The sequence below is a fragment of the Rhodococcus shunpengi genome (genome assembly GCF_048381395.1).
Classification (GTDB): domain Bacteria; phylum Actinomycetota; class Actinomycetes; order Mycobacteriales; family Mycobacteriaceae; genus Rhodococcus.
This window is the reverse complement of sequence record NZ_JBLWIU010000012.1, coordinates 115,344-170,116: the sequence shown is the minus strand read 5'-3', so window position 1 is coordinate 170,116 and position 54,773 is coordinate 115,344. Positions and strand designations below refer to the sequence as shown.

The following is a 54,773-nucleotide window of genomic DNA, read 5'->3' as shown; positions in this document are numbered from 1 at the left end:
GGCCGCGCGAACCGCGGGGCCGCCACACCTCGGCGGCGAGAACCGCCGGATCCGAGGAACTCTCGCCGACGAACCCGTGGATGACGGGATCCCAGATGCCGGGACCCACGACGATGCGGCTGCCCGCGACACCGGTGACCGGGTCGAGGACGTTCACACCGATCTCGAGCCCGCCCGGAGTCCGGAGGACCGCGAGCAGGTCGTTCTCGCTCGCGGGCTGGATCTCCGAGACGTGCACGGGTTCCGGGATGGTGTCGCCGATCTCCTGGTCGTCGTGACCGAGGGAGATGCCCTCACCGGGAGTGGTGTAGGGGACGGTCGGGTAGCTGACCTCGCCCGCCGCGGCGGAGGAGGAGTCGTCGTCGCTCGAGCACGCCGCGAGGGACAGTGCGAGAGCGAGCGGGACGGTCGCGGCGACCGCCCGTTGGGTGCGCTTCATGATCCGGCGCCCACCTTCGGTCGTGCGGCGGGACGGGTCTGGCAGTCCTCACCGATGATCGGTGCCATCGTGCAGGTGTACGACTGGGATTCGTCGGACACACACCAGATGATCTCCTGGTCGAAGCTGCCCGAGACCGGGTTGTACATGATGGCCTGCATGTCGGGCTCACCGCAGAACGCGTTCGAGCACGACGGTGCACCACAGCAGTCGTAGTAGGCGATCAGGTAGGTCTTACCGGTGTCGGGATGCGTGCAGCACCCGACCCAGAACTCCGCTCCGGGACGGCTTCCCGGCGCACAGGTGGTGACACCGCCGCCGTTGCAGGCCGCGCACGAGGTGCCGTCCATGTTGCACCAGCGCCAGTACTCGCACTCGGCGGGATCCTTGCCGTCGTAGACCGGAACGAACGGTTCGGGTTCGGCGGGAGCGGGGGCCGGCGGCTCCTGCGCGAGGGCCGTGCGGGTGACGGGCAGCGAACTGATCAGTGCCACACCGGAAACACCCATGGTCCACCGGCCGATCTTGCTGATCACCGAGCGGCGGGAGACCCGCTCGGACATCCTGCGGCCGGTGCGGCCGATGAAGGATCCGCCGCGACCGGCCATCCATTCGGCCTGTTCCTTGACGGTGGCTTCGTCCACCGGATATCGGTTCTCGTGCATCTCCGGTTCACCGGATGAGGGTCTGAGGTCCAACGACGTACTCCGATCTCGAGAAGGGGATGAGATTCCGCCCGTACCGACGGCGCGGTCGGCGCTCGCAGATCACAGACCGGCTGCGGCGCGAGTCTTGGCTGCCTCGTGCAGGTGCTGCAGCGAGGGCGTACCGGATTCGAGTGCGTTGAGGAGGGATTCGACCTGCGCCATGTGGTTGCACAGGCCCTTGGCCTGGATCTTGCCGTGCTCGTCGAGGATCACGCCGTACGGAGTGGTGCCCACCTGGTAGGCGATGCCCACATCGCGGGCGTCGACGTAGCTGAGCTCGGCACCGATACCCGAACCGGCGAGGAAACTCTGGTGCTCCTCGGGCGTGCCGTCGGAGATGATGACGACCTCGAGGTCCTTCTCCGCCTTCGCCATCGCCTTGACGCCGGGCAGCAGGCTCTTGCACGTCGAGCACGACGGCGCGGTGAACAGCAGCAGCTGAGCCTTGTCGCGGTGGCCACCGACGCCGACCTCGCGGCCGAGGTGGTCCTTCAGGCCGCGGAAGCTCGGAGCGACCTGGGCGATCTTCGGGCCGGTGTCCATCATCCGGGCGCCGAGGGGACCGAGACGCACCTGCACGCGCCCGATCTCGCGGGCGAGGGCGAGCAGCATGAGGAACAGCGCCGCGACGGCGACGGCCAGCACGATGACCGCGATCAGCAGGAAGGTGTTCACAGATTTCTCCGTTCGGATTTGTCAGTACCGCGAGAGGGTCGAGGCGGCGCGGAGTTCGATCGAGGCCTTCGTCAGGTGGTCGTCGACCGGGCGTCGGCCCGGATGCACGATCGACCGCAACTGCGCCGCGGTGACGACCACGACCAGCACCAGCGCGGCGAGCGCGACGGCGAGGAGGTGTTCGGCGAGCGACGGTGCGCCGGCGGGAACGAGGGCCAGGGCTGCGGAGACGAGCACGAACGCGCCGGCCCGCACCGCGTGGAACCACCCGATCCGCGGGACGTCGTGGGAACCGAATGCGAAACAGCCGCAGTCGAGGTCACGACGACCTCGGAGGAGGTTGATCGTCAGGCCACCGAAGAAGCACAGGAACAGCAGTGCGGCGCCTGCGGCTGCCCATCGTCCGGCGATGCCGGTGATGAGCGCGGCACCGAGGACGATCTCGGCCCACGGCAGCGCGAACGACACCGCGTCCTCGAGCGGCGCGGGCAGCAGCTTGTATCCGCGCACCGTGCGCAGCAGACCCTGGCGGTCCCGGGTCTTGGGGATGCCGGCGAGCAACAGCGTGCCTCCGACGATCGATGCGATCAGCACCCACAGCATGTGTGCGACCACTCCTTCCGTTTCGCTTCGGGACCTCGTCGAGGTCCCGGCGGATCCCTCGCAGGTGGGGATGGACACATCGTGCTGTGGTCCCGAGTCGGGCATGCGACGCCGGAGAAACGAACGGGGAGACCCCGAACGAGAACGCGAGCCCTCGGATTCCGGGACGTCGGGGCTCGGCGACGTGGGCTTTTGTGTTCGCCCGAGTCCGCGCGGAAGGCGGTGGCGTGATGCCCCTCGCATCGCCGCTGCGAGCGGATTCCCACTTGGACGGCACGTCGTGTTCGCGCAGGTAATGCAGCTGTAACAGAACGGGGTTAGCGTCCGGATGAAATCAGTGAAAGGACCACGGTCGTGACGTCAGCACTCCGGGCGGCGATCGACCGCGCGCAGGACGCGGAACCCACCGGGGCTCACGTGCGCTCACCCCTGCACGCGCTCGGGCGTAGACAGCTGTCCCAGCTCGATCTGATCGGACAGTCGCTGTCAACGATCGCCCCCGCCACCGGCATGGTGTTCATCGCCCTGTGGATGACCGTGAGCGATCCGGGACTCGGCGGTGTGCTCACCATCGCCGCGACGACCGGCGTCGTCGTGCTGGTCGCATGGTGCATCACGCAGTTCACGCGACGCCTGGCCGCGGCGGGTTCGCTCTACAGTTTCGTCTTCCAGGGACTCGGCACGCGCGCGGCGCTCGTGACGGGTACGGCGCTCATCGTCGGATATCTCGGCATCTCGATCTCCGTGCTGGCCCAGGGAGCACGCACGGTAGTGGATATCGGTGAGCTTGCCGGACTGCATCTTCCGGGGACGGGACCGTGGCTGGTGACGGCGGCGGTGCTCGGTGGGGTCGTCGCCCTGATCGCGATCCGCGGCGTGCGGTTCGCGACCCGCGCGATCCTGCTCGTCGAAACGTGTTCGCTGGTATTGATCGTCGCGACGATGCTGATCGCGCCGGCGGGTGGCTCGACGACGAGCGACCTGCCGGTCTCACCGCTGAGCCTGCTGCCCTTCCTGGCGCTGATGACCGTCCTGTCCATGGCCGGTTTCGAGAGCGCGGCGTTCTTCGGTCCCGAGGCCCGTCGGCCGCTCGTCACCGTGAGCCGGACGGTGCTGATCACGCCGCTCGTCGTCGGGGCGCTGTTCGTCTTCGCGGCCGTCGCGTCGCTGACCGGACGCGGATCGCTCATCATCGGAGCGTATTTCGACGGTGTCGATTCCGGCGCGTCGTGGGCGGTCGTGCTCGCGGTGAAGACGGGCATGGCGTGTTCGTGGTTCGCGTCGACGCTCGGCTGCGCACAAGCGGGCTCGCGGCTCCTGTTCTCGATGGGTGTCGAACGGGTGCTGCCGTCCGCCCTGGCCCGCGTGCACGGCATCCTGCGCACGCCCTACCTGGCGGTGGGCGCGTTCGTCGCGGTGAGCGTCGCGGGTGCCGCCCTGTACATCCTGGCGGCGGACGCGGATTCGTCCGTCTTCGACAGTGTCGTCGAGGTCGCGCTGGTCGCGGCGTACACGCTGGTCGCGGTGGCGTCGCTGCGGTTCCTGCACCGCATCGGTGAGGACACCGTGTGGACGCGGGTCGCGGCGGTGTTCGTCGCGTTGCTCGGTGGCGGCCTGCTGGTGGCCACGGCCGTCGACGGGATCACGCACGCGCTGCTCGTCGTGCCGACGGCGCTCGTCGCGCTCCTGGTGTCGGGACCTGTCTGGCGCGCGGTGCTGCGCCGGCTCCGCCCGCAGAGTCTCGCGACGATCGGGGCGTTCGACACCGTCGAGACCACGGATCTGCTGCCGGGGGCGGGGACACTGGTCCTCGACGAGCACGGGCGGCCGCGGATCGTCACGGGGGGCACACAGGAGGAGCGAATGTGACCGCCCACGTGCCGATCCGGTCCTCCGAAACACCGTTCGGAGGACGACAACCCCACGCCGTGCAGAAGGCGCTGGGGATGCTCGAGGCCGTCGCGCAGCTCGGTCCCGGCACCACCGCCAAGGAGATCGCGGCGTTCGCCGGTGTGCCTCCGGCCACGGCCTACCGGATGCTGAACCTGCTCGTCGCGGACGGCTATCTCGTGCGCGTCCCCGACCTGTCGGGTTTCGCGCTCGGTCGTCGTACCGCCGAACTTGCCCAGGCCGCAGCGGAATCCACTCCGTCCGAGTCGCTCCACGACGTGATGGAGGATCTGCGGGGATGCACGCGTTTCGGGTTGCACGTCGCGTCCTTCGCCGGGAGCCGGCTCCGGTTCGTCGACCAGGATCCGGACCACGAGATCGTCGCCATCACGACCCTGTCGAAGTCGTTGCACGCCAATGCGATCGGCAAACTGATGCTGGCCCACGTGCCCGGAGCGGCTCCGGACGCAGAGTTGCGCCGGCTCACCGAGTTCACGATGTGCGACCGCGAGTTGCTGGCGCGGGAGCTGCGCGACATCGTCTCGTTCGGTTACGCGCGGGAGTGCCAGGAAACGCGGCTGGGCAGGGCGGCGCTGGCCGTCCCGATCCGCGACTCGTCGTCGTTCGTCGTCGGCGGCCTGTACCTGCACGGTTCGGCCGCGAAGGTGCAACCCGATCCCGATCTGGTGAGATTCCTCGTCGACGGGTCCACAAGGCTCACAGGCCTGCTCTGAGCCGGATCAGGGCGTCCACCACGGGCGCGCCGAACATCGGTGGATCGTTGTGTTCGAGACCGTCGAGCTCGACCCGCTCGTGCAACTGCCGGGCGGCATCGGCGACCGCCGTGCTCTGGGCGGGCGGGACGATGCTGTCGGCGGTGCCGTAGACGACCGTGATCGGCACGTCGAGGCGGCCGACGAGTTCGGCGACGGGGAACTCGTCCTTCAGCGCTGCGGCGGGGACGAACGGATAGTGGTGCCTGGCCACGGCGGCGAGATCGGTGAACGGCGAGCGCAGCAGCATCCCGGCGGGAGGTTCGTCGACGGCGAGCGCGGTGACCACGGCGCAGCCGAGGCTCTCTCCGAAGTACAGCAGCCGGGTGGGGTCGACGTCGTCGCGCGAACGGAGATGCCCGAGGGCCGCGCGGGCGTCGGCGGCGAGACCCTCCTCGGTGGGGGAGCCGGGATTGCCTCCGTACCCGCGGTAGTCGAGGAGCAGCGTCGAGAAACCTGCCGCGGCGAGGTCGGCGGCGGTGTCGACACGGCCGAGGCGGTTGCCGCCGTTACCGGGAGCGAGGAGAACCGTGAAGCCGGCTCCGGGGCCGTCGGGGGCGCGACCGGGCACGAACCAGGCGTCGAGCTCGAGACCGTCGTCGGTGGTGAGCACGACGTCCTCGGCGCCGGGCAGGACGGTCGCGGCGGCCGGTGGAGTGGAGCTGTCGGGCAGGTAGATCAGGCGTCGTTGCAACGCCCAGCCGGCGACGCCGACGAGCGCGACGACGAGCACCACGGCGAGAACGATCCGCATGGGACCGGTCTAACGCACGTGCGCGTTCCCGGTGGCCGGAACCACCGGAAACGCGCACGGAAGGGACGTGATTACCGCGGCGCCATGCGCAGCGCACCGTCCATGCGGATGGTCTCGCCGTTGAGGTAGTCGTGCTCGACGATCATCTGCGCGAGCTGCGCGTACTCGGCGGGCTGGGCGAGCCGCGACGGGAACGGCACACCGGCCTCGAGGCCCTTGCGGTACTCCTCGGTGACACCGGCGAGCATCGGGGTGTCGACGATGCCAGGGGCGATGGTGTTGACGCGGATGCCGAACTGCGCGAGGTCGCGTGCGGCAGGGACGGTCATGCCGTGCACGCCACCCTTCGACGCGGAGTACGCGATCTGGCCGATCTGACCCTCGAACGCCGCCACCGAGGCGGTGTTGATGACGACGCCGCGCTGACCCGACTCGTCGACCGTCTCGGTCTTGGAGATCGCGTCGGCGGCCAGGCGCATGACGTTGAAGGTGCCGAGCAGATTGACGGTGATGACCGTGCGGAACAGCTCGAGGTCGTGCGGGCCGTTCTTCGACAGGATGCGGCCGGCCCAGCCGACACCGGCGCAGTTGACGACGATGCGCAGCGGAACACCGGACTCGACGATGCGGTCGACGGCAGCCTGCACTTCGTCGCCGCTGGTCACGTCGGTGGCGAGGAGCGTGACGCCCGCTGGTGCGGCATCGCCGACGCGGTCGATGGACTGCTGCAGGTCGAGGCCGAAGACGGTGGCTCCGGCGTCGGCGAGGCGGCGTGCGGTTGCGGCGCCGAGACCGGATGCGGCACCGGTCACCAGTGCGGCGGATCCCTGAATCTCCACTGTTCGTATCTCCTGTCCCGAGCCGAGGGCTGCGTGAACCCGACGGGTTCGGGCTCGTTGGCACCGAGTCCGACTCCGTCGGGTTCTCTCACAGAGCCCTACGGCGTGTGAGTGTCGTTCGTCACGAACCCTAACCGGTGACGGCCGCGGGTTCCGCAGGGGTCGCGGTCCGGCGGCGCAGTGCGACGACTCCCATCGCCGCGGCCACGAGACATGCGACGGCACCGAGCAGCAGTCCGGCCCGGCCACCCCACTGCTCGCACACCCATCCGGCGATGGGACCGCCGATGGCCGTGGAACCGAGGAACGCGACCGACCACAGGGCCATGACCCGTCCGCGCATCGTCGGCGCGGAGGCGAGCTGCAGCGAACTGTTGGTGGTGGATGTGAACGTCACGCTCAGTGCACCCACGATCACCATGAGCACGATGAGCGTGGTCAGGTTCGGGGCCGCGGCGGCGACCGCCATGGCGATGCCGAACGCGAGGGACGTGAGGATCAGCGGCCGGGTTCCGGTGCGGCCCCAGGTGGCGACGGCGAGCCCACCCACGACCGATCCCGCGCCCATCGCGGCGGTGAGGAAGCCGTAGGCCCCGGCACCGGCTGCGAAGGTGTGGTCGGCCAGGACCGGCAGGACCACCTGGAACTCGAAGGCCAGACATCCGACGAGCGCCATCATCAGCAGCGGGACGGCCAGATCGGACGTGCGGCGGACGTAGGCGAAGCCCTCGCGCAGCTGTCCCTTGGCGCGGGCGGCGGCGGGGGAGCGCTGGAGCCGGGAGACGTCGAGCCGCAGCAGCGAGGTGACGACGGCGACGAAGCTCGCGGCGTTGAGCAGGAAGCACACGCCGAGTCCGCCCGCGGCGATGACCAGGCCGGCGACGGCCGGGCCGATCATGCGCGAGCACGAGGCGAGGACCGACTGCAGGCTCACGGCGTTGCGCAGGTCCTCCGGACCGACGAGTTCGAGCATGAACGACTGTCGCGCGGGGTTCTCGAAGCACTGGTTGAGGCCGAGCGCGACCGCCAGGACGTAGACGTGCCACAGGGCCACGGTGTCGGTGACGACGAGCAGCCCCAGGATCAGGGCCTGCACACCCATGAGGGTCTGCAACCCGATCATGAGCCGGCGCTTGTCGGAACGGTCGGCGACCACCCCGCCGTAGGGGCCGAGCAGCAGCATCGGCACGGTCTGCAGCGCGAGCACGATGCCGATGGCGGTCGCGGAGCCGGTGAGCTGCAGGACGAGCCACGACTGCGCGACCGTCTGCATCCACGTGCCGATGAGCGAGACGGCCTGGCCGCTGATGTAGAGGCGGAAGTTGGGGCCGCGCAGGGCCGCGAAGGTCTGTCCTCTGAGGTCGGCGAGCATGGTCACGGGCGACCCCCCTCGGCGGAGGGGCGCGGTGAATCGGCGACGCGCTGCGAGAGTGCCTCGAGGGCGGGCAGTGCGTCGTGCAGAGCTTCGAGGTGCCGGTCGTTCAGTTCGGCGAGGTGACGGGCGAACAGGGCGGTGCGGCGGCCGCGCAGTTCTGCCGACAGTGCGGCACCGGCGGAAGTGATGTGGACGCGGACGACGCGCTTGTCGTCGGCGTCGGGGGACCGGGTGAGCAACCCGGCGTCTTCGAGTTTGCCCACCATGCGCGAACACATGGTGGGGTTGAGCCCTTCGATCTCCGCGAGTTCGCGGACTCCGATCGTCTCGTGGCGGGCGACGGTCGTGAGGAGAGTCGACTGCGAACGCGTCAGCCCTTCCTCCGAGGCGAACATGCCCATGCGGCGGGAGATCCGTCCGATCGCGATACGCAGACGGTGGACGTCTTCCGCGTCGAACGGAGGAGTTTCGGATCGAGGGGTGCTGTCCGTGAGTTCAGACATGGAACCACCTCCGAATTTATTTGCCTATCGGCAAGCATACTCCTGTCCGAGGCGGAAAGACACTGTTCGGAAGGGTGATCAGGAACGCATGAAGGCCGGGGAATCGTCCTCGGCGACACGGCGGGAGCGGCGGCGTACGACCACCATCGCGGCGACGGACAGCAGCAGGGCCACCGCGCCGGCGATCGGTCCCACGGCACCGGTCTCCGGGAACAGCCCGTCGCCGAGCATCCACGCGCCGAAGCCGAAGAACAACGCGGCGGCGCCGTAACGGATGGCGTTGTCGGGAAGGTGCCGGCCGAGCACGGCACCGATGACGATGGCCAGCGCGTCGGCGGCGACCATGCCGACGGTGGACCCGATCCACACCCCGGCCCAGTTGTTGTCGGTCGCGAGCGTGATGGTCGCGAGCATCGTCTTGTCGCCGAGCTCGGCGAGGAGGAACGCGGAGGTCACGGCGAGGAAGGCGGAGCGCGCCACGCGTCCGGCCTTGGACTGCTCGTCGTCGTCGAGGGAGTCGCCGCGCAGCGTCCACGCGCCGAAGATCAGGAAGGCGATGCCGCCGACGATGGAGATGGCGGTCGCGGGGATCGCGACACCCAGATAGTGCCCGACGGCGACCGACACGAGGTGAACCGCGGTGGTCGCGAACAGGATCCCCGAGAGGACGACCCACCAGCGATACCGCAGGGCGAAGGTCATCGCCATGAGCTGGGATTTGTCGCCGAGTTCGGCGACGAAGATGACTGCGAAGGACAGGACGAGCGCGGACCACATACGCGTTTCCTCCTTTCGTATGGAGGAAACGGGGCTTCCTCCGGACGCCGGACGCACGGTGCGACCAGCGGCCGAAGGTCTCGCCCACCGGAGGATGATCCGGTCCGCGGGGCCGGGCAGTGCCGTTGTCGGGCGCCGCCAGTATGTCGACCCTGCGATTGGGGGCTACTCCCCTTCGCCGACGACAACGTTAGCCCGGCGAACCGAATTCTGTAAAGGCAATGCTAACTTTCGGAGAACCGAACTTCCGTTTTCAGGGCGCCCTCACGAAGCGAGCAGCATGGCCAGAATCGCGGTGTCGGGGTCGTTGCCCGGATCCACTCCCACCTTGCTGACCAGCGCCGTCACCGTCCCATCCGGTTCGGCCTCGACCCACGCGGCGCGATGCTCGAGCCCGAGATGGGGGATGCCGGGGAGCAGCACACAGCCCGAGGCGGCGCCGGCATTCTCCGGTAGTGACGGCGTCGTCTCCGATGGTGGATGCAGCATGATCAGCGCCGGCGGCTGATGTTCGGCGAACCGCCCGGGCTGCACGGCACGCTCGCCGAGCACCGGACCCTCGGCGACCACGAGGCCGACGGTTCCGGGCTCGGGGTCGTCGGGCAGTTCTTCCTTGACCCCGAACACCGTCGAGGTGGGCAGCAGTCCCGGCAGTGACGCGATCCGCACCGTCATCGCCAGCACCTGGGCCCATTCACGGGTGGTCGCGGGCCATCTGCCCGAGACGACGAAGCCTCGAAGCGAACCGGCGGACTGGAATGCGGACAGCTCGATGCGGCTGTGTTCCTCGGCGTTCATCCCACTCCTCCCTCTCGGTCGGTAAGGGGAGAATGCCCGTTTTCTCCGTTGGCACACAAGAGGTGTCGAGTGCCAGCACTTCCGCTACACCTTTTGCCATCGGCTACAGCAATTCGCTGCGGCGGATGGCGATCCCTGTAGCGGATAGGAAAGACCAGGCCCGGAGACGACGAAGGGCGCCGGTCTCCCGGCGCCCTCGCTGTCGGTCTCGCGACCTGTGACCGATCCGTACTAGACGATCAGGCCCGAGGTGGCGGTGCGAGCGCGCTCGAAGCGAGCCTGCACGTCGGCCCAGTTGACGATGTTCCAGAAGGCCTTGACGTAATCGGCCTTGACGTTCTGGTACTGCAGGTAGAAGGCGTGCTCCCACATGTCGAGCATGAGCAGCGGGGTCAGGCCGATCGGGATGTTGCCCTGCTGGTCGTACAGCTGGACGATGATCAGACGCTGTCCGATCGAATCCCAGGCGAGGATCGACCAGCCGGAGCCCTGGATGGAGTTCGCGTTCGCGGAGAAGTGATCGCGGAACTTGTCGAACGAGCCGAAGGCGTCGTCGATCGCAGCAGCGAGCTCACCCTCGGGCTTGTCGCCACCCTCGGGGGAGAGGTTGTTCCAGAAGACGGAGTGGTTGGTGTGACCACCCAGGTGGAAGGCGAGGTCCTTCTCGAGCTTGGTCGCCTGGGCCGCCATGGTGCCGTTCTCGCGGGCCTCTGCCAGCTTCTCGAGAGCGGTGTTCGCACCGGCGACGTAGGTGGCGTGGTGCTTCGAGTGGTGCAGCTCCATGATCTTCGCCGAGATGTGCGGCTCGAGCGCTGCGTAGTCGTAGGGCAAGTCCGGAAGTGTGTATTCAGCCACGAAGGGTCCCTTCTTCACCGGGCCGTCCGGCCCGTGCAGTTATTCCGTACCTTTTCGGGTTTCCACCCAAGTCCATAACTACACCGTCCGCAACATTCGCCGTAATGCGGACACGATCGGACCCCGACTGTGTCGGAGAGCACCCGAAACCGTCCCTGCCTCCGGAAACGTCCCTCACCAGCGGGAACAGCCGGATAACGGGACCATCGGCAACAGCTGCGTGAACGGGACCTTAACATTGGCGCGTGTTTCGGCCCTTCCTGAACGAACCGACACGCGGGGCCGATGCACCGCGTGTGGATCTGCCGGGCGTCGATGTCGTCCGGTTCGTCGCGGTCGCGGCCGTGCTCTACTCCCACATCGCCTTCTACCTGATCGACGACCTCGGGACGGGCTGGTGGGGCATCGACCTCACCTACGAGGTGCTCGTCAAGGGCGCCGGTCTCAACCAGCACCTGTCGTCCGTCGGGGTGACGGCATTCATGATGCTCACGGGCATGCTCGTCACCCGGTCCGCGATCCGCCAGGACCGACGGAAGTTCCTCATCGCCCGGGCCGCGCGGCTCCTGCCGGCCTTCTGGGTGGCGATCCTCGCCGCGGTCGTGCTCGTGTGGCTCGGCATCAACGGCACCTTCAGCGGCCACACCACGGTGTCGGTCTCCGAGGCGTTCCTGTCCTTCTTCCTCGGTGCGTTCTTCCTGAAACCGCAGGTGATCGTGCTCGGCGTGGTGTGGACGCTCGCCGCGCAGATCTCGTTCTATCTGTGGTGCGTGGCGGGACGGTCGCTGCTACGGACGGCGCCGGTGGCGGTGCCGATGCTCGGTGCCGTGCTGTGCATGCTGGTGCTCCTCTACAACCTGTACGTGCCCGAGCCGTACACGGTGCCGTTCCTGTCGAAGATCGCGTCGACGCTGCCGACCCTGTTCCTCGGGCAGATCGTGTACTTCGGCTGGGCCGGACTGATCTCGCTGCGCGCCCTGCTGGCGGCGATGTTCGCGCAGATCGCGGTGATCGTGATGGCCACGGACATCAACGTCTACTGGTCGGGCAGCCGCTATCTGTGGACGGTGACGGTGGTCTTCGCGGCGGTCGTGCTGGTCGCGCGGTACGACGGGCGCTTCGCGCGCTCGACCGTCGTCTCCTGGGTCGCGACCCGCAGCTACTGCATCTACCTGACCCACACCCTCGTGATGTACCGGATCTACGAGAACACCGTGGGCCTCGTCGGCACGACCGCGGCGATCGTGCTGCTACTGATCGGCTGCGGTCTCGTCGCCGAGGTGCTGTACCGCAGCGTCGAGGTACCGGCTGCGCACTGGATCAAGAGCCGCTGGCTCGCGCCGAAGCAGGTCGCTTCCGACGAACGGACTGCCGCCCCGACCCGCGCGTAGCATCGGGTCATGTCCTGGTTCGACGAGATCCTCGCCCGTGCAGGTTCGAAGTCGCAGATGGTGACGCGCGAGGACGCGCTCCCCGGTCGCGCCGAACCGCTGCCCGTCCCCGAGACCCACTACGTCAACGGCAACCGCATCGTTCCCCCCTTCCCCGAGGGCCTGCAGGCCGCAGTCGTCGGCATGGGTTGCTTCTGGGGCGCCGAGAAGGAGTTCTGGCAGCTCGACGGCGTCTACTCGACCGCGGTCGGCTATTCCGGCGGCTACACGCCCAACCCCACCTACGAGGAGGTGTGTTCCGGCCGGACCGGGCACACCGAGGTGGTGCTCGTCGTCTTCGACCCGAAGGTGATCGGCTACGAACACATCCTGCAGCAGTTCTGGGAGAACCACGACCCCACCCAGGGCATGCGGCAGGGCAACGACCACGGCACCCAGTACCGCTCGGCGATCTACACCCACGACGAGACGCAGATCGAGGTCGCCGAGGCCACGGCCGAAGCGTTCGGCAAGCGACTGGCCGACGCCGGATACGGGCAGATCACCACGGAGATCGCCCCGCTCACGCAGTTCTACTACGCGGAGGACTACCACCAGCAGTACCTCGCGAAGAACCCCAACGGCTACTGCCCCGTCCACGCCACAGGCGTGAGTTGCCCGGTGGGCCTCGGCGCCTGAGAGAGCGTCGGGCCTCAGGGGCCGACGGTGTCGCGCACCACATCTCCGCTCGCAGCGCGAGTGTGAGATGCGTTGGCGTTCCTTGAACTTCCCCGAAAGCGGACGCATCCTGGAAAAAGGGATCATTCCAGAGGGGGAAAGGGACGGCTTGCCGACATGACGACCAGAGCGGGGTATCTGCGGCGCACACGGCGAAGTCTGCGCAGGCGGGACCCGCTCGTGCGTCGCACCGACAAGCTCGAGGCGCGCTGCTTCACCCTCATGATCGCCGTGATGGCGCTCCTGATCCCCGTCGCGGTGTGGGTGTCCGCCACCATGTGGAGCTCCCAGCTCGAACTCTCCGAGAAGCAGAATGCCGAACGCGTCAGCGTCACAGCCGTCCTCGACGCCGACGCCCTGAGCGACTCCGCCGGATGGGGCGAGACCGTGAAGATCTCCTCGGCCCCCGCAACCTGGGGTTGGGGCGACGAGACGCGTCACGCTCTCGTCCAGGTCGACAGTCTCGCGACCGCGGGCAGCGAGGTGCCGGTCTGGGTCGACGCGAGCACCGGCGAATACACGCAGGCCCCGCTGACCAGTTCCGCCGCGAAGTTCACCGCCGTGCTGTCCGGGGTGTCGCTGTGGACGTTCTCGTCCGCCGCCGCGACCGGCCTGTTCGCCCTCGCGCACTGGCGTCTCGAGGTGCGGCGCAGCCGCGAGTGGAGCCGGGACATCGAAGCGTTCCTCGGCTCCACCAGCAGCCACTGACCCACTGGAGGCGCGTCAGAGATCCGCGACGGCGGGCATGACCTCGTCCGCCACCAGTTCGAGGTGCTCGAGATCGGCGAGATCGAGGACCTGCAGGTAGATGCGCTGTGTCCCCGCCTCGGCGAAGGTGCGGATCTTCTCGATCAACTCCTGCGGGGTACCCGCGAGTCCGTTCTCCCGCAGTTCGTCGACCTCACGGCCGATCCGTGCCGCGCGACGCGCGATCTCGTCCTCGTCCCGGCCGCAGCACAGCACGAGTGCGTTCGAGTAGGTCAGTTCCTCGGGGTCGCGTCCGGCGTCCCGGCAGGCCGAGCGCACCCGCTCGAACAGGACCTTCGTCTCGTCCAGCGACTTGAACGGCACGTTGAACTCGTCGGCGTAGCGCGCCGCCAGTGCCGGCGTGCGCTTCTTGCCCGCGCCGCCCATGACGATCGGCGGGTGGGGACGCTGGTACGGCTTCGGCAGCGCCGGGGAGTTCTCGATCCGCACGTGCTCGCCCTCGTACGAGAACGTCTCGCCCTCAGGGGTGTCCCACAGGCCGGTGATGACCGCGAGGGACTCCTCGAAGCGGTCGAACCGCTCCTTCAGCGTGGGGAAGGGGATGCCGTAGGCGAGGTGCTCCTCCTCGAACCAACCGGCTCCGAAGCCGAAGTCGACGCGTCCGCCACTCATGGCGTCGACCTGCGCGACGGAGATCGCGAGCGGGCCGGGATACCGGAAGGTCGCCGAGGTGACGAGCGTGCCGAGGCGGATCGTCGACGTGTCGCGGGCGAGACCGGCCAGGGTGATCCATGCGTCCGTCGGTCCGGGCAGGCCCTCGGCGTTCATGGCCAGATAGTGGTCGGAGCGGAAGAACGCGCCGTAGCCGAGTCGTTCCGCGGTCTGCGCGACGGCGAGGAGGTCGTCGTAGGTGGCGCCCTGCTGGGGTTCGGTGAAGATGCGTAATTCCATGACTCGATCATTTCAGCGCCGGAACCCCCACGGGGGATCGGCGGGCGCCTGTCCACTGTGAGATGTCTCGAGTGTGATTCCCCATGCGTGGATAGACCTGTTGATGAACCTGTGGAAACTGTGGATAACTCCAGCGGATGGGGTTGATGGGGAGTGTTGTGGAGGACCCACCGGCCCCACCTGCGCAACAAGATCGGTACGACCACACGCACATCCGTTCACGCCGCGTGCCACTATTGAGACGTGAGCTTTTCCGACGTGCCCACCGTGTCGGTCGACCTGGTACCCGAACTCGGCGACGAGGTCGTCCTCCTCGACGTCCGCGAGGACGACGAATGGGAACTCGGACACGCCCCCGGCGCGCTGCACATTCCGCTCGCCGACGTGCCCGCCCGCATCGAGGAACTCGACCCCGACGCCGAGATCTACGTGATCTGCAGGCAGGGCGGCCGCTCTCTCGGAGCGGTCGAGTACCTGGCCCGCATCGGGTACGACACCTTCCAGGTCGCCGGCGGCATGGTGGCGTGGCAGAAGCACGGACTCCCGCTCGTCTCCGAGCGCGACGAACCGGCAAAGATCTATTGATGTCGGCCTATCAGATCTGTGTGCGCTGTGAGAATCGCTGGCCGGTGACCTATCAGCCGCGGCAGTGGTGCCCGGCCTGCCGCGGTGTGCTGCTCTCACCCGTCGCCCCCGACGGGTCGGTTCCTCCGTCGCGCCGCAACTTCCGCTGGGTCGCGCGGCCGGCGGGTGGCCCTCCGGCGACCGAACCGGCGTCGCCTCCGCGCGGGCGTCCGTCGGCCGAGACCCCGTCCTATCGCGAGATGCCCCGCTGGGGACTGCTCGATCCGCTCCCGGACGAGGACGTCGAACCGGACCGCGCCGAGACCGCCGCCGACCTCGCACCGACGCTGCTCGTCGGCACCGCCGTCGTCTTCGGTCTCGCGGCGGTCGCCGAGGCCGTCCGGTACGGAGTGTTGCTGTACAACCGCACCCGTCTCGTCGACCCGCTCGTGCTCGCGGTGTCGGACGCCGCGGTGTGGGCGACCCAGGTGGTCGGGCCGGTCGTGGCGCTGGCCGCGGCGGTCGCATCCGGGTTGCGGTTGATCGACCTGCGCCGGCGCATCTACGCCGAGCGTGGTCTCGCCGAGTCGCGGTCGCCGCTGTCCATCCTCGCGGGGCTGGTCGTTCCGGGCCTCAACCTCGCGATGCCCGGTGTCTTCCTCACCGAGATCGCCGACCGCGACCCGCGGTTGCTCCGCGCGATCCGCACCTGGTGGGTGCTGTGGGTGGTCAACGGCGTGCTCATGGTGGCGCTGCTCGCGTGGCGCCAGCGCGACACCCTGCAGGCCCGTGCCGACGGCGTCCTGCTCACCGCCGTCCTCGCGGCGCTCGGGGCGGTCGTCGCGCTGTCGACCCTGCACGTCCTGCGTCTGTTCGACGACGCCGATCTGTGGGGACGGCCGCTGCGTCGTCGCCGCTTCACTCATGCGACCGGTCCGGCCTCGTCGCCGATCGCGCCCATCGTCCCCGCCGCCGTGCGCGAACGGGAAGAGGCCCGCGAGGACCAGGACGACGCTCCGGAGAAGCCGGCCGGCGAACGAGCGGACGACGAGGAGCGCGCCGAGGCGGTGGCGCCGTGACCCGCAGCGCGCATCCCCGGGTCGTCGCGCATCGCGGTGCGTCCGCCGCGCTCCCGGAACACACGATCGGTGCCTACGAACTCGCGTTGAAGGAAGGCGCCGACGGCGTCGAATGCGACGTGCGGCTCACCCGCGACGGTCACCTCGTGTGCGTGCACGACCGCACGATCGACCGGACGTCGAACGGCACCGGTGTCGTCAGCGAGATGACCCTCGACGAGCTCGCGCAGTACGACTACGGACGTCCCGGCGAGCCCGCCGACCTGCTCACGCTGCGGCAACTGCTCGAACTCGTCATGGACTTCACGAGCGTCCCGGTGAAGGTCTTCGTCGAGACCAAACATCCCGTCCGCTACGGCGGTCTCGTGGAGAGCAAACTGCTCGCCGAACTGGCCCGCTTCGGTCTCGCGACCCCGGCCTCCGCCGATTTCTCCCGGGTGGTGGTGATGTCGTTCGCGGCGGGGGCCGTCTGGCGCATCCGCCGGGCCGCGCCGCTGCTGCCCACCGTGCTGCTGGGGGAGACCTCGCGCTACCTGCGCGGCAGTGCCGCGACCACCGTCGGCGCGACCGCTGTCGGCCCGTCGATCGCGACGCTGCGCGAGCACCGCGATCTCGTCGACCGGGCCGCGCTGTCGGGCCGGGCCACCTACTGCTGGACCGTCGACGACCCCGCCGACGTCGAGCTGTGCCGTGAGCTGGGCGTCGAGTGGGTCGCCACCAACCATCCCGGGCGCACCAAGCTGCAGCTCGACGCCGCCTTCGATCGGTGAGCACCCCCACCTCGTCCCGCGACCTCGACATCGCGACACGGGTCGCCGTGTAGTTTGACGCCGTGGCCAAGAAGAGCAAGAGAAACAGCGGACCCAAGCCCGGCAGCAACCGCGCTGCGAAGCTCGAGCAGCGCCGGCTCGAGCGGGAAGCAGCGGCCGCCGCGACGTCCCGGCCCTTCGAAGGACTCGCCTTCGAATGCGATCTCGTGGCACTGCGCGAGTTCGTGCCGTCGGCCCTCGCGGAGCTGCCCGCGGCCGAGGACGGCCGTCGCGTCGTGGGTGCGACCATCCTTCCCGGTGGGGTCGCGGCCCTGGTCCGCGAGGAGAACGGTGAGTCGGTCGCGTACGTCGGCCTGCAGCTCGCCGCCGGCTTCGGACCGGACCCGGCGGGTGAACTGGCCGCGGCCCTGCACTGGGCGCACACGGCCGAGCCGGGCTCGTCGCTGCAGGTCGCGAGCGTCGACGACGACACCCCGCCGCTGGCCGAGCTGATCGACCCGGCAGCCGTGCCGGCGATCACCGTCCACAACGACTTCGACTGGTGGATCCCGGCCGGTGTCGAACCGAGCGCCGAGATCGCGCACACCGTCAAGCACGCGAACGAAGCCGTGCTGCCGTCGGCGCGTCTCGAAGGCGACGGTCTCCGCGGCGCGTGGTGGGTCGATCCGGGCGAGAAGGCGCACCTGCGCTGGGTGCGCCCCGAGGACGAGGACGCGCTGATGGCGGCGTTGTCGCGCGTGCACGCGGCGGGCGGTCTGCACCTCGGTGAGGGATCGCGGTTCGCCGGTTCGTTCCGCACCCACGGCCTGCTGGTGCCGGTCTTCGACCTCGACCGCGAGAAGCACCCCGACGAGTGGGTCGCCCCGACGATCGAGTTCGGGCAGCGTCTCGACGAGGCCCTGGCCGTGGACGAGCCGCTCACCGCCGCCGAGCGCCGGTCGCGCGACGGCCTGCGCAGCCGGCAGGTCACCCTGCGCTGACCTGCTCACGACAGCACGAAGGCCACCTCCTGCGGGAGGTGGCCTTCGTCGTTCCGGGTGGGCTGTCCCCGGATGGAGGAACGATCAGATGGCGCCGCCGGCGGCGAGCGGGGCGTTGCCGCGCGGCTCGCGCACCTTCGAGTTGAGCTCGCGGGCCACGAAGTCCTCGAGGTTGAAGAGGTTGGAACCGGCACGGTCGGCCACGGTCAACAGGGTCGTCATCGTCGCGACCTCCTCGACCTGCTCCTGCAGGAACCACTGCATGAACTGCTCGCCGAGGTAGTCGCCCTCGTCGCGCGCGGTGCGGGCGAGCTCGACGATCTGGTCGGTGACCTTCTTCTCCTGGGCGAGGGCCAGCGCGATCGGCTCGCGAGCATCCTCGAACATCGACTGCACCGCGTCGACGCCGGTGAGGTCGACGGCCATGTCGCGGTCCAGGAAGTACTGGACGATCATCATGGCGTGGTTGCGCTCCTCGACGGCCTGCGCGTAGAAGTGCTTCGCCAGCTGCGGGAGATCGGTGTTGTCGTAGAAGACCGCGATGGCGATGTACTGATGCGACGCCGTGAACTCGTAACGGATCTGGTCGTGCAGCAGCGTGTGGAACTTGGTCTTGGTCATGTCGCCCATCGTCGTCATGATCACGACGTTAGTGCAGGTCAACGCGTTTTTCATCCAAGTGTTGGCTACCCTTCCACAAGGCAGCATCGGCTACCCTACGGAAAATTCGGACAGCCTTCCCCAAGATCGACGACGATTCGCGGCGTCCGTCAGGGGGCCGGAGCGAGCAGTTCCGGCGGGATCGGGTCGCCCTCCGAGATGGCTCCGAAGAACGGCACGGCGCGCTCACGATCCCACAGCAGGACGTTGCCGATGCCGTAGACGTCGTCGAATCCGCCCACCGGAACCGTCGTGGTGACCGTCTCGCCGCGCATCGCCCACGCGAGTCGCGCGAGGTTCCACAGATGGTCGCCGTCGTCGACCCGCAGTGACCCGGCCGCACCCGACATCAGCGACCACGCCCGGAAGGGGTTCAGGAAGGTGCCGGGGCTCGTGGCCTTGCTCAGCAGCGCCGACAGGAACAGGCGCTGGTTGTTCATCCGGTCCAGGTCGGCGAGCGGGGTGGCGCGCGTACGCACGAAGCCCAGGGCCTGCGCCCCGTCGAGCTCCTGGCATCCCGGTTCGAGCCTGAGCCCGGCGAGCGGGTCGTCGATCGGATAGGGCACGCAGATGTCGACCCCGCCGACCGCGTCGACGATCGACGCGAACCCGCCGAAGCCGATCTCGGCGTAGTGGTCGATGTGCACGCCCGTGGCGCCCTCGACCGTCTGCACGAGCAGCTGCGGCCCACCCAGCGCGAACGACGCGTTGAGCTTGTCCTGGCCGAAGCCCGGGACGCTCACGTAGGAGTCGCGGGGCAGGGAGACCATCGTGGTGGCGCCGCCACCGGGCGGGATGTGGACGAGGAGCACCGTGTCGGTGCGGTCGGCGCCGACCTCCCCGCCGGTCGCGAGTTCCTGTTCCTGCTCGGGGGTGAGGCCCACCCGGCTGTCGGAGCCGACGAGCAGCCAGTTCGTGCCGGGGGTGTCGCCGACGCGGCCGTCGTAATCGGCGAGCGCATCGACGCGCGCGAGTTTGCCGTCGAGGTAGACCATGCTCGCGCCCATCGCGACGACGAGCACGACCAGGACGATCGCGAGTCGCCGCAGAATGCGCCGGGCACCCAACGGGCGGCGCGGTGCGGGTCGGGAGGGCGGTGCCGCAGGGCGTCGCGGGGGTGCGGGCGGTGGGGTGTTCCCGCGCGGAGGACGCCGGTTCGGGGCGGGTTCGGCGAACCGTTCGGGTCGCTGCGTCGGCGCCCAGTCGCGTCGTTGCTGCTGCGGAGGCGGTTGCTGCCGGTCCTGCCGCGGAGCCTGCGCGGGTCGGTAGTTCGGCGCGGGCGCTTGCGACCACGCCTGCGGTGACTGCGGCCGTCCGTCGCGCCTCAGCACCTGGGTGCCCTCGGGGGACGGTGGGGGACCGCCGCGGCGCCGCGGAGGCGGTCCGGCGGGTCGCTGTGGGGGTACTCCTGCCTGCTGGTTCGGCGGTACCCCGCGCTGCTGGTTCGGCAGTACTGCCCGCCGGGGAGGAGGGCCCTGCGGGGGAGGTCCCTGCGGAGGCCGCGGCCGGTTCCGAGGGTCGCGAGGGTCGCCGTTCACCCGGACAACTCTACGTTCAGGGCAGCCAGGACACGTGGCCCCTCAGTGCTTGGTAGCCGACGAAGGCGACGGTGTCGATGAGTGCGTGGGCGATCACGAGCGGCCACAACCGGCCGGTGCGCTGCCAGTAGCGTCCGAAGACCAGGCCCATGACGACGTTGCCGAACCCGCCGCCGATGCCCTGGTAGAGGTGGTAGCTGCCGCGCAGCAGGGCGGAGGCGAGCAACGACGAATTCTCCGACCAGCCGAGCTGCCGCAGGCGAGTGAGGAGATAGGCGACGACCAGGATCTCCTCCGCGCCGGAGTTGGCGATCGCCCACAGCACCTCGGTGGGCAGTCGCCACCAGTAGTCCTCGAGCAGGCTCGGCGCGACCGTCAGATTCAGGCCGGCGGCGCGCGCCACCAGGTACAACGCCAGGCCGGGGAGCCCGATCAGCGCGGCCAGCCCCACGCCGGGCAGCAGGTCCCGGCGCAGACGGGGCCGGGCGAGACCCGCGAGTCGCGGTCCGACGCCGCTGCGCCAGAGCAGGTACAGACCGAGGGCGCCCCAGGCGAGCAGACGCACGATGCCGAGGAGCTGACGGGCGAGATCGATGAACCCCTGCGACGAGCGCGGCGTGTTGAGGGCGACGGTCTGATCCGACAGTGGTTCCGGTGCCAGCGCCGCCTCGGCCAGCGACAGGATCGACGAGATCCCGCTCAGGCCGAAGGTGACGAGCAGGACGATGGTGATCTCGATCCACAGCGCGCGGCGCTCGGTGGGGTCGAGGGGCGGCTCGGGGTTGCGAGAGGCGGGCCGCAGCCAGTCGCGAAGGGTCGTCACCGGAGCGATTGTGCCGGACCCCGCGTGGCCGGTCCTTCCGCCGCGGAGAGGCGGCCCCACCGGCTCACGATGATGTGTCCAATTTGACAGCGGTCCTTGTGACCCATCACACTTCACAACGCCCGACCGATCGATCGCTCGGGTGCGGATAGGGGCCCTGTGGGCCGAGGGGAATCTGCGACCCGGAAGTAGGGACATGAACATCGAAACACCTGAGAAGAATTCTGTTGCAACAACTTCGGTGACTCTCGCATCGAAGAAGAAGTCTCTTCTCGCCAGCTCCGTGGGCAACATCCTCGAGTGGTACGAGTGGAGCGCCTACGCGGTGTTCGCTCCGTTCATCGCCGCAGCGATGTTCAACAGCGACAATCCGGTCTCGGCACTGCTGTCCACGCTCGCGGTCTTCGCCGTCGGATTCCTGATGCGACCGCTCGGTGGCATCGTGTTCGGCCGCATCGCCGACAAGCGCGGCCGCAAGTTCGTGCTCGTCACGACCATGCTCATGATGGCCGGTGGCAGCCTCGTCATCGGGCTCATGCCCACCTACTCGTCGATCGGTGTGTGGGCGTCGGTGCTCCTGCTGCTCGCCCGCGTGGTGCAGGGCTTCGCGCACGGTGGCGAGTCGGCGACCGCCTACTCGTATGTCAGCGAGATCGCGCCGCCGCATCGCCGCGGCATGTGGGGCAGCGTCGCCTTCGTCGCGATCTTCGGCGGTTCCGTGCTCGCGTACACGATCGGCGGAGCGGTCACCTCGACGCTCTCCGAGAGCGCCGTGGGTGAGTGGGGATGGCGCGTGCCGTTCCTCCTCGGCTTCTTCCTGGCGCTGTTCGCCCTCTACCTGCGACGCAGCATGGAGGAGAGCGAGGTCTTCGACCAGCAGGAGACCCGGGTCGACGAACCGCGCATCCCGCGCAAGGTGGTCGTGCGTGCGATCCTGCTGATGATCGGCATGACCTCGGGTGTCACGGCGGCGCACTACACGTGGACCTCGTACGTCTCGACGTACGCGATCACGCAGAAGGGCATGGACGCCGACACCGCCTACTGGATGCTCGTCATCGCCCAGGTCATCGCGCTGGTGTCGCTGCCCTTCTGGGGTCTGCTCTCCGACCGGATCGGCCGGCGCCCGATGCTCGGCGGCTTCGCGGTCCTCATGTTCGCGCTGCAGATCCCGCTGACGTCGATGATCACGTCGGCCGGGTGGACGCTGCTCGTGTCGACCACCCTCGCCCTGCTCATCGTGTCGATCCCGGGCGCGATCCTGTCGTGCACCCTCTCGGAGAGCTTCCCGACCCGCCTGCGTACTCAGGCCATCGGTTTCGCGTACTCCTTCTCGGTGGCGGTCTTCGGTGGCACCGCGCCCTACCTGAACCAGTTGCTCACCGGCTGGGACATCGGCTGGGTCTTCGGGGTCTACATCATGGTGCTGTGCGTCGCGACCGGCATCGCCGCCCTGATCATGAAGGAAACGAAGGGTATCGACCTGCAGAAGGTCTGATCGATACAGCCCTGCAGAAGGTCCGACCCTTACGGTTCCGAGTCCTGCCGCCGCGTACCGCTCAGGTGCGCGGCGGCAGTCCGTTGCGGAAGGGGCAGCCGACGAGCAGGCGCAGCGCGCGGCTCAGGGCGGCGGGATCGTCGACCGGTTCGTGGAAGGGGATCCGCACGTCGTGGTCGTCGCCTTCGGACTCGACGCGCAGGCGCAGTCCGTAACGGTCGAGACCGAGGGGGCGGATCCGTCCGCCGCGGTGCGCGGGCGGGATGCGTCGCGCGATCTGCCGCACGATGTCGGCGTGGTCCTCTTCGAGGTGCTGGAGCCACCCGGTCTCGAGAGCGGCGAACGGGTCGGGGGCGGCGTCGAGGACCTCGGTGACGTCGACGGCCTCGGCCCCGGTGGTGTCGGCGGCGACGACGGAGTCGAGCGTCAGGCACAGCAGTTCGGAGCGGTGTCCGACGTCGAGGAGTTCGGGGTGCGGAAGGATCTCCGCGATCTCGGCGGCGAGCCGGCGCGGATGCTCCACGGGACGCAGGGTGCCGCTGAGCCAGATGAGCGAACGGACCGGATTGCGCAGGGCGATCGGGGAGTGGTCGGTGAGCTCGAGCATGGCGGGGATGCCTGCGCTGCCGGCCTGCCAGGCGAGTGCGACGGGGAGGCTGTCCTCGGCGACGACCACCGCGACCTGCCCGTCGTCGAGGAGGTGATGAACCGAGGTGGGGAGCGGGTCGCAGCCGTCGATCGCGAGCTGCGTCGTGTCGGCGCGGATGAGGGCGGTGCGTACGCGTTCGGCCGTGGTCGGCGCGGGGATGACGGATGTGGTGGTCTGCATGCCAACCCTCCTTGTCGATGTAGGTGAGGCAAACCTAAGTCATTGTGATCGCGGTCGCAAGTGGTCCGTCGGTAGCCTGGATCGGTGCCGATCCCACTTCCCCTCGGAATGCCGCCGTCCCGCGACGAGCCCCGCGGACTGCTCGACGCGCTGCTCACGCACCGGCACGACAGCCTCACCGATGCCCTCGACACGGCCGGCCGCATGCTCGCCCCACCGGTCGTCCCGGCCGCTGCCGTCACCGGATCACCGAACCGCGAGCTCGTCGTCGAACTCGACGCCTCGGCCGAACTGCCCTCGCCCGCCGGGTGGCGTCCGGTCCGGTACCAGGTCGACTGCGCGGCCGAGGAGCTCGAGGACGTCCTCGCGATCACCGCGCCGGCACCCCTGGTCGTCTACCCGCATGTGCCCGACGCCGCGCTCGCCGACGCCGCCCGCGCGCTCACCGAGGCCGGTCACATCCCCGGCCTGACCGCAGGTCGCGGGGCCGACGCCGTCGCCGACTTCCTCTCCGTCCTCGCCCACGCCGACACCGGATACGCCGCCCGCGCGACCGGCACCGACGACGTCGTCGCGCTGCTCGCCGCCACCGTCGCGGCGCTGAGCGGTTTCGACGTCCGCGACGCCCTCGCGACTCCCGACGTGGCCCGGCTCCGGCGACTCGTGCCGGAGGCCGCCGCGGCGGTGCGGGAGATCCTGCTGGTCGTCGAGGTCGACGACACCGACGCCGTCGCCCGGGAGCTCGAGGCGCTCGACCTCACCACCGGCTGACACGGAGCCACCGCTCGGGTGTGGTTCACGCAGAGTCCGCCTTCCCGTCACGACCGATGCGTAACCTCGTACACGTGCCACGTATCGCCTATTTCGGACCGTCGGGAACGTTCACCGAGATGGCCCTCGACCGCTTCGAGAGCCTCGGTGCGCTCGACGTGCTCGGCGACGGGTCCACCGACGTCGAGCGCGTCTCGGCCGCCAGCCCGCCCGCTGCCCTGCAACTCCTGCGCGACGGGAAGGTCGACGGTGCCGTCGTCCCCATCGAGAGCTCCGTCGAGGGTTCGGTGCCGCCCACCATGGACGCCCTCGCTCTCGGGCCGCGCCTGCAGATCGTGTCCGAGGTCGAACTCGACATCGCGTTCACGGTGGTCACCCGCGAAGGGATCACCCGCGATCAGGTCCGCACGATCGGTGCCTATCCGGTGGCCGCGGCGCAGGTGCGTCGCTGGATCGAGGACCACCTGCCCGACGCCGAGGTCGTGACCGCGGCCTCCAACGCGGGAGCCGCCGAGGACGTCGCGTCCGGCAAGGTCGACGCAGCGGTGTCCACGGCGCTCGCCGGACAGCGGCTCGGCCTGTCCGTGCTCGCCGACAAGGTCGCCGACTTCGAGGGCGCCCGCACCCGCTTCGTGCTCATCACGCGGCCGCGGCCCGTGCCGAAGCGCACCGGTGTCGACCGCACCTCGGTGGTGTTGCAGCTCCCCAACGAGCCCGGCTCGCTGGTGCGCGCCATCACCGAGTTCTCCACGCGCGGAATCGATCTGTCGCGCATCGAGTCCCGGCCGACACGCAGGGAATACGGCACCTACTTCTTCCACTTGGACTGTGTGGGTCACATCGACGACGCGCTGGTCGCCGAGGCGCTGCAGGGACTGCACCGCTTCGCGCAGGTGCGGTTCCTCGGATCGTGGCCCGCTGTGTCCGAACACGGTGTCCCCCCCGTGTCGGACGACGAGGATGCGCGGTGGCTCGACCGACTGCGGCGCGGAGAGGACTGAGGGTGAGCGGCAGATTGATCCTGGCCCGGCACGGCCAGACGGTGGCGAACGTCGCCCGGAGGCTCGACACGAAACTCCCGGGTGCGGAGCTCACCGAGCTCGGCGTCGAACAGGCCCGCACGCTCGGGAAGAATCTCGTCGAGCGCGGGCCGTCGCTGCTCGTCGCGTCGCAGGCACTCCGTGCTCGGCAGACGGCCGAGCACGCGGCACCGGCGGTGTCGCTCGAGACGGTCGTCCACGAGGGCGTGCACGAGGTGCAGGTCGGCGAGCTCGAGGACCGCAGCGACGAGGAGTCGCACAAGCTGTTCATGAAGGTCTACGAGGAGTGGCACAACGGCGACCTGCGGGCGCGGGTCCCGGGTGGTGAGTCGGCGCTCGACGTGCTCGACCGGTACCTGCCCGTCCTCGAGTCGCTGCGCAGCGACTATCTCGACGCCGGTTCGGGCGACGTCGTGGTCGTCAGTCACGGCGCCGCCATCCGGCTCGTCGCCGCCTATCTCGGCAAGGTGCCGGCGGGTTTCGCCATCACCAACCACCTGGCCAACACCGAGACGGTCGAACTGGTGCCGGTGGCCGGTGGTGGCTGGGAGTGCGCGCGCTGGGGTACCTTCTTCGCACCCTTCCACGACACCGCGCGTGGCGGTGCCGATGACCCCATGGGGTGATGCCGATGACCCCATGGTGTGATGCCGACGACCCAACGGAATGATGCCGTCCACCTTCCGATCTTTCGAGCGCAAAACATACGGGTATCCTCGGGTCGTCCGTATGAAGTAGCGATCGGTAGGTAGGTGCGGTTTCATGGGTGCTTCGAGCGACGAGACCGACACCCTCACCAACGGTGAGGCCATCCCGGACTGGCGCATCCTCGAACCGATGCAGCTCAGTCCCATCCTCACCGCTGCCCTCGACGCCTTCTACGAGACCGGTTTCCACGGCACTTCGGTGCGGGAGATCGCGCGCCGCGTCGGCGTCACCGTTCCGGCGCTCTACTACCACCACGAGAACAAGGAAGGGCTGCTCATCGCCCTTCTCGAACTCTCGACCAGCGACGTCCTCTCCCGTGCCCACGCCGCCGCCGAGGACGCCGACGGCGACCCGGTCCGCAGGCTGTCCAATGTCATCGAGGCGATCGTGCTGCGCATGACCCTGCGGGCCCGCCTCGCCGCGCTCGAAGGCGAGGCCCGCTACCTGAGCCCCGAGAACCGCCAGCGCTACCGCGCGGTGCGCAAGGGCGTCGAGCAGTTGGTGCGGAAGATCGTCGAGGAGGGTGTCGCCGCGGGCGTGTTCGACGTGGACGATCCCGCCGAGACCACGCGCGCCCTGCTCGGCATGTGCCAGTCGATCCCGCGCTGGTACCACGCGGAGGGCACGCTCAGCCCCGAGGCCGTCGCGCAGAAGTACGTCGGTATCGCGCTCAAGACCGTCGGGGTCTGACGGCCCGGGTCGGTGTCGATCGAAGTTCAGCGGCGGTCGAACCAGATGACCTGTGTGCCGTTGCTGAACTCCTCCCGTGCGGTGACGTCGAATCGGGTGGGGACGAAGTTGCCCGACAGCGCCGGGATACCGTCGCCCGCGAGCACCGGATAGCTCTTGAACACCAGCCGGTCGATCTCGTCGACGAGCTGCCCCGCGATGTTGCCGCCGCCGCAGAGCCAGATGTCCATTCCCTCTTCGGCTTTCAGCGTGCGGACGAGCTCGACCGGATCGGTGTCGACGATCCGGACCTGCGGGTCGTCGACCGGCGCGAGGGTGCGGGACACGACGTACTGCATCATGTGGCTGTACGGGCTCGTGAGGCCCAGCGAGAGACCGGGTTCGTAGGCGCCGCGCCCCATGATCACCGTGTCCCATTCCTTGTTCGGTGTGTCGACCGGCATGCCGACCTGTTCGCGGAAGGTCGTGGGAACGGCTTCCGGGTATCTCGCGCTCATCGCCGCTGTCATGTCGTCGCAGATCGGATAGAAGTCGTACTCCCCGTTCGGCCCGGCGATGTAGCCGTCGAGGGTCACTGCCACGTAGTAGACGAGCTTTCGCATGGTGGACCACCATTCGTAGTACTATGAGTGAAGTGGTTTGAACGTAGTACTACATATGGAGTGGTGTCAAGTGGTTCGGACGAATCCGGAACGGCGACAGGCTTTGCTGGATGCCTCGATCGAGGTGCTGGCGCGTGACGGCGCGCGCGGGCTGACCTTCCGCGCGGTGGACAAGGAAGCCGGGGTCCCGATGGGGACGGCGTCGAACTACTTCGCCAACCGCGACGACCTGCTCGTTCAGGTGGGTCACCGCTACTACGAGCGGCTCCTGCCCGCCGACGAGGTCATGGCGCAGTCGCAGGCGCCGCAGACCCGCGAATCCATGATCGAGCTGATGACCGAGGTGGTCGACCGGCTCATCCGGTTCCGCGCCGGCTATCTCGCGCTCCTCGAACTACGCCTCGAAGCCACCCGGCGACCCGAACTGCAGGCCCTGCTCACCGAGCGGGTGCGCGCCGACCTGGATTTCAACATCGCCAACTACCGGCACTCCGGCCTGCCGGGCGGCGAGGATGCCGTCGTGCTGCTCTATCTCGCGTTGAACTGGCTGGTACTCGACCGGCTCACCCTCCCCGGGATCGTCGACGAGGACCGTGTCGCCGAACTGGTGCGGGCGGCCGTCGAACGCGTGATCCCCGACGCCTGAAACGACTTCGGTGGATCCGACCCCGCTCAGCGGGGCCGGATCCACCGAGATCACCGACCGTTCAGCGACGGAAGTTCGCGGTGCGCTTCTCCTGGAAGGCCGTCACACCTTCGGTGAAGTCGGCGCTGCCGAGCAGGACGAGCTGCCCTTCGCGCTCGCGGGCGAAGGCATGATCGAGCTCGGTGAGCGTCGCGTCGTTGATCGCATTCTTCGTCGAAGCGAAGGCGGTCGACGGACCGTCGGCGAGTCGCTGCACGAGAGTCTCCACCGCACCGTCGAATTCGTCGTCCGCGTAGACGTCCGCAATGAGTCCGGAGGCCAGCGCTTCACCGGCCGGAAGTTGCTCGGCGAGCAGAGCCATCTTCAGTGCCCGCGCGCGACCGATCGACGCGGCGACGAGCGCGGACGCCCCGCCGTCCGGCATCAGCCCGACCCGGGTGAAGGCCAGCAGGAAGTATCCCGACTCCTTCGCGACGGTGAGATCGCATGCGAGAGCCAGTGATACGCCCACGCCCGCGGCCGCACCGTTGACCGCTCCGACGACCGGCCGGGGGAGCGCCCGGATCGCGGCAACCGCACGGTTGGCGGCGTCGATCGTGTCGGCGGAAGGCGGAGCGCTCAGGTCGCGACCGGAAAGGTCGGCGCCGGAACAGAACGCGCGACCGACGCCGGTGAGCACCGCGACCCGGACGGAGGCATCGTCGGCATACTTCTCGAAGGCGTCGGCGACCGCGTCGAGCGTCTCGGTCTTCACGGCGTTCATCCGCGAGGGACGGTTCAGGGTGACGCGCAGGACGCCGTCGTCGACGGTCGTGTCGACACCGGGCAGGTCGTCGGTCATGGCTGTTCTCCTAGGGTCGGGACGTCAGGTCGAGCGCGACCTTGCCGGTTGCGGAACGGTTCTCGAGCGAACGCAGTGCCGCCGGAGCCTCGTCGAGAGGATGGAGGGTGGGCTCGGGAACGACGAGCGTCCCGTCGCGCAGCAGCGGTTCGAGTGCGGCCCACTGCCGCGCCGGGTAGCCGGGGTCGGTGCGGAGGTACTCGCCCCACCCCGCGCCGACTACCGAGATGTTCTTGAGCAGAAGACGATTGACCTTCACGGTGGGGATGCTGCCGCCGGTGAAACCGAGAACGACGGCACGCCCGCCCGGCGCGAGGCTGCGCAGGCTGTCGGTGAACCGGTCGCCGCCCACGGGATCGAGCACGATGTCCACTCCGCGCCCACCGGTGAGTTCGAGGACGCGGTCCTTGAAACCCTCGGCGGGGACGGTGTGGGTCGCGCGGTTGGCCTTGGCCACCGCGGCCTTCTCCTCGCTGCTCACCACCGCGATCGTCTCGAGGCCGAGCGCCGACGCGACCTGCAGTGACGCCACTCCGAGACCGCCCGCCGCACCGTGGACGAGGACGGTCTCGCCCGCCCGGTACCGGGCGCGCTCGTCGAGCGCGAAGTGCGCGGTGAAGTAGTTCATGAGCATCCCGGCACCCGCGGTCAGCGACACGCTGTCGGGCAGCGGGAAGACCAGCTCGCGCGGCAGTGCGACGGTCTGCTGCCACGATCCGGCGATGGACAGCACGGCGACGCGCTGTCTGGCGGTGAGGCCGCTGCCCTCGGGTGCGGTGCGGACGATGCCCGCTCCTTCGGCGCCGAGCACGCACGGCAGCGGTCGGACCATCTGGTAGCCGCCGGTCGTCTGCAGCAGGTCGGGAAAGGACACGCCGGCGGCGTGCAGGTCGACGAGGACGAGCGAATCGCCTGCCTCGGGTTCGGGGATGTTGTTCACGCGGACGGCGTCGGGGCCGGCGTGTTCGGTCAATTGCGCTGCGCGCACGGGCGTCTCCTCGACTCGGGTCGTGATCCATCACTATCAGAGTCGCTTAGCGTGCGCTAGCTCTCAGAGACCATTGACCGAGCGCTAAGTCCGTGGTAGAGCTTTTAGCGATCGATAAGTACGCCGCTGGGAACGTCTCCGGCCCGCACGCTGCACTTTCGAAAGGATCGTCATGAGCAACGCTGTCATCGTCGACGTCGTCCGTACCGCTGTCGGTAAGGGCAAGCCGGGTGGCGCCCTGTCCGGCACCCACCCCGTCGAACTCCTCGCCCACGTCCTGCGTTCGCTCGTCGAGCGCAACGGCATCGACCCCGCGCAGGTCGACGACGTGATCGGCGGCTGCGTCGCCCAGGTCGGCGAGCAGTCCCTCAACATCTCGCGCACCGCGTTGCTCGCCGCCGGCTTCCCCGATTCGGTGCCCGCGACCACCATCGACCGCCAGTGCGGGTCGAGCCAGCAGGCCGCGCACTTCGCCGCGCAGGGCGTCATCGCCGGCGCCTACGACATGGTCATCGCGTGCGGTGTCGAGTCGATGAGCCGCATCCCGATGGGCACCGCCACCCTCGGCAAGGACACCCACGGCCCGAGCATCCGTGCCCGCTACCCCGAGGGCCTGGTCAATCAGGGCATCTCGGCCGAACTCATCGCCGCGAAGTGGAAGTTCGACCGCGACGCCCTCGACGCCTACTCCGCGCAGTCGCACCAGCGTGCCGCCGCGGCCTACGAGGCCGGATACTTCGACAAGGAGATCGTCCCGATCACCGTCGAGAACGCCGCGGGCGAGCAGGTGCAGCACACCGTCGACGAGACGCTGCGTGCCTCCACCACCGCCGAGGGCCTCGCCGGCCTCAAGCCCTCCTTCTACACCGAGGAGTACGCCGCCCGGTTCCCCGAGGCACAGTGGGTCATCACCCCCGGCAACTCGTCGCCGCTCACCGACGGTGCGTCGGCCGCGCTCATCATGAGCGAGGAGATGGCGACCAAGCTGGGCCTGACCCCGCGCGCCCGCTTCCACTCGTTCTCCGTCGCCGGCGACGACCCGGTCTTCATGCTCACCGCCCCGATCCCGGCCACGCAGAAGGTGCTCGCCCGCGCGGGTCTGGGCATCGACGACATCGACGCCTACGAGGTCAACGAGGCGTTCGCGCCCGTGCCGCTCGCCTGGGCGCACGAACTCGGTGCCGACCCGGCCAAGCTCAACCCGTGGGGTGGCGCGATCGCACTCGGCCACGCACTCGGCTCGTCGGGCACCCGTCTGCTGTCGACCCTCGTCAACCATCTCGAGGCCACCGGCGGTCGCTACGGCCTGCAGACCATGTGCGAGGGCGCGGGCATGGCCAACGCGACCATCATCGAACGTCTCTGACACCTCTGACGTCTCGAAAATCTTCGAACCGCAACCACTCTCGAAAGGGTAATCAATGATCGTCAACGACAGCGTCGCCGTCGTCACCGGTGGTGCCTCCGGCCTCGGTCTCGCCACCGTCAAGGCTCTGCTGAACGACGGCGCGCAGATCGTCATCATCGATCTGCCGTCGTCCAACGGTGAGACCATCGCCAAGGAACTCGGCGACCGCGTCCGCTTCGTCGCCGCCGACGTCACCGATGAGGCCGCCGTCACCGAGGCCCTCGACGTCGCCGAGTCGCTCGGACCCGTGCGTGTCGCGGTGAACTGCGCCGGCATCGGCAACGCGATCAAGACCGTCAGCAAGAAGGGTGCCTTCCCGCTCGACGCGTTCAAGAAGGTCGTCGACGTCAACCTGTTCGGCACGTTCAACGTCATCCGTCTCGCCGCCGAGCGCATCGCGAAGACCGAGCCGATCGACGGCGAGCGCGGCGTCATCATCAACACCGCCTCCGTCGCCGCCTTCGACGGCCAGATCGGCCAGGCCGCCTACTCGGCGTCCAAGGGTGGTGTCGTCGGCATGACCCTGCCGATCGCCCGCGATCTCGCGTCGCTGCTCATCCGCGTCGTCACCATCGCACCGGGTCTGTTCAAGACCCCGCTGCTCGGCTCGCTGCCGGAGGAGGCCCAGGCCTCGCTCGGCGCGCAGGTGCCGCACCCGGCCCGCCTCGGCGATCCGTCCGAGTACGGTGCCCTCGCCGCGCACATCGTCTCGAACCCGATGCTCAACGGCGAGGTCATCCGCCTCGACGGCGCGATCCGCATGGCTCCGCGCTGACCCGAGCACCGACTGTGAGAGGAGGGGGTCGATGACCCCGGCATACGAGGCCGAGGAATCCGACACGCCCCACGCGGACGTGCAGTCCGCCGACTGGCGCGAGTTCCAGCCTCTGGGGCTCGACCCCATCCTCGAACACGCCCTGGAAGCGTTCAGCGAGAACGGTTTCCACGGCACCACCGTCCGCGACCTGGCCCGCCGGGTCGGCGTGACGGTGCCCGCGCTGTACTACCACTACGAGAACAAGGAAGCCGTTCTCGTCACGCTGCTCGACGCCGCCGTCCTCGACCTCATCGGCCGTGTCTCGGCCGCGGTCGCGGACGGCGGCGACGACCCGGTCGCCCGCTTCGTCAACGCCGTCGAGGCGATCGTGCTGAACATGACCCACCGCGCACAGCGTTCGGGCCTGGATTCCGAAGTGCGCCACATCTCCCCGGAGAACCGCCGGACCTACGCCGCGACCCGCAAGCGTCTCGAGCTGATGATGCTCGACCTGGTGCGCGAGGGCGTCGACCAGCGGGTGTTCGACGTCGACGACGTCGAGGAGGCCGTGCGCGCTCTCCTCGGGATGTTCCAGTCCATCGTCCGCTGGTACCAGCTCGGTGGTCCCCTCACTCCCGCTCAGGTTGCCCAGCGGTACATCGTGATCGCACTGCGGGTCGTGGGCCACCCGGCCGCCTGAGAGTCTTTCGAACCACCTCCACGCAAGGAGTCCATGCCGTGCTGACCACCGCCTTCACCGAAACCTTCGGCGTCCGCCATCCCATCGTGCAGGGAGGGATGCAGTGGGTCGGCCGCGCCGAACTCGTCGCTGCGGTCGCCAATGCCGGCGCGCTCGGAATGATCACCGCTCTGACGCAACCGACCCCCGAGGATCTCGCGAAGGAGATCGAGCGCACCCGCGAGCTCACCGACCAGCCGTTCGGCGTCAACCTCACGATCCTGCCGGCGATCAACCCGCCGCCCTACGAGGAGTACCGCCAGGTCATCATCGACTCCGGTGTGAAGATCGTGGAGACGGCCGGATCGAATCCCGCGCCGCACCTGCCCGACTTCCACGCCGCCGGAATCAAGGTGCTGCACAAGTGCACCAGCGTCCGGCACGCCGTCAAGGCGCAGGACATCGGTGTCGACGGCATCAGCATCGACGGCTTCGAATGCGCCGGCCACCCCGGTGAGGACGACGTCCCCGGCCTCGTGCTCATCGCCGCCGCCGCAGAGAAGATCACCATCCCGATGATCGCGTCCGGCGGCTTCGGCGACGGTCGCGGTCTCGTCGCCGCCCTGGCTCTCGGCGCCGATGGCATCAACATGGGTACCCGGTTCATGTGCACCGAGGAATCTCCGATCCACCAGAACATCAAGGAAGCGATCGTCGCGGCGAACGAGACCGACACCGAACTGATCTTCCGTCCGCTGCGCAACACTGCCCGCGTGGCGAGCAACACCGTCAGCCGTGAGGTCGTCGAAATCCTCGACCGCGGTGGACAGTTCGAGGACGTGCGTGAACTCGTCGCCGGTGCCCGCGGCCGCCTCGTCTACGAGAACGGCGATCCCGAGGCCGGCATCTGGACGGTCGGTACCGTCCAGGGAATCATCCACGACATCCCCACCGCGGGGGAATTGGTCGAGCGCATCGTCGCCGACGCCGAGAGTCTCATCGCGGAGCGTCTGAGCGGCATGATGTCGCGCGTGAACGCCTAGGAGAAGCCATGAAACGCACCCATTTCGACGACGACCACGAGGCGTACCGGGAGACCGTTCGCGAATTCCTCGCCCGCGAGATCGAACCGAACTACGAGAAGTGGGAAGACGAACGGCTCGTCGACCGCTCGGCATGGATCGCCGCCGGTAAGTCCGGCATCGTCGGTCTGGGAGCGCCGGAGGAATTCGGTGGCTCGGGCGTGACCGACTACCGGTTCCGTCACGTCGTGCAGGAGGAGATCGCACGCACCGGGACGACCTCGTTCGGTGCGGGCCTCTCGCTGCAGGACGACATCACGATCCCGTACATCGTGCACCTCGGCACGGAGGAGCAGAAGGCCCGCTGGCTGCCGAAGATGGCCACCGGTGAGCGTATCGGCGCGATCGCGATGACCGAGCCCGGAGCCGGATCCGACCTGCAGGGCGTGAAGGCGACTGCGGTGCGCGACGGTGACGAGTGGGTGATCAACGGCCAGAAGACGTTCATCACCAACGGAATCCACTCCGATCTCGTCATCGTGGTGTGCCGCACCGATCCGAACGCGGGGTCGAAGGGTTTCTCGCTCATCGTCGTCGAGCGCGACACCCCCGGTTTCAGCAGAGGCCGCAAGCTCCACAAGGTCGGTCTCGCCGCGCAGGACACCGCCGAACTCGTCTTCGAGGACGCCCGCGTCCCCGCCGAGAACCTGCTCGGCACCGAGGGTCGCGGCTTCGTGCACCTGATGGAGAACCTGCCCCTCGAACGCATCGGTATCGCCGTCAGCGCGATCACCTCGGCGCGGGCCGCCTACGAGTGGACCGTGCAGTACGTCTTCGAGCGCAAGGCATTCGGCAAGCCCATCGGCGACCTGCAGAACACCCGCTTCGCGCTCGCCGAGATGCTCACCGAGATCGAGATCACCGAGTCGCACGTCGACCGGTGCGTACTCGCCCTCAACGCCGGGGAGCTCACACCGGTGGATGCGTCGAAGGCCAAGTGGTGGGCGACCGAACTGCAGAAGCGCGTCGTCGACCGCTGCGTGCAGCTGCACGGCGGGTACGGCTACATGATGGAGTACCCGATCGGGCGCGCCTACGTCGATGCACGCATCCAGACGATCTACGGTGGCACCACGGAGATCATGAAGGAGATCATCGGCCGCGACATCGCCGCCGGGTACGCGTAATCGTTTCAGGGAAGAGGGATTCGATGTTCGACCTCACAGGTAAGCGCGCTCTCGTCACGGGTGGTTCCGCGGGGATCGGTCTCGGCATGGCCCGGGGGCTCGCCCGTGCCGGCGCCGACGTCACCCTGTGGGGCCGGAGCGAGGACAAGCTCGCGAAGGCCGCGGCCGACATCGGGAGGTTCGCCGGCCGCGTGGCCACCCGCGCGGTCGACGTCTCCGACGAGCAGGCCGTGACCGACGGTGTCGCGGCGCTCGTCGACGACTTCGGTGGGCTCGACATCGTGGTGGTCAACGCCGGCATCGGGTCGTCGCTGCAGAAGTTCCACGAGTCGACGACCGAGCGGTACCGCGCCGTCATGGCGACGAACGTCGACGGCGCGTTCTTCACGATGCGGGAGACCTCGCGTGTGCTCGTCGAGCAGGGCGCCGGGGGTTCGATGATCGTCACGTCGAGCCTCGGTGCACTGCAGGGCGCCGGACGCAACCAGCCGTACGCGGCGAGCAAGGCCGCGGTGCTCGCGCTTGCGAACGGCTGTGCCGTCGAGTTCGCGCGTCACCGGATCCGGGTCAACAGCGTGCTGCCGGGCTGGATCGCCACCGACATGACCGGTCCGCTGCAGGAGTCCGACGTCTTCAACTCGAACGTCATCGGCCGCGTGCCGCTCGGCCGGTGGGGCACCCCGGAGGATTTCGAAGGCATCGCCGTCTATCTCGCGAGCGATGCGTCGTCCTTCCAGACGGGCAGCACGACGCTCATCGACGGTGGTTACAGCATGTTCTGACCGGTCCTAGGATGGTCCGGTGAACCAGCATCCCGCGATTCGTGACCGTGTGATCAGAGTGAGCGCCGTCGTTCTCCGCAACGCCGCCGGTGAGGTGCTCACCGTGCGGAAGCGGAACACGTCGCGGTTCATGCTGCCCGGAGGCAAGCCGGATCCGGGGGAGACCCCGGCCGAGACCGCCGTGCGCGAGTGCGCCGAGGAACTGGGCGCCGAACTGGATCTGTCGTCGTTGCGTCTCGTCGGGGTCTTCGACGCCGAGGCCGCCAACGAGCCCGGTTACCGGCTCGAAGGAACCGTCTACGAACACCCGCTCGTGGAGGTCGCCGGTGCCGCCGCGGAGATCGCGGAGACGCGCTGGCTCGACCCGGCCGTCCTTCCGCTCCCCGACGATCTCGCGCCGCTGCTCGAGCACCACGTCCTTCCCGCTCTCGCGTCGGCCTCCCGATAATCCTGTTTTCACAGAGGTATTGCGCAGTTCTCATCCATGGGGAAATGTGGTGAGGGCAGTCACATCGCATATCACGGAAGGTCTCCCATGGCGCTCACCGCTCTGCTCGAACTCGAATTCAAGGCCGACTCCCTCGACGACGCGAAGAAGGTCATGACCCGCGTGCTCGACGAGACGCGACAGTTCGACGGATGCGACGGCATCGAAATCCTCGTGGATCAGAAGAACGAGGCCCGCTGGGTGGTCGTGGAGAAGTGGCGCTCGGCCGAGCACGACGCCGCCTACCGCAAGTTCCGCGCCGGCGAGGGCGCCATCACCGACCTCGGACCCCTCCTGGCGGGAGCACCGAAGCTCGAGCACTTCACCACCCTCTGAGTCCCCACCGGAGCGCGGGCGGAGTCGGTCGTCACCCGGCGGAACGCGGACGGTAGGGTGACCCCCGGGGCGGACGTGTGCCGTTTGCCTCGAAGTGACATCGACTGTGGAGGTAACCGGGCATGTTGGAACTCTTCGGCGTCATCGTCGTGTGGCTCACCGTGGCCGTCGTCGCTGTCGGAACCGTCATCATGTTCGTCGTTTCGACGCTCAGCCCGCACTTCGGTCAGCGCAAGGCCAAGGGACCCCGCCTCGACAAGGCGACCGCGGCCCGCAACAAGTAGCACCCGGTACCGATCGCGAAGAGCGCCTCAGCCCCAGCCCAGCTGGTGGAGGCGCTCTTCGTCGATTCCGAAATAGTGCGCGATCTCGTGGACGACGGTGACGAGTACCTCGTGCACGACGTCGTCGTCGCTCTCGCAGATGTCGAGGATCGCGTCGCGGTAGATCGTGATCGTGTCCGGTAGCGATCCCGCGTAGTGGCTGTCGCGCTCGGTCAGCGCGACGCCCTGATACAGACCCAGCAGGTCGGGTTCTTCCTCGTGGCGCGGCTCGACGAGGACCACGACGTTGTCGATCGCCCGCGCGAGTTCGCGGGGGATCTCGTCGAGCGCTTCCGAGACGAGCTCTTCGAAGTGCTCGTCCTCCATGTGTACCGGCACGTCACGACCCCGGCAGGGGAACGGCGCCCGGCAACGGCGTCGGCAGCGACCGGCCTTCCGGCACGGGCGGCGGCGGCACGGGCGGCTGGCCGTCGATGAGGATGTCGCCCTTGGCGCTGCCGGTGATCGACGAGAAGCCGCCGCCCTCGACCTGCTTGCCGATCGAGCAGTTCACCTTGCGGCTGCCGGCGAGCCAGCTGTCGTAGTCGAGGTTGTCCCAGAACAGCGTGAGGGTCTTGTTGCGCAGGGCCTCGGGGTCGCCGAGGTACTCGTTGACCAGGCGCGTGCAGGTCTCCTCGAGATAGCCGTCCTGGTCCTCGATGCTCGGCAGCCCGCCGGGGAACTGCCCACCGAGGTCGACGACCGCGACGACCTCGAAGGCGTGCGGCTTGGAACACTCCACCGGGTCGGCAGGCACACCGTTGTTGATGCCGATGCAGACACCGACGTCCCAGGCCCGCGACTGGTCCTGATCGGCGACCCGGCCCTTGATGGGCAGCAGGTTGCCGGTGGTCGACGAGAACTGCAGACCGCACCGCAGCGTGCGCTCGCCGGCCGCCCAGCCTGCCTCGCCGGGGTTGATGAGGCCGATGCTGAACTTGCCGTGCGGGTCGAACCGGCCGTCGAGATAGTCCATCGCGGCGGGTGCGCACTGCTCGTCGCGCAGCTCGGTGAAACGCGTGACCGACGGGAAGCGTGATCCCGGTCCCCATTCGGTGCCGGGATACAGGCTCAGGTCGATGTCGGCGACCACCTCGAACAGATGCGTCTCGGCGCAGTCGACCTTCGTGAGGTCGCTCGCGTCGAGAGCACTCCAGGTCAGGCAATCGCCGGCGGTGGCAGTACCGAACGCTTCCCCCGCGACCGCGCCGGTCGTGCTGATGCCGGCGCCGGCGCTGTCGTCCCCGCCGTCGGCGCCCTGGAACCCCGCGACGACGAACGTCGCGATCGCCGCCAGGACGGCACCGGCCGCGACGAGCACGAGGGCGCGTCGGGTCAACCGCGCCGAGGGCGGGCGCCGGTCGGGCTTGGGCTTGTTGTCTTCGGCCATCACTTCCATCATGCCTGTTCGAGTGGACGCAGGTAGTTTCGGCTCATGGCCGACGACCCGATCGATCCCGAGATTCTCGAGATCGCCAAGCAGACCTTCGATGCCGCCCGCCGGGGAGACGTCGAGACCCTCACCGCGTACGTCGATGCCGGGGTACCGGTGAACCTCACCAACGAGACCGGCGACACGCTGCTCATGCTGGCGTCCTATCACGGTCATGCCGACGCCGTACAGGCCCTGGTCGAGCGAGGAGCCGACGTGAACCGGCTCAACGACCGCGGCCAGTCGCCTCTCGCGGGCGCGGTCTTCAAGGGCGTCGAGGCAGTGGTGCGGGTGCTCGCCGAGGCCGGCGCCGACCCGCGTCACGGGCACCCCACCGCGGAGGACACAGCGAAGATGTTCGGGCGCGACGACTACCTGGAACTCTGGCAGCGGTAGGCTTCGATTCCGTGATCGACCTCAAGTTCCTCCGCGAGAATCCCGACGCCGTCCGCGAGTCGCAGCGTATGCGGGGGGAGGACCCGGGCCTCGTCGACGTGCTGCTCGAGGCCGACGCCTCCCGTCGCGCCGCGGTCCTCGCCGGCGACAACGCACGCGCCGAGCAGAAGGCCCTGGGCAAGAAGGTCGGCAAGGCGTCCCCCGAGGAGCGCCCCGCGCTGCTCGACGGTGCCAAGGAGCTGGCCGCGAAGGTCAAGGAACTCGAGGCCGAGCAGCACGCCGCGCAGGAGGCCTTCGATCGCGCGCACCTCGCGATCTCCAACGTCGTGCAGGACGGCGTGCCCGCCGGCGGTGAGGACGACTTCGTCACGCTCGAGACCGTCGGCGAGTTGCCCACCTTCGACTTCGAACCGAAGGACCACCTCGCGCTCGGCGAGTCGCTCGGGCTCATCGACATGGAGCGCGGCGCCAAGGTCTCCGGTGCCCGGTTCTACTTCCTCACCGGTTACGGCGCGCTGCTCCAGCTGGGTCTGCTGCAGCTCGCCGCCCAGAAGGCCACCGCGAACGGGTTCACGATGATGATCCCGCCCGTACTCGTGCGTCCCGAGATCATGCAGGGCACCGGCTTCCTCGGCCGGCACGCCGACGAGGTGTACCGGCTCGAGGAGGACGACCTCTACCTCGTGGGCACCTCCGAGGTGCCGCTCGCGGGCTACCACTCGGGCGAGATCCTCGACCTGTCGAAGGGGCCGAAGCGCTATGCGGGCTGGTCGTCGTGCTTCCGTCGCGAGGCGGGCAGCTACGGCAAGGACACCCGCGGCATCATCCGCGTGCACCAGTTCGACAAGGTCGAGATGTTCGTCTACTGCCGGCCCGAGGAGGCCGCGGCGGAGCACGAGCGTCTGCTGGCCTGGGAGCGCGACATGCTCGCCGCCATCGACGTGCCGTACCGCGTCATCGACGTCGCCGCCGGCGATCTCGGGTCGTCGGCGTCCCGCAAGTTCGACTGCGAGGCCTGGGTGCCCACGCAGGAGCGCTACCGTGAACTCACGTCGACGTCGAACTGCACGACCTTCCAGGGGCGCCGCCTGAACGTCCGGTACCGCGACGAGAACGGCAAGCCGCAGACCGCCGCGACCCTCAACGGCACGCTCGCGACCACCCGCTGGCTCGTCGCGCTGCTCGAGAACCACCAGCAAGCCGACGGTTCGGTGAAGGTGCCCGAGGCTCTCGTCCCGTTCGTGGGACGCGAGGTGCTCGAACCCGCCGGCTGATCCTCTCCACGTCGTAGGACGGCTTCCCGCCACGCCGATTGCCGTGGCGGGAAGCCGTACTCGTACCCCGACCCCTCCTGCAGAGGACCCGCGACTCCGCGGGTCCTCGTTTTTGTTTCGGACTCGAAAACAAGTCTCCTCTCGTATTACGAGATAGTGTCACGCATTGCAGATCGCTGATAGCCGTCCTAGCTTCGAATCGACCAATCAGGATCGATCGGACGGAGTCGGATGCGCACACGATCGGTATCGATGCTTCTCGCCCTCGCCGGCACCGGAACCCTTCTGATCGCCTGGGCTCTCGCTGTGGCAAGCGGTTTCGTGTCCCGCGATTCGGTTCCCTATCCGTGGGAGGTGGCATCCCGGATCCCCGGGCTCGCCACAGATACCGAATTCCTGACCGGTCTCGGCGACACGATCTGGTCGTGGTTCGCGGCACTCGTCCTCGCGTCCCTCGCCGCGATCGTCTGTGGAACCGTTATCGGCACAGTCCGCCTGCTCTCGGCGCCCGCGATGATCGTGGTCGATGCATTTCGGTCCATCCCCGCCACCGCACTCATCCCGATCGCCATCCTCCTCTTCGGCCTCGGAATCGAGATGAAGGTCGCGGTCGCCGGCTTCGCCACCTTCTGGATCGTGCTGATCAACACGGTGTACGGTGTCGCCACCGTCGAGCCGATGCGCCTGGACGCCGCTCGTTCGATGCGGTGGAGCTGGATGCGGACCCGCATGCTCGTCACCCTGCCGAGTGCGCTGCCGTCCATCGTCACCGGGATCCGTATCGCCTCGGGCACAACGCTCGTCGTGATTCTCAGCACCGAGTTGCTCGGTGCGAAGTCCGGGGTGGGGACGCTGCTCGTGCAGTACCAGCAGGCGCTCCGGACGGACATCATGTTCGCGGGGACGCTGATCGTCGGAGTACTCGGTGTCGCTCTCTACTCGGCGGTGACCCACATCGAAAGGAAGGCCCTGACGTGGGTGTATCAGTGACCGACGTCGCCATCGTCCGCGATGCGACCGACGCCCGGGACGCAAACATGTCCAGGACTCGGCCACGCTTTCCGGCCGTTCGGATCCGGCGCGCGATGAACTCGCTCACCCGATTCTGGCTCCTCGCACTGGTCTTGATCCTGTGGGAGCTTCTGGCGCAGGCGAGTTCGAATGTATTCTTCCCGCCCCCGTCCCGAATCGCGGAGCAGTTCGTCGAAGACTGGCTCGCACCGACCCCGTCGACGGCCTTCCTCTCGGAGCACTTCTATGCCACGGCGGTGGTCAGTCTGAAGCGTCTCGCCGTCGGCTGGGTGCTCGCGGCCGTGGTCGGAATCGCCGTGGGCGTACTCCTCGCGCGCAGCACCGTCGCCGCCCGGATGTACGGCCCTGTGGTCCGATTCTGGCTCGCCGTCCCGAATGCGATCCTCATTCCGATCGCAGTGAAGGTCTTCGGGGTCACCGACGCCATGAACATCTTCATGATCGCCTTCGGAACGGTGTGGCTGATCATCGTCAGCACGGCCGATGGTGTTTCTACGGTGGACAATTCGTATCTGCGGAGCGCTAGGAGTCTCCATCTGCGCGGCGTGGAGTTGTACTCGAAGGTCGTCATTCCTGCGGCACTTCCGCGTATCACGGCCGGTCTGCGAGTCAGTATCGGTATCGGTCTGATCCTCATGATCGTCTCCGAATTCTTCGCCACGACAGCAGGTCTCGGGTACGAGGTCCAGCTGAGTCAGCAGACCTTCCAGTACACACGCATGTGGTCGGCCTTCGTCCTGATCGCCGTGATCGGACTTGCAACGAATGCGGCGTTCGCAGTGGTCGAGCGCCGAATCCTGCACTGGCAGCGACGAGAAGGGTTGAAAGGACAATGATCGAACTCGAAACACGGATCGATCCGAACGGACACCGCGACATTGCGCTCGAGGCGATCAATCTCACGAAGTCGTACGGGGGAGGGGAAACCCGCAAACTCATCCTCGAACCGACCTCGCTGGTGCTGCACGAGAACGAACTCGTCTCCATCGTCGGCCCCTCGGGCTGTGGAAAATCCACCCTCCTCATGATGGTGGCCGGACTGCTCGCGCCGACCGACGGTTCGGTCCTTGTGAACGACAAGGAGATCGACGGACCGCCGATGGGGCTGGCCGTCGTCTTCCAGGACTACAGCCGGTCGCTGTTCCCCTGGATGACCGTGCGCAAGAATCTCAGGGCCGCCACCTACGCCTACGGTCTGTCCCGGGCGGAGACCGACGATCGGATCGATCATGCATTGAAGGCCGTCGGTCTCCCCGGTGCGGCCGACATGTATCCCTGGCAGATGTCCGGTGGAATGCAGCAGCGCGTTGCAATCGCACGGGCGCTCGTGGTGGAACCGAAGGTCATGCTCATGGACGAGCCCTTCGCCGCCGTCGACGCACAGACGCGGGCGGATCTCGAGGACCTGGTGCTGCAGCTGCGGGACGAATACGGCATGGCCGTCGCGTTCGTCACCCACGACATCGACGAGGCCGTCTACATCGGTGACCGTGTCGTCGTCCTGGCTGCCAACCCCGGTCGTATCGTCGCGGACATCGTCGTGGATCTCCCGTCCGAACGCGACCAGGTGGAAACCAAACAGCTGGCCCGTTTCGCAGAGTTGCGCAGCGAGGTGTTCCGCATGGTGATGAGACCGAGAACCGACGGCTGACGTCGTGAATCACTCCGGTCGGCCGTCGACGTCGCCGCCGACCGTATCGCTTCTCGCCTTTTCTCGAACAGGAGAACCATATGCACATCCGTCCCCACTTGCTCTCGGGTACCGCCGCGCTGTCCGTCTGCGCCGCGGTGCTGACCGGATGTTCGAGCAACTCGGACGCAGCGGTCGTCGAGGCCACGGAGAACGGTCTCGTACCTCTGCGAGTCACCACTCTCGGACTCTGCAACGAGGCTCTGCCCTGGGGCGTCGAAGAGGGGGTGTTCGCCGAGCACGGGATCGATCTCGAACTGATCAACGTCCAGAGCGGCGCCGCCGGAATCTCGGCTCTGCAGGCCGGTGAGGTCGATATTGCCTTCGTGAACTCGTACAGCGCCATGCAGGCAGTGGCGCAGGGAATCGATCTCGTCGTGGCATCGGGTGGTGATCAGTCCACCGATGATGCGAACGCCGTCGTTGTCTCGTCGGGGGCGGGGGTAACTGAGCCGAAGCAACTCCAGGGGAAGAAGGTCGGCGTCAACCAGATCGGTGGACTGGGACACATCCTCACACAGGCGTGGATCGAAGCGGATGCCGGCGAGGCATCGACCACCGAATTCGTCGCACTGCCTTTCCCGGACCTGCTGCCCGGTGTGGTCGCGGGATCCGTCGACGGGGCGCAGGTGACCGCAGCACAAGCGGTGGCCGGCGAATCGGACGGCACCACGGTGTCGCTCGGTAACCCCTTCTTCGACGGAATCGGCAGTATCCCCACCACCGTCTACGCCTCCACCGGAGGCTTCGCGGAGGTGAACGCCGACACCCTGGCGTCCTTCGCCGACGCGATGACGGAACTCGCGGACCTGGCGAACGATCCGGCGAACGACGAACAACGGTGGGCGTACACCGCGGAGTTCTGCAAGTCCACGCCGGAAACACTGGCACAGACACCCGAGCCGGAGTTCGTAGGCCGGGTCGGCATCGCGTCCTTCGAATCCCTCGTATCCCTACTCGTCGCCCGTGACTCGCTCACGGATATCGACCTCGACAGTTTCGTCCCGGAAGGAGTTCGGCAGTGAGTCACGTCCTGAGTCCCGTGGAGGGACCCGCAGCATGGAGAGGTGATGTGCTGGGGCAGACCGACAGCTGGATCCATCACTTCACGGAGGAGGAACTCGACGAACTGGAAACCGTCGGAAAACGTTTCCTCCGTGACGACCCCGATCTTCGTTTCGTCTCCCGCGAGGATTATCCGCTACCGGTCTGCTCCGAGACCATCGCCGCGTGGGGGAACGAGCTCGATTACGGGCGAGGCTTCCTGCTGGCGCGCGGTCTGCGGGTCGAGGAGTATTCGCACGCCCTGTCGGCCTCCATTTACTTTCTGCTCGGGCTGTACCTGGGAACTCCGATGCGCCAGAACCAACTCGGTGATCTGATCGACCATATCCGGGCGACATCGAACAAGACCCAGGACGATCCCACCTCGCTGAGTTCGCGCATCCGCAGCCGGCTCGGCTACCACTCGGACTCGTCGGATGTCGTCGCTCTGATGTGCCTGCACCCGTCGATGGAGGGGGGTGCGAGCAGCCTGGTCAGCGGAATGACCATCTACAACGAAGTGCTCAGGGAGCGGCCGGATCTGGCGCCACTGATGTTCGAGAAGTGGTACTGGGACTGGTACAAACAGGACCACGACGCTCCTGCTCCCGTCTACGATTCGCCGATGTGCGCATACGAGGACGGCGTCTTCAGTTTCTACGGGGGCAATCGGATCCTCTACACCGCTCAGGACTATCCCGAGGTCCCCCGATTGACGCCGGAACAGATCGAACTGCTCGAACTGCTGGAGGACATCGCGGCCCGTCCCGGAATAGCTCTGCACATGGACTTCCGGCAGGGCGACATCCAGTGGCTGCTCAACTACTCGGCGCTGCATGCCCGTACGAATTTCGTCGATTTCCCGGAGCCCGATCGCCGCCGCCATCTCATGCGGTTGTGGTTGCAGCGCAAGTCCGGTCGTCCCGTTCCGGAAGGCTTCGGACGACACGTCGTCCGCGCGAGACACCATGTCGAGCCCGACGACGAGGTGACCGGAAAGTTCAGCATCCACACCGCGTCCATCCAGCGGCACGACTGGGGGCTGTAGACCTCCTCTGCAGGAAAGGATTCGATCATCGAGCGACGTCCGGCGTCGCGGTACCCGCAGGTTCGGTATCGCGACGCCGGACGTCTCTGCGTGTCGTCCATGTCGAATCCGGTTGTTGCTGTGTGATTTCCGCTGTCCGTTCGATGTCGTGGCGGCCAGGTTAACTCTGGAAGACGGCCCGCTGTCACGATTGACATGATGCTGTCCCGCATACCAATATCGATCTATGGTGCAGGTCGATCTGCAGTCCTCTTCTTCCTCCGATCCGGAGCTCCCGCGGTACCGTTGGGTCGTTCTCGCCACCGGAGTCTTTGCTCAGGCGTCGGCAGCGACAGTGCTGCAGGGCATGCCGAGTCTCGCTCCGGCCCTGCGTGCGCGGTTCGGGTTGTCGTTGGCGCAACTGGGCATGGTGCTCGCAGCGAGCACCGTCGGTCTGCTCATCGCCCTGGTGCCGTGGGGTGCACTCGCAGATCGGATCGGTGAACGACTGGTCATGACGCTCGGACTCGTCGCGACAGGCGGGGCGCTCGTCGCTGCAGCTGTTGCTCAGAGTGTCGTGGGACTGTCCGCCGCGCTGATCGCTGCGGGAGCTGCCTGTGCGAGCGTCAACGCGGCCAGTGGTCGAGCGGTGCTGATGTGGTTCTCGCAGAGGGAACGGGGGCTGGCGATGGGGGCGAGGCAGACGGCGATACCCGTCGGTGCCGGCCTGGCCGCGCTGGGGCTTCCTGCCGCAGAACGCGCCTGGGGACTCGATGGTGCGTTCGTCGCTGCAGCGGTGGCGGTGCTCATGGGTGCGGCGGCGGCCGGGGTGTTCATCAGGGAACCTCGGGTGCACGAGACGGTGGTCGCGCGGTCGGTGTCCTCCTCGGATCCCGGTGGGGTCCGGTCCGTGGCCTGGTTGTGCGCTGTGTCGCTACTGCTCGTGGTGCCTCAGCTCGCTGTCGTCTCCTTCATGGTCGTCTACCTTGTCGACGAGCATGCGATGGCTCCCGGTACGGCTGCTGCACTGCTCGCGGTGGTTCAGTTCGGCGGTGGTGCACTGCGGATCGGCCTGGGCGCATGGTCGGATCGCTCCGGCCGCCGTCTGCCCCCTTTGATGGTTGTCTCGGCAGTGACGAGTGCACTGTTCGCCGTGTTGGCGGTGGGAGCATGGCTCGGCGGACCGATCGTGATCCCGATCCTGATGATCGCCGGCCTGGCCGGGGTCGGATGGAACGGGTTGGCCTTCACCGCGGTGGGAGAGGCGGCCGATCCTCGCCGTATCGGACTCGTCCTGGGCATCCAGAATACCGCTGTCGCAGCGGGAATGGTTCTCACCCCACCCGTACTCGGAGCCGTCGTCGAATCGGCGGACTGGCCGTTCTCGTTCGTCGTGGCGGGAGTGGCGGCGGCGTCGGCGGCGACGATCCTTGCGGTCCTGGTGCGCGGCGGCGCGCGGCGGAGGTTACGTATGTGAATCGAGTCCGTTAAACCCCTCGTCCTGTGTTGACGGTATCCCCTCGGTTGGATAACCATCTCGTAGTACGAGATGTCGTCTTGCAATGAACAGCAACGTGATTGGGAGCGCTCATGACTGCAATTCTGCCTGGGGTGGGTGCGGCCCCGGACGCCGACCGATTGGAGGTCGGCAATTCCCTCGTGGTCCAGGACTGGGAAGCCTTCACCTTCCGGGTCCACAGGCGCGCCTACCGGGACGAGGAGATCTTCACGCGGGAGCGGGAGAAGATCTGGGGCCGGACCTGGCTGTACCTCGGTCACGAGAGTGAGATTCCCGAACCGGGAGACTTCAAGACCCGCAACCTGGGTGGGCGTCCCCTGATCTTCGTCCGTGACAGTAACGGCACCGTGCAGGTCTATCTGAATGCGTGTCCGCACCGTGGGACGATCCTCTGCAGGGAGTCGGAGGGAAGGGCGAAGAACTTCCAGTGCTTCTACCACGCCTGGACCTTCCGCAATTCCGGTGAACTCGCCGCGCTTCCGGACAAGGATGCCTATCCGCAGGGCAGTGCATTCGTGGAATCGCTTTCGTTGAGGCGGGTTCCGCGCCTGGGTATCCACGAGGGCTTCGTCTTCGTCGCCTTCACCGAGGACGTCCCCGACCTGCTCGACCATCTGGGCGCTGCAGCCGACTACATGTCGATGACAGCGTCCATCGGCCCCGAGGGCATGACGACACTGCCGGGCGTCCAGAAGTACAGCGTGAAGGGGAACTGGAAACTCGCCGTCGAGAATGCCATGGACGGCTACCATTTCGCTCCCACGCACAACACCTTCGTCGGTTATCTCCGTGAAACGGGCTTCGCCGTCACCGATCACGATCAGCACGCTCACGACCTCGGTAATGGACACGGTCTGCTCGTCCTCACCGGCCACAACGGCCGGATCGGCATGGTCTGGGAGCCCCGATTCGGAGAAACTGAGAAGGAGCGGATCGTCGATAAGCGGGCGGAGATGGAAGCCCGCCTCGGCACGGAGCGAGCTGCACAGATCGCGGACGCGTCCAAGATCCTCTTCGTCTTCCCCAATCTGCTGTTGTTCGATCTGGAGGCACTGACCATCCGCCAGCTCGAACCTGTGAGTGCAGGACAGACCGACGTGCGGGCATGGCAGTTCGTCGAGATCGGGGAACCGGACGAGGTGCGGGCACTACGTCTGAAGACGATGGCCAGCTTCGTCGGTCCCGGCGGCCTCGCGACACCCGACGACATCGAGGCGTACGAAGCCGTCCAGCGCGGCATCGTCGCGACCGCGGACGTCTCCGCATATGCCGAATTCGGTGACAGCGATCTGGATTGGAGCGACATGTCGCGCGGTATGGCCGACGATCTCAGGGGGCCCACGGGTCGCTCGGTCGACGAAGGCGCGATGCGCAGTTTCTGGCGCCACTGGAGCCGGCGCATCGGCCCGGTCGCGGGCACGGATGCCGGCAATGCGGAAGGAACCACGGCATGACTCTCATGGAAACGACTCCCGGAACGGCACAATCCCCCGATGACGGCAGCACGCGTGCCGTATCGCGCGCCGAGGTGGAGGACTTCCTCATCGCCGAAGCCGCGCTTCTCGACGAGTGGATGCTCGATCGGTGGCTCGAGTTGTTCGTCCCGGGTGCCTCGATGCAGATCCCCACGACCGACCAATGGGCGCTGGGCCCCGATTCCGCAGGCTATTTCGTCGCAGACGACTGGGATCTGCTCCAGGCGCGCGTCAAACGTCTCAAGAGCAGGAAGGCGCACGCGGAGAACCCGCATTCGCGCACCACCCGGCTCGTCGGGAACGTGAGAGTGCTCGAACAGTCGGGTGACTCCGTGCGTGTCGCAGCGAACTTCGTCATCCACAGGTTCCGTGACGGACACGGTTTCACCTATGCGGGTCGCTACGACCACACCTTGAAGGTCCGCGAATCCGGGTTGCGATTCCTGCTCCGTCGTGCCGTCCTGACCAACGAGGCGATGGCTCCCGGAGCACGGCTCAGTTTCATCGTCTGATCCCGCCCGCACGATCCGGGCCGCACAGGCCGTCGACGACAACGGGGGTTCCCGGAGACACATCTCCGGGAACCCCCGTCGTTCACGTCCAGGCGGGGAAGTCCTTCTTGCGGATCAGGCAGTGCACGCCCTTGACGTCGTCGACGACCTGGCTCACGGCGAGATCGGCGGCGGCACTGAGATAGAGGTACGCGACCGACGGCGGAACCTCCGCCACCTCACCGAGGATCCGGATGGCCTCACGGACGCACTTCTTCACCGCTTCGTCCAGATCCCGGTCCATGCCGATTGCGATCCAATGCTCCGAGGTCTCACCGAACGGCCCGCTCAGAGCTCCTGTCGATGCAAAGGCCTCGTCCGGGGTGAGAACGGTGAGCCGTACCGTCGTGCGCAGGGATGCCTCCAGCGCCGTCAGGGAGACCTCACCGTTGCCCTGCGCGAAGTGCGGATCGCCCATGTAGTAGCCGGCTCCGTCGACCTGCACGGGAAGATAGAGGACCGAACCACCGGCGAGATCCCGCACGTCCATGTTCCCCCCGTGCGCACCCGGCGGGATCGTGTTCAGTGCTTCCTCGGTAGCTGCCGTGACACCGGACAATCCCATGAACGGCGCGATAGGGAACGAGGCGCTACCGCTGTTCCACTCCATGGTGGCTCGTGCGCTCACGAGGTCGACGGTGCAGAACTGACTGATGATCGGAACCGCTTCACCGGTGGTGTCGTCGACAGGACGTTCACCTGCGAGACAACCGAGACCGTGACGGCTGGACACGACCCCGTAGGGAACGCGTGGCGTCAGTTCGAGGTATTCGACCTTGAGGAGGTCGCCGGGCTGCGCCCCTTCGACATGGACCGGACCGGTGACGACGTGAGGGCCGTCCGGACCGCGGGTGTGGACCACGTCGGATGCAGCGAGGTCCACGAGGTCCGTCAGCACGTCGTCGCGTGCGACGCCACGTTGGCCGAAGTAGGTAAGGGGATCACGCCCCTGGTCCTCCATGAGGCCCTCGTGGGAGATGGTGTCGAAGGTGACGGTCTCGCCGGAGGCGATGGTGAGGACGGGTTTACGGGAGGGGGTGGGCAGTCTGCCCCAGGTCAGTGCTCCGCCCTCCGCGGGGACGTAGTGCTGTCCGGGGATCGGACCGGTATGGGGCTGCAGAACGGTCACGGGGAAGACCTTTCGGGTGGCCGCCACGATATGCGGACGGATTGCCGAATCGGACGGCAGGATACGGATTTTCGATTCAGACGCTAGGCTCCGAGAGTTCCGCCCACGTTACGAGCGTGTTGAATTATGAAACGTTGTCTCGTATAGCTTGACGCTCGCTGTTCCTGTTCCTAGGGTTCGACAACAAGGGCGACCGAGTGCCCTTGGAAGGAAGGCGAATTCGGTGATTGGGAAAACGCAGCGAAAGCCGGGTCCGTCGGGGGCGGCCTTCATACGCCTGTCCGTGCCGGACATGGAATCCACCATCGAGTTTCTCGAGTACCACGTCGGTTTCGCACTCGAGGAGCATGACGAGACGCACGCCTACCTTCGTGTCGGCACCGAGCATCACAGCCTCGAGCTGGTCCACGATCCTTCCCTCACGACGTTCCGGTACGACGGGGTGGGATTCACGGTGGAAGACGAGGCCGTCCTGTCGGACCTGGAGGAACGCGTCCGCGCCGCCGGCCACGAGGTCCTTCCGCTCACCGAAGGCATGAAGGGCCTCTGCCAGCAGGGGTTCGCGGTGGTCGACCCGAACGGCACCGTCGTCGAATTGTTCACGGGCTTCCTCGAATATGCGGAGACCCCGTGGCCGGACCTCCGTCCCCAGCGCTTCGTGCATCCCTTCGTGGTCACCGACCGCTACGAGGAGACCCTGAACTTCTATATGAACGTTCTGGGATTCCTGGCTTCGGACTACGTCGAGGACTTCACCGCGTTCCTGCGTTGCGAGGATCGCTACCACCACAGCCTCGCCGTCCGCCGAGCGGACCGGTACGCACTCGAACACGCGTGCTTCATCATGGGTGATCTCGACGGAGTGATGCGACGCCGGGCTCGTGCCCAGCACAAGCGGGTGCGTATCCTCGGCGATGTCGTGAACCATTCGGCATCCACATCCATCGCCTTCTATCTCTACGACGAGCGGCACGGACCCCGCTGGGAACTGTGCGACGGGCACCGGGTCTTCACGCCGGAGGAACACGAGACGCACAGGCCGCGTCGGCTGAAGCGGGATCCCCGCAACATCGATGTGTGGCGCGCCGCTTCCGACGACCGCACCTGGGCACACTGACATCGGCGGCCACGACGAACCCGCCGTCGACCGTGCGGAGCTCCTCGACGTTCTGAGACTCCTGACCGGACGACCGGCCCCTCACGGCGAGGAACTCGCGTCGGCACACGCGGTGCAGGACTGGATCGCGGAGCATCTTCCGGAGGTGCCGGCCGTGGTCGACCCGGCAGGAACCACCGCAAATCTCGTCTGCAGTGTCGGCTCGGGTCCGGAATTGGTGCTGTACTCGCACCTCGACACCTCGTTGACCGGGCACGGTGACCGGGACGGTGGGGTCACGGGACACGACGACGACGCTCCGCTCGGACTGGAGGAGAACGGAGATCTCGTCTCCGGTTTCGGGGTCGGGGTGGCACGAGGACCCGCGTCCGCTGCCGTCGCCGCGTTCGCGGCCGCCGTACGTGCCACGGCCGACCGGCAACGACGAGGTCGCCTGACGCTGTTGCTCGCCGGTGGAGGCACGCATCGGGACGGAACCGGTGAACACGGATCCGGTGTCCGCAGATTTCTGAAGGGCAGACCGCGTCCCGCTGCGGCGATCGTCGCCAAAGGAGGGCCGGACGGTGTGCTCTACGACGAGCCGGGAGCCGTCTACCTGCGGGTCCGGGTCGGGACCCGCCGCAGCGTCGTACTCGCCCGTGAGCACGCGACACCACCCGGCGGACTCGTCGTGCATGCCGGCACGGTGATCGCGGCCATCGAACGGTGGCGCGCCGAGGTGGTCCTCGCTCCCGGCGCGGCCACCGGTCCGACCGCACGCGAAGCAGGTATCGGTGCACTGCACAGTGGTTCTCCGGAGAAACCGGATCTGTTGCCTGCCGTCCTCGATGTACATCTCTACCTGGTCACCCTGCCGGGAGACGATGTCGCCGAACTCGTCGATGCCCTGCGCAGGGTCCTACACGACGATCTTGCGGCGTGCCCTTTGGCCGAGTGCACCGTCGAGGTCACCGCTGGGCCACATCAGCGAGGCGCAGGGACGCCACCGACGACCCTGATCGCTGTGCGGACACGGGCGGCATGGACGCGTCACAGTGGAGGAAGGATGCCGCCCGAGGTGCTCGCGTGGAGGGGGTCGACCGACGGTACCGTGTTCCGCGAGCATGGCATCGCTACGGTTCGTACGGGTCCGGCTGCAGCACCTGATCCGGCGGATTCCGACCGGGACTCGGTCGCCACCGGAGAACTGGTGCGCTATGCGCGAATCTACGCTCAGGTCGGTGCGCACTGGCTCACCGATCCCGACAGGGAGGGATAGACCGTGGGAGACGAGGACAAGGGCGCACCAGCGATCCAGGCGGTCGAGCGCGCAGCAGGGATCCTGGCCGCCTTCTCGGGTGCGCGACCGCGCCTGACACTGAACGAGATCACCGCCGTGCTCGGGACGAGCAAGGCTACCGCGCACCGGTACACGAAAGCATTACGGGCGGTGAACCTCCTGCGATTCGACCCGGCCGAGAGCGTGTACACCCTCGGTCCTCAGGTGCTCGCACTTGCGGCCGCAGCGCGGGCCGGTCTACCGGTGGTGCGTATCGCGGAACCGTTCATGGACCAGCTCCTGCGCGACATTCAGGAGACCGTCGTCCTCTCGGTCTGGGACGGCGAGAGTCCGATCGTGGTCGCTGCAGCGGACCACACGGATGCGATCGCGCGGATCACCGTCAACGTGGGGACGAGACTCTCACCCACGGCGACCGCTCAGGGCCGGGTCTTCTGCGCGCTCCTTCCCGAGGACGAGGTGCCGATGCTGCGGCGGGAGATGAAGGCGAATCCGGACTTCGCCCGCGAACTGTCCGCTATCCGAGAGACCGGGATATCGTTGAAATCGCCTGTTGTCAACGGTATTCGGACGCTGGCAGCGCCTGTCTTCCAGGGTGGGAGAGTGGTGGCGGCGCTGGCGGTGCTGTCCATCGCCGTACCTGGAGAGGTCGACATCGACCTGCAGGCACGCGAACTGCTGAAGACCGCGGAGAACCTGTCGGCAGAACTCGGCCGCGTCTGACGGGGAGGACGCCGTCTGTTGCGCGGACGACGTTCTGCCGACAGGTGACGTCCTCATCGATCGGAGGAGTGCCCCGGTGTCGTCGACAGCGACGAATCGATCAGCGGGGCAATGTTGTTCACCGCTGCCGCCGCTTCTCCGAAACCGACGCTCATCAATCTCACCTTGCCGGGATACTCACTGATGTCACCGGCCGAGTAGACGCGCGGAAGCGAGGTCTGCTGATGGCGGTCGACGAGTATCCGCCGGCGTTCCTGGGCCAACCCCCACGTGTCGAGAGGGCCGAGATCGGCGATGAATCCGAGGGCTGCGACCACACTGCCGGCGGAGAGAGTGATCGGATCGGCGCCGCGTTCACGGACGGTGACCGAGTCGATGCGCTCCTCGCCGCCGATCGCGACCACTTCGTGTGGGGTGAGAATCCGGACGCTCGACTTCTGCAACGTTGCGACACTGCGTTCGTGGGCGCGGAACACCGGACGCCGATGGACGAGTGTGACCGACGCAGCGACGGGTTCGAGACTGAGGGCCCAGTCGATTGCGGAATCGCCGCCGCCGACGACCACGACGTCCTCGCCGGCGAGATCGTCCGGTCGCGGGACGAAGTACCGGAGCCCGCGCCCCAGGTAGTCCGATCCGACGGGGAGCTCGCGAGGAATGAAGCTTCCCACTCCACCGGTGAGCAGCAATGCCTTGGCTTCGATGCGGTGCCCGAGATCGGTGGTGACGACGATTCCGTCGTCGACGTGTTCGAGAGTGGTGGCCGTGTGACCGAGGAGCAGAACCGGTTCGGCCGACATTGCCTGTGCGCGGAGTCGTTCGACCAGTTCGCGGCCTTTCACCGAGGGGAAACCGGCAATGTCGTAGATCGGCTTCTCCGGGTACATGGCCGCGACCTGTCCGCCCACCTCGGGCAGGGAATCCACGAGAGCGACGCTCATCCCGCGGAAACCGGCATAGTAGGTGGCATAGAGTCCCGCGGGCCCTGCTCCGACGACGAGCAGGTCGGTAACGGTCGTGTTCGCCGTCGCCCCGACGGTGTGAGCGGGGTCAGTCATCGGACCAGGACGCGACGACGGGATGGTCCACTCCGACACGCCCGATCTTCCGGGCGCCTCCGGGAGAGCCGATGGACGAGAAGAACTCTGCGTTGATCTCTACGAACGCGCGGCGTTCGTCCGGTACGTCCTCCTCGTGGAAGATCGAGATCACCGGGCATGCCGGTTCGCAACGTCCGCATTCGACACACTCGTCGGGGTGGATGTACATCATCCTGTCGCCCTCGTAGATGCAGTCCACCGGACATTCCTCCATGCACGACTTGTCGGTCTCGTCGATGCACGAACTGGTGATGACGTAGGCCATGTTGCCCCTTCGTCTCGTATTGCAAGTTGCTCTGTCGTAATACGAGATGGTTTCTGGGTGCGGAACGTCTGTCAATCGGTGCGCGGCAGTCTTCACGGGAGTTCACGAAGTCGTAACGGTTGCGTAGATGGACCGAGCGCGCAGCGCATTCGGGCGAATCGAGTCCGCATCCACGCCTGTCGTGTGCTGTCGACGCATGCAGACGGAGCACCGAAATGAAACTATACTCTAGGTTGGTTTTATGGGCAGAAATCGGTCTATAGGTAGAAAAATGTCGCTACTATTGAGCAATGAAGAAGGTTTTGGTGGTCTACGGAACTCGTCCCGAGGCGATCAAGATGGCGCCGGTCGTCACCGCCCTGCAGAGATCGGAAGTACTCGAACCCGTTGTCGCAGTGACCGGCCAGCACCGCGAGATGCTGGACCAGGTCAACACCCTGTTCGGTATCGAACCGAGCCACGACCTCGACATCCTCACCCAACGGCAGGGGCTGGAGGCCATCACGGCCAAGGCCCTCGGTGGGGTGTCGGATGTGATAGCCCGGGAGGAACCCGGTGCGGTTCTCGTCCAAGGAGATACGACGACCTGCTTCGCCGCGGCCCTCGCGGCGTTCTACTGCAAGGTGCCGCTCGTGCACCTCGAGGCCGGACTCCGGACGGGGGATCGCTACAACCCCTTCCCCGAAGAACTCAACCGGCGCCTGACCTCGCAACTGGCGTCGCTGCACCTGGCGCCCACCCCCACCTCCCGCGCCAATCTCCTGGCGGACGGGATCGATCCCGGCGACATCGTCGTCACCGGCAATACGGTGATCGACGCGCTCTACACGGTGACCTCGCAGCAACCCTCGCTCGACAACCCGGATCTCGCTCCGCTGCTGGGTCGTCCGATGGTTCTCGTCACGGCACATCGACGCGAGTCCTGGGGCGAGCCGATGGCGTGCTCGGCGCGGGCCA

62 protein-coding genes (2 of these 62 cut by a window edge) are annotated in these 54,773 nt (G+C 67.6%); 38 read left to right on the top strand and 24 right to left on the bottom strand.

Annotation, left to right across the window (positions count from 1 at the left end):
- The 4 genes from ACNJ7K_RS06020 to ACNJ7K_RS06005 all read right to left on the bottom strand — a co-directional run.
- Window positions 1-439, bottom strand: partial view of a hypothetical protein gene (locus ACNJ7K_RS06020; RefSeq protein WP_230789596.1) — the beginning only. 866 nt of this gene lie to the left of the window's left edge; only the first 439 of its 1,305 coding nucleotides appear in the window; the start codon lies at window positions 437-439; its stop codon lies off the left edge, out of view.
- The gene (locus tag ACNJ7K_RS06015; protein WP_016694598.1) at window positions 436-1,104 is read right to left on the bottom strand and encodes a methylamine dehydrogenase light chain; all 669 of its coding nucleotides are present in this window, start codon (window positions 1,102-1,104) and stop codon (window positions 436-438) included. Before ACNJ7K_RS06015 ends, ACNJ7K_RS06020 begins: the two co-directional genes overlap by 4 nt.
- A 102-nt stretch (window positions 1,105-1,206) precedes the next feature.
- Window positions 1,207-1,821, bottom strand: coding sequence for a redoxin domain-containing protein (locus ACNJ7K_RS06010; protein WP_230789599.1), 615 nt, complete (start codon window positions 1,819-1,821; stop codon window positions 1,207-1,209).
- Window positions 1,822-1,842: 21 nt separating this feature from the next.
- Window positions 1,843-2,424, bottom strand: coding sequence for a MauE/DoxX family redox-associated membrane protein (locus ACNJ7K_RS06005; protein WP_230789602.1), 582 nt, complete (start codon window positions 2,422-2,424; stop codon window positions 1,843-1,845).
- Between the two features lie 354 nt (window positions 2,425-2,778).
- Between ACNJ7K_RS06005 and ACNJ7K_RS06000 the strand changes: the two genes are divergently transcribed.
- Both ACNJ7K_RS06000 and ACNJ7K_RS05995 read left to right on the top strand, forming a co-directional pair.
- Window positions 2,779-4,293 (top strand): APC family permease, encoded by a 1,515-nt coding sequence (locus ACNJ7K_RS06000; protein ID WP_487041353.1) that lies wholly within the window; start codon window positions 2,779-2,781, stop codon window positions 4,291-4,293.
- Window positions 4,290-5,048 carry an IclR family transcriptional regulator gene (locus tag ACNJ7K_RS05995; protein ID WP_230789609.1) on the top strand — a complete coding sequence of 253 codons (759 nt, stop codon included), beginning with the start codon at window positions 4,290-4,292 and terminating at the stop codon, window positions 5,046-5,048. Before ACNJ7K_RS06000 ends, ACNJ7K_RS05995 begins: the two co-directional genes overlap by 4 nt.
- On the opposite strand, the gene ACNJ7K_RS05990 is transcribed toward ACNJ7K_RS05995, so the two are convergent.
- The 7 genes from ACNJ7K_RS05990 to ACNJ7K_RS05960 form a co-directional block, all read right to left on the bottom strand.
- Window positions 5,032-5,841: an alpha/beta hydrolase gene (locus tag ACNJ7K_RS05990; protein ID WP_230789612.1), complete on the bottom strand. Its 810-nt coding sequence runs from the start codon at window positions 5,839-5,841 to the stop codon at window positions 5,032-5,034. The genes ACNJ7K_RS05995 and ACNJ7K_RS05990 overlap by 17 nt on opposite strands.
- A gap of 71 nt (window positions 5,842-5,912) precedes the next feature.
- Window positions 5,913-6,680 carry an SDR family NAD(P)-dependent oxidoreductase gene (locus tag ACNJ7K_RS05985; protein WP_006553390.1) on the bottom strand — a complete coding sequence of 256 codons (768 nt, stop codon included), beginning with the start codon at window positions 6,678-6,680 and terminating at the stop codon, window positions 5,913-5,915.
- Window positions 6,681-6,810: 130 nt separating this feature from the next.
- Window positions 6,811-8,058, bottom strand: a complete 1,248-nt coding sequence (locus ACNJ7K_RS05980; RefSeq protein WP_230789614.1) for an MFS transporter — start codon at window positions 8,056-8,058, stop codon at window positions 6,811-6,813.
- Window positions 8,055-8,558 carry a MarR family winged helix-turn-helix transcriptional regulator gene (locus ACNJ7K_RS05975; RefSeq protein WP_230789617.1) on the bottom strand — a complete coding sequence of 168 codons (504 nt, stop codon included), beginning with the start codon at window positions 8,556-8,558 and terminating at the stop codon, window positions 8,055-8,057. Before ACNJ7K_RS05975 ends, ACNJ7K_RS05980 begins: the two co-directional genes overlap by 4 nt.
- Window positions 8,559-8,636: 78 nt before the next feature.
- Window positions 8,637-9,335, bottom strand: coding sequence for a TMEM165/GDT1 family protein (locus tag ACNJ7K_RS05970; protein WP_159417037.1), 699 nt, complete (start codon window positions 9,333-9,335; stop codon window positions 8,637-8,639).
- Window positions 9,336-9,599: 264 nt separating this feature from the next.
- Entirely contained in the window at window positions 9,600-10,133 is a 534-nt protein-coding gene (locus tag ACNJ7K_RS05965; RefSeq protein WP_024102643.1) for a hypothetical protein, read from the bottom strand.
- A 231-nt stretch (window positions 10,134-10,364) separates the two neighbouring features.
- Window positions 10,365-10,988, bottom strand: a complete 624-nt coding sequence (locus ACNJ7K_RS05960; protein ID WP_006553395.1) for a superoxide dismutase — start codon at window positions 10,986-10,988, stop codon at window positions 10,365-10,367.
- Window positions 10,989-11,284: 296 nt separating this feature from the next.
- On the opposite strand from ACNJ7K_RS05960, the gene ACNJ7K_RS05955 reads away from it, so the two are divergent.
- The 3 genes from ACNJ7K_RS05955 to ACNJ7K_RS05945 all read left to right on the top strand — a co-directional run bounded on the left by ACNJ7K_RS05955 (window position 11,285) and on the right by ACNJ7K_RS05945 (window position 13,804).
- Entirely contained in the window at window positions 11,285-12,379 is a 1,095-nt protein-coding gene (locus ACNJ7K_RS05955) for an acyltransferase family protein (RefSeq protein WP_230789960.1), read from the top strand.
- 9 nt (window positions 12,380-12,388) lie between these two features.
- Window positions 12,389-13,057 carry a peptide-methionine (S)-S-oxide reductase MsrA gene (msrA, locus tag ACNJ7K_RS05950; protein WP_006553397.1) on the top strand — a complete coding sequence of 223 codons (669 nt, stop codon included), beginning with the start codon at window positions 12,389-12,391 and terminating at the stop codon, window positions 13,055-13,057.
- Between the two features lie 156 nt (window positions 13,058-13,213).
- On the top strand, window positions 13,214-13,804 hold the full coding sequence (locus tag ACNJ7K_RS05945) for an Rv1733c family protein (protein WP_225623686.1): 591 nt from the start codon (window positions 13,214-13,216) through the stop codon (window positions 13,802-13,804).
- A 15-nt stretch (window positions 13,805-13,819) separates the two neighbouring features.
- On the opposite strand, the gene ACNJ7K_RS05940 is transcribed toward ACNJ7K_RS05945, so the two are convergent.
- Window positions 13,820-14,755 carry an LLM class F420-dependent oxidoreductase gene (locus tag ACNJ7K_RS05940; RefSeq protein WP_159417036.1) on the bottom strand — a complete coding sequence of 312 codons (936 nt, stop codon included), beginning with the start codon at window positions 14,753-14,755 and terminating at the stop codon, window positions 13,820-13,822.
- A 258-nt stretch (window positions 14,756-15,013) separates the two neighbouring features.
- On the opposite strand from ACNJ7K_RS05940, the gene ACNJ7K_RS05935 reads away from it, so the two are divergent.
- From ACNJ7K_RS05935 to ACNJ7K_RS05920, 4 genes are all read left to right on the top strand, one after another.
- Window positions 15,014-15,340 (top strand): rhodanese-like domain-containing protein, encoded by a 327-nt coding sequence (locus ACNJ7K_RS05935; protein ID WP_059382076.1) that lies wholly within the window; start codon window positions 15,014-15,016, stop codon window positions 15,338-15,340.
- Complete coding sequence (locus ACNJ7K_RS05930; protein ID WP_487041352.1) at window positions 15,340-16,398, top strand: DUF4328 domain-containing protein; 1,059 nt, start codon at window positions 15,340-15,342, stop codon at window positions 16,396-16,398. Before ACNJ7K_RS05935 ends, ACNJ7K_RS05930 begins: the two co-directional genes overlap by 1 nt.
- Window positions 16,395-17,168 (top strand): glycerophosphodiester phosphodiesterase, encoded by a 774-nt coding sequence (locus tag ACNJ7K_RS05925; RefSeq protein WP_016694581.1) that lies wholly within the window; start codon window positions 16,395-16,397, stop codon window positions 17,166-17,168. Before ACNJ7K_RS05930 ends, ACNJ7K_RS05925 begins: the two co-directional genes overlap by 4 nt.
- Before the next feature lie 62 nt (window positions 17,169-17,230).
- Window positions 17,231-18,148 carry a DUF5926 family protein gene (locus ACNJ7K_RS05920; protein WP_487041351.1) on the top strand — a complete coding sequence of 306 codons (918 nt, stop codon included), beginning with the start codon at window positions 17,231-17,233 and terminating at the stop codon, window positions 18,146-18,148.
- Between the two features lie 84 nt (window positions 18,149-18,232).
- Here ACNJ7K_RS05920 and ACNJ7K_RS05915 read toward each other — a convergent pair whose 3' ends face one another.
- The 3 genes from ACNJ7K_RS05915 to ACNJ7K_RS05905 form a co-directional block, all read right to left on the bottom strand.
- A complete protein-coding gene (locus tag ACNJ7K_RS05915) occupies window positions 18,233-18,778 on the bottom strand; it encodes a ferritin (RefSeq protein ID WP_230789963.1) in 546 nt (181 codons plus the stop codon).
- A 140-nt stretch (window positions 18,779-18,918) separates the two neighbouring features.
- Entirely contained in the window at window positions 18,919-20,139 is a 1,221-nt protein-coding gene (locus ACNJ7K_RS05910; RefSeq protein ID WP_230789626.1) for an LCP family protein, read from the bottom strand.
- Between the two features lie 223 nt (window positions 20,140-20,362).
- Window positions 20,363-21,169, bottom strand: a complete 807-nt coding sequence (locus tag ACNJ7K_RS05905; RefSeq protein WP_159417033.1) for a CPBP family intramembrane glutamic endopeptidase — start codon at window positions 21,167-21,169, stop codon at window positions 20,363-20,365.
- A 196-nt stretch (window positions 21,170-21,365) separates the two neighbouring features.
- Here ACNJ7K_RS05905 and ACNJ7K_RS05900 point away from each other — a divergent pair, with 196 nt between their 5' ends.
- The gene (locus ACNJ7K_RS05900) at window positions 21,366-22,667 is read left to right on the top strand and encodes an MFS transporter (RefSeq protein ID WP_033097859.1); all 1,302 of its coding nucleotides are present in this window, start codon (window positions 21,366-21,368) and stop codon (window positions 22,665-22,667) included.
- A gap of 61 nt (window positions 22,668-22,728) precedes the next feature.
- Here the strand turns inward: ACNJ7K_RS05900 and ACNJ7K_RS05895 are convergent, their stop codons facing one another.
- On the bottom strand, window positions 22,729-23,496 hold the full coding sequence (locus tag ACNJ7K_RS05895; protein WP_159417031.1) for a DUF2470 domain-containing protein: 768 nt from the start codon (window positions 23,494-23,496) through the stop codon (window positions 22,729-22,731).
- Window positions 23,497-23,604: 108 nt separating this feature from the next.
- On the opposite strand from ACNJ7K_RS05895, the gene ACNJ7K_RS05890 reads away from it, so the two are divergent.
- The 4 genes from ACNJ7K_RS05890 (at window position 23,605) to ACNJ7K_RS05875 (ending at window position 26,705) form a co-directional block, all read left to right on the top strand.
- Window positions 23,605-24,267 (top strand): hypothetical protein, encoded by a 663-nt coding sequence (locus tag ACNJ7K_RS05890; RefSeq protein ID WP_487041561.1) that lies wholly within the window; start codon window positions 23,605-23,607, stop codon window positions 24,265-24,267.
- Between the two features lie 74 nt (window positions 24,268-24,341).
- Window positions 24,342-25,268 (top strand): prephenate dehydratase, encoded by a 927-nt coding sequence (pheA, locus tag ACNJ7K_RS05885; protein WP_120283837.1) that lies wholly within the window; start codon window positions 24,342-24,344, stop codon window positions 25,266-25,268.
- 2 nt (window positions 25,269-25,270) lie between these two features.
- Entirely contained in the window at window positions 25,271-25,933 is a 663-nt protein-coding gene (locus ACNJ7K_RS05880) for a histidine phosphatase family protein (protein WP_174246954.1), read from the top strand.
- Window positions 25,934-26,069: 136 nt separating this feature from the next.
- On the top strand, window positions 26,070-26,705 hold the full coding sequence (locus tag ACNJ7K_RS05875) for a TetR/AcrR family transcriptional regulator (protein ID WP_159417029.1): 636 nt from the start codon (window positions 26,070-26,072) through the stop codon (window positions 26,703-26,705).
- Between the two features lie 26 nt (window positions 26,706-26,731).
- On the opposite strand, the gene ACNJ7K_RS05870 is transcribed toward ACNJ7K_RS05875, so the two are convergent.
- Window positions 26,732-27,307, bottom strand: coding sequence for a dihydrofolate reductase family protein (locus ACNJ7K_RS05870; RefSeq protein ID WP_487041350.1), 576 nt, complete (start codon window positions 27,305-27,307; stop codon window positions 26,732-26,734).
- Window positions 27,308-27,377: 70 nt separating this feature from the next.
- Here ACNJ7K_RS05870 and ACNJ7K_RS05865 point away from each other — a divergent pair, with 70 nt between their 5' ends.
- Entirely contained in the window at window positions 27,378-27,953 is a 576-nt protein-coding gene (locus ACNJ7K_RS05865) for a TetR/AcrR family transcriptional regulator (RefSeq protein ID WP_230789649.1), read from the top strand.
- 61 nt (window positions 27,954-28,014) lie between these two features.
- Here the strand turns inward: ACNJ7K_RS05865 and ACNJ7K_RS05860 are convergent, their stop codons facing one another.
- The gene (locus ACNJ7K_RS05860) at window positions 28,015-28,794 is read right to left on the bottom strand and encodes an enoyl-CoA hydratase (protein WP_487041349.1); all 780 of its coding nucleotides are present in this window, start codon (window positions 28,792-28,794) and stop codon (window positions 28,015-28,017) included.
- Window positions 28,795-28,804: 10 nt separating this feature from the next.
- Entirely contained in the window at window positions 28,805-29,782 is a 978-nt protein-coding gene (locus tag ACNJ7K_RS05855) for an NADPH:quinone oxidoreductase family protein (protein ID WP_487041348.1), read from the bottom strand.
- A gap of 172 nt (window positions 29,783-29,954) precedes the next feature.
- On the opposite strand from ACNJ7K_RS05855, the gene ACNJ7K_RS05850 reads away from it, so the two are divergent.
- From ACNJ7K_RS05850 to ACNJ7K_RS05810, 9 genes are all read left to right on the top strand, one after another.
- A complete protein-coding gene (locus ACNJ7K_RS05850; protein WP_159417024.1) occupies window positions 29,955-31,148 on the top strand; it encodes a thiolase family protein in 1,194 nt (397 codons plus the stop codon).
- A 55-nt stretch (window positions 31,149-31,203) separates the two neighbouring features.
- Entirely contained in the window at window positions 31,204-31,965 is a 762-nt protein-coding gene (locus tag ACNJ7K_RS05845; RefSeq protein WP_016691832.1) for a 3-hydroxyacyl-CoA dehydrogenase, read from the top strand.
- A gap of 31 nt (window positions 31,966-31,996) precedes the next feature.
- Window positions 31,997-32,647: a TetR/AcrR family transcriptional regulator gene (locus ACNJ7K_RS05840; protein ID WP_159417023.1), complete on the top strand. Its 651-nt coding sequence runs from the start codon at window positions 31,997-31,999 to the stop codon at window positions 32,645-32,647.
- Between the two features lie 38 nt (window positions 32,648-32,685).
- Entirely contained in the window at window positions 32,686-33,669 is a 984-nt protein-coding gene (locus ACNJ7K_RS05835) for an NAD(P)H-dependent flavin oxidoreductase (protein WP_327204011.1), read from the top strand.
- A gap of 8 nt (window positions 33,670-33,677) precedes the next feature.
- On the top strand, window positions 33,678-34,835 hold the full coding sequence (locus tag ACNJ7K_RS05830) for an acyl-CoA dehydrogenase family protein (RefSeq protein WP_487041347.1): 1,158 nt from the start codon (window positions 33,678-33,680) through the stop codon (window positions 34,833-34,835).
- A 23-nt stretch (window positions 34,836-34,858) separates the two neighbouring features.
- Window positions 34,859-35,617, top strand: a complete 759-nt coding sequence (locus ACNJ7K_RS05825; protein ID WP_159417022.1) for an SDR family NAD(P)-dependent oxidoreductase — start codon at window positions 34,859-34,861, stop codon at window positions 35,615-35,617.
- Between the two features lie 19 nt (window positions 35,618-35,636).
- The gene (locus tag ACNJ7K_RS05820; protein ID WP_487041346.1) at window positions 35,637-36,065 is read left to right on the top strand and encodes an NUDIX hydrolase; all 429 of its coding nucleotides are present in this window, start codon (window positions 35,637-35,639) and stop codon (window positions 36,063-36,065) included.
- 87 nt (window positions 36,066-36,152) lie between these two features.
- Window positions 36,153-36,440 carry a putative quinol monooxygenase gene (locus tag ACNJ7K_RS05815; RefSeq protein ID WP_059382096.1) on the top strand — a complete coding sequence of 96 codons (288 nt, stop codon included), beginning with the start codon at window positions 36,153-36,155 and terminating at the stop codon, window positions 36,438-36,440.
- 122 nt (window positions 36,441-36,562) lie between these two features.
- Window positions 36,563-36,724 (top strand): hypothetical protein, encoded by a 162-nt coding sequence (locus tag ACNJ7K_RS05810; protein ID WP_016933301.1) that lies wholly within the window; start codon window positions 36,563-36,565, stop codon window positions 36,722-36,724.
- Window positions 36,725-36,751: 27 nt separating this feature from the next.
- Here the strand turns inward: ACNJ7K_RS05810 and ACNJ7K_RS05805 are convergent, their stop codons facing one another.
- Complete coding sequence (locus tag ACNJ7K_RS05805) at window positions 36,752-37,090, bottom strand: metallopeptidase family protein (RefSeq protein ID WP_033097890.1); 339 nt, start codon at window positions 37,088-37,090, stop codon at window positions 36,752-36,754.
- 13 nt (window positions 37,091-37,103) lie between these two features.
- Complete coding sequence (locus ACNJ7K_RS05800; protein ID WP_106201619.1) at window positions 37,104-38,162, bottom strand: septum formation family protein; 1,059 nt, start codon at window positions 38,160-38,162, stop codon at window positions 37,104-37,106.
- A gap of 36 nt (window positions 38,163-38,198) precedes the next feature.
- Between ACNJ7K_RS05800 and ACNJ7K_RS05795 the strand changes: the two genes are divergently transcribed.
- The 10 genes from ACNJ7K_RS05795 to ACNJ7K_RS05750 all read left to right on the top strand — a co-directional run bounded on the left by ACNJ7K_RS05795 (window position 38,199) and on the right by ACNJ7K_RS05750 (window position 48,164).
- Window positions 38,199-38,591 (top strand): ankyrin repeat domain-containing protein, encoded by a 393-nt coding sequence (locus tag ACNJ7K_RS05795; RefSeq protein WP_145709230.1) that lies wholly within the window; start codon window positions 38,199-38,201, stop codon window positions 38,589-38,591.
- An 11-nt stretch (window positions 38,592-38,602) separates the two neighbouring features.
- Window positions 38,603-39,865 carry a serine--tRNA ligase gene (serS, locus tag ACNJ7K_RS05790; RefSeq protein WP_120281052.1) on the top strand — a complete coding sequence of 421 codons (1,263 nt, stop codon included), beginning with the start codon at window positions 38,603-38,605 and terminating at the stop codon, window positions 39,863-39,865.
- Window positions 39,866-40,096: 231 nt separating this feature from the next.
- On the top strand, window positions 40,097-40,855 hold the full coding sequence (locus ACNJ7K_RS05785; protein ID WP_159417020.1) for an ABC transporter permease: 759 nt from the start codon (window positions 40,097-40,099) through the stop codon (window positions 40,853-40,855).
- 95 nt (window positions 40,856-40,950) lie between these two features.
- Entirely contained in the window at window positions 40,951-41,733 is a 783-nt protein-coding gene (locus ACNJ7K_RS05780; RefSeq protein ID WP_159417019.1) for an ABC transporter permease, read from the top strand.
- The gene (locus ACNJ7K_RS05775) at window positions 41,730-42,548 is read left to right on the top strand and encodes an ABC transporter ATP-binding protein (protein WP_192378607.1); all 819 of its coding nucleotides are present in this window, start codon (window positions 41,730-41,732) and stop codon (window positions 42,546-42,548) included. The genes ACNJ7K_RS05780 and ACNJ7K_RS05775 overlap by 4 nt, the downstream gene beginning before the upstream one ends.
- Window positions 42,549-42,628: 80 nt before the next feature.
- Window positions 42,629-43,612: an ABC transporter substrate-binding protein gene (locus ACNJ7K_RS05770; protein ID WP_192378608.1), complete on the top strand. Its 984-nt coding sequence runs from the start codon at window positions 42,629-42,631 to the stop codon at window positions 43,610-43,612.
- A complete protein-coding gene (locus tag ACNJ7K_RS05765) occupies window positions 43,609-44,679 on the top strand; it encodes a TauD/TfdA family dioxygenase (protein ID WP_159417016.1) in 1,071 nt (356 codons plus the stop codon). Before ACNJ7K_RS05770 ends, ACNJ7K_RS05765 begins: the two co-directional genes overlap by 4 nt.
- A 226-nt stretch (window positions 44,680-44,905) precedes the next feature.
- A complete protein-coding gene (locus ACNJ7K_RS05760) occupies window positions 44,906-46,135 on the top strand; it encodes an MFS transporter (RefSeq protein WP_159417015.1) in 1,230 nt (409 codons plus the stop codon).
- A gap of 113 nt (window positions 46,136-46,248) precedes the next feature.
- The gene (locus tag ACNJ7K_RS05755; protein WP_487041345.1) at window positions 46,249-47,631 is read left to right on the top strand and encodes an aromatic ring-hydroxylating oxygenase subunit alpha; all 1,383 of its coding nucleotides are present in this window, start codon (window positions 46,249-46,251) and stop codon (window positions 47,629-47,631) included.
- On the top strand, window positions 47,628-48,164 hold the full coding sequence (locus ACNJ7K_RS05750) for an aromatic-ring-hydroxylating dioxygenase subunit beta (protein WP_487041344.1): 537 nt from the start codon (window positions 47,628-47,630) through the stop codon (window positions 48,162-48,164). Before ACNJ7K_RS05755 ends, ACNJ7K_RS05750 begins: the two co-directional genes overlap by 4 nt.
- Before the next feature lie 82 nt (window positions 48,165-48,246).
- Here ACNJ7K_RS05750 and ACNJ7K_RS05745 read toward each other — a convergent pair whose 3' ends face one another.
- The gene (locus ACNJ7K_RS05745) at window positions 48,247-49,332 is read right to left on the bottom strand and encodes an acetamidase/formamidase family protein (protein WP_487041343.1); all 1,086 of its coding nucleotides are present in this window, start codon (window positions 49,330-49,332) and stop codon (window positions 48,247-48,249) included.
- Between the two features lie 223 nt (window positions 49,333-49,555).
- Between ACNJ7K_RS05745 and ACNJ7K_RS05740 the strand changes: the two genes are divergently transcribed.
- The 3 genes from ACNJ7K_RS05740 (at window position 49,556) to ACNJ7K_RS05730 (ending at window position 52,451) form a co-directional block, all read left to right on the top strand.
- Complete coding sequence (locus ACNJ7K_RS05740; protein ID WP_367269373.1) at window positions 49,556-50,449, top strand: VOC family protein; 894 nt, start codon at window positions 49,556-49,558, stop codon at window positions 50,447-50,449.
- Window positions 50,450-50,561: 112 nt separating this feature from the next.
- Window positions 50,562-51,707: a hypothetical protein gene (locus ACNJ7K_RS05735; RefSeq protein WP_487041342.1), complete on the top strand. Its 1,146-nt coding sequence runs from the start codon at window positions 50,562-50,564 to the stop codon at window positions 51,705-51,707.
- 3 nt (window positions 51,708-51,710) lie between these two features.
- Complete coding sequence (locus ACNJ7K_RS05730) at window positions 51,711-52,451, top strand: IclR family transcriptional regulator (protein ID WP_159417009.1); 741 nt, start codon at window positions 51,711-51,713, stop codon at window positions 52,449-52,451.
- Window positions 52,452-52,504: 53 nt separating this feature from the next.
- Here the strand turns inward: ACNJ7K_RS05730 and ACNJ7K_RS05725 are convergent, their stop codons facing one another.
- The gene (locus ACNJ7K_RS05725; protein ID WP_159417008.1) at window positions 52,505-53,509 is read right to left on the bottom strand and encodes an NAD(P)/FAD-dependent oxidoreductase; all 1,005 of its coding nucleotides are present in this window, start codon (window positions 53,507-53,509) and stop codon (window positions 52,505-52,507) included.
- The gene (fdxA, locus tag ACNJ7K_RS05720; protein WP_159417007.1) at window positions 53,502-53,816 is read right to left on the bottom strand and encodes a ferredoxin; all 315 of its coding nucleotides are present in this window, start codon (window positions 53,814-53,816) and stop codon (window positions 53,502-53,504) included. Before fdxA ends, ACNJ7K_RS05725 begins: the two co-directional genes overlap by 8 nt.
- Before the next feature lie 290 nt (window positions 53,817-54,106).
- On the opposite strand from fdxA, the gene wecB reads away from it, so the two are divergent.
- On the top strand, window positions 54,107-54,773 hold the 5' portion of the coding sequence (gene wecB, locus ACNJ7K_RS05715) for a non-hydrolyzing UDP-N-acetylglucosamine 2-epimerase (protein WP_487041341.1). The gene runs 491 nt beyond the window's last position; only the first 667 of its 1,158 coding nucleotides appear in the window; the start codon lies at window positions 54,107-54,109; the stop codon falls past the right edge of the window.

Bases quoted from the DNA above. Each gene is read 5' to 3' on its own strand.
- ACNJ7K_RS05775 (WP_192378607.1), top strand. From the start codon at position 41,730: ATGATCGAACTCGAAACACGGATCGATCCGAACGGACACCGCGACATT.
- ACNJ7K_RS05850 (WP_159417024.1), top strand. From the start codon at position 29,955: ATGAGCAACGCTGTCATCGTCGACGTCGTCCGTACCGCTGTCGGTAAG.
- ACNJ7K_RS05755 (WP_487041345.1), top strand. From the start codon at position 46,249: ATGACTGCAATTCTGCCTGGGGTGGGTGCGGCCCCGGACGCCGACCGA.
- ACNJ7K_RS05800 (WP_106201619.1), bottom strand. From the start codon at position 38,162: ATGGAAGTGATGGCCGAAGACAACAAGCCCAAGCCCGACCGGCGCCCG.
- fdxA (WP_159417007.1), bottom strand. From the start codon at position 53,816: ATGGCCTACGTCATCACCAGTTCGTGCATCGACGAGACCGACAAGTCG.
- ACNJ7K_RS05805 (WP_033097890.1), bottom strand. From the start codon at position 37,090: ATGGAGGACGAGCACTTCGAAGAGCTCGTCTCGGAAGCGCTCGACGAG.
- ACNJ7K_RS05895 (WP_159417031.1), bottom strand. From the start codon at position 23,496: ATGCAGACCACCACATCCGTCATCCCCGCGCCGACCACGGCCGAACGC.
- ACNJ7K_RS05860 (WP_487041349.1), bottom strand. From the start codon at position 28,794: ATGACCGACGACCTGCCCGGTGTCGACACGACCGTCGACGACGGCGTC.
- ACNJ7K_RS05785 (WP_159417020.1), top strand. From the start codon at position 40,097: ATGCGCACACGATCGGTATCGATGCTTCTCGCCCTCGCCGGCACCGGA.
- ACNJ7K_RS05750 (WP_487041344.1), top strand. From the start codon at position 47,628: ATGACTCTCATGGAAACGACTCCCGGAACGGCACAATCCCCCGATGAC.
- ACNJ7K_RS05845 (WP_016691832.1), top strand. From the start codon at position 31,204: ATGATCGTCAACGACAGCGTCGCCGTCGTCACCGGTGGTGCCTCCGGC.
- ACNJ7K_RS06015 (WP_016694598.1), bottom strand. From the start codon at position 1,104: ATGCACGAGAACCGATATCCGGTGGACGAAGCCACCGTCAAGGAACAG.
- ACNJ7K_RS05760 (WP_159417015.1), top strand. From the start codon at position 44,906: ATGGTGCAGGTCGATCTGCAGTCCTCTTCTTCCTCCGATCCGGAGCTC.
- ACNJ7K_RS05975 (WP_230789617.1), bottom strand. From the start codon at position 8,558: ATGTCTGAACTCACGGACAGCACCCCTCGATCCGAAACTCCTCCGTTC.
- ACNJ7K_RS05930 (WP_487041352.1), top strand. From the start codon at position 15,340: ATGTCGGCCTATCAGATCTGTGTGCGCTGTGAGAATCGCTGGCCGGTG.
- ACNJ7K_RS05965 (WP_024102643.1), bottom strand. From the start codon at position 10,133: ATGAACGCCGAGGAACACAGCCGCATCGAGCTGTCCGCATTCCAGTCC.
- ACNJ7K_RS05795 (WP_145709230.1), top strand. From the start codon at position 38,199: ATGGCCGACGACCCGATCGATCCCGAGATTCTCGAGATCGCCAAGCAG.
- ACNJ7K_RS05815 (WP_059382096.1), top strand. From the start codon at position 36,153: ATGGCGCTCACCGCTCTGCTCGAACTCGAATTCAAGGCCGACTCCCTC.
- ACNJ7K_RS05890 (WP_487041561.1), top strand. From the start codon at position 23,605: ATGCCGCCGTCCCGCGACGAGCCCCGCGGACTGCTCGACGCGCTGCTC.
- ACNJ7K_RS05770 (WP_192378608.1), top strand. From the start codon at position 42,629: ATGCACATCCGTCCCCACTTGCTCTCGGGTACCGCCGCGCTGTCCGTC.
- ACNJ7K_RS05830 (WP_487041347.1), top strand. From the start codon at position 33,678: ATGAAACGCACCCATTTCGACGACGACCACGAGGCGTACCGGGAGACC.
- ACNJ7K_RS06005 (WP_230789602.1), bottom strand. From the start codon at position 2,424: ATGCTGTGGGTGCTGATCGCATCGATCGTCGGAGGCACGCTGTTGCTC.
- ACNJ7K_RS05810 (WP_016933301.1), top strand. From the start codon at position 36,563: ATGTTGGAACTCTTCGGCGTCATCGTCGTGTGGCTCACCGTGGCCGTC.
- ACNJ7K_RS05780 (WP_159417019.1), top strand. From the start codon at position 40,951: ATGAACTCGCTCACCCGATTCTGGCTCCTCGCACTGGTCTTGATCCTG.
- ACNJ7K_RS05825 (WP_159417022.1), top strand. From the start codon at position 34,859: ATGTTCGACCTCACAGGTAAGCGCGCTCTCGTCACGGGTGGTTCCGCG.
- msrA (WP_006553397.1), top strand. From the start codon at position 12,389: ATGTCCTGGTTCGACGAGATCCTCGCCCGTGCAGGTTCGAAGTCGCAG.
- ACNJ7K_RS05840 (WP_159417023.1), top strand. From the start codon at position 31,997: ATGACCCCGGCATACGAGGCCGAGGAATCCGACACGCCCCACGCGGAC.
- ACNJ7K_RS05900 (WP_033097859.1), top strand. From the start codon at position 21,366: ATGAACATCGAAACACCTGAGAAGAATTCTGTTGCAACAACTTCGGTG.
- ACNJ7K_RS05875 (WP_159417029.1), top strand. From the start codon at position 26,070: ATGGGTGCTTCGAGCGACGAGACCGACACCCTCACCAACGGTGAGGCC.
- ACNJ7K_RS05990 (WP_230789612.1), bottom strand. From the start codon at position 5,841: ATGCGGATCGTTCTCGCCGTGGTGCTCGTCGTCGCGCTCGTCGGCGTC.
- ACNJ7K_RS05970 (WP_159417037.1), bottom strand. From the start codon at position 9,335: ATGTGGTCCGCGCTCGTCCTGTCCTTCGCAGTCATCTTCGTCGCCGAA.
- ACNJ7K_RS05725 (WP_159417008.1), bottom strand. From the start codon at position 53,509: ATGACTGACCCCGCTCACACCGTCGGGGCGACGGCGAACACGACCGTT.
- ACNJ7K_RS05870 (WP_487041350.1), bottom strand. From the start codon at position 27,307: ATGCGAAAGCTCGTCTACTACGTGGCAGTGACCCTCGACGGCTACATC.
- ACNJ7K_RS05915 (WP_230789963.1), bottom strand. From the start codon at position 18,778: ATGGGCGACATGACCAAGACCAAGTTCCACACGCTGCTGCACGACCAG.
- ACNJ7K_RS05940 (WP_159417036.1), bottom strand. From the start codon at position 14,755: ATGGAATTACGCATCTTCACCGAACCCCAGCAGGGCGCCACCTACGAC.
- ACNJ7K_RS05945 (WP_225623686.1), top strand. From the start codon at position 13,214: ATGACGACCAGAGCGGGGTATCTGCGGCGCACACGGCGAAGTCTGCGC.